Annotated in this window: 54 protein-coding genes (2 of these 54 only partly in view); 35 read left to right on the forward strand and 19 right to left on the reverse strand. The window is 71.5% G+C overall.

What is annotated here, in order from left to right:
• Positions 1-624, forward strand: partial view of a DUF4349 domain-containing protein gene (locus IW245_RS32250; protein ID WP_197006888.1) — the 3' portion only. It extends 306 nt beyond the left edge of the window; only the last 624 of its 930 coding nucleotides appear in the window; its start codon lies beyond the left edge, outside the window; it ends in the stop codon at positions 622-624.
• Between the two features lie 87 nt (positions 625-711).
• On the opposite strand, the gene IW245_RS32255 is transcribed toward IW245_RS32250, so the two are convergent.
• Positions 712-1,152, reverse strand: coding sequence for a DoxX family protein (locus IW245_RS32255; RefSeq protein WP_197006889.1), 441 nt, complete (start codon positions 1,150-1,152; stop codon positions 712-714).
• A 72-nt stretch (positions 1,153-1,224) separates the two neighbouring features.
• Between IW245_RS32255 and IW245_RS32260 the strand changes: the two genes are divergently transcribed.
• On the forward strand, positions 1,225-1,758 hold the full coding sequence (locus tag IW245_RS32260) for a TetR/AcrR family transcriptional regulator (RefSeq protein ID WP_197006890.1): 534 nt from the start codon (positions 1,225-1,227) through the stop codon (positions 1,756-1,758).
• 353 nt (positions 1,759-2,111) lie between these two features.
• Positions 2,112-2,639: a helix-turn-helix transcriptional regulator gene (locus IW245_RS32265; protein WP_197006891.1), complete on the forward strand. Its 528-nt coding sequence runs from the start codon at positions 2,112-2,114 to the stop codon at positions 2,637-2,639.
• Between the two features lie 92 nt (positions 2,640-2,731).
• Here IW245_RS32265 and IW245_RS32270 read toward each other — a convergent pair whose 3' ends face one another.
• The 4 genes from IW245_RS32270 to IW245_RS32285 form a co-directional block, all read right to left on the reverse strand.
• Positions 2,732-4,477: an acetyl/propionyl/methylcrotonyl-CoA carboxylase subunit alpha gene (locus tag IW245_RS32270; protein WP_197006892.1), complete on the reverse strand. Its 1,746-nt coding sequence runs from the start codon at positions 4,475-4,477 to the stop codon at positions 2,732-2,734.
• Between the two features lie 85 nt (positions 4,478-4,562).
• Positions 4,563-5,915 (reverse strand): ABC transporter substrate-binding protein, encoded by a 1,353-nt coding sequence (locus tag IW245_RS32275; RefSeq protein ID WP_197006893.1) that lies wholly within the window; start codon positions 5,913-5,915, stop codon positions 4,563-4,565.
• Between the two features lie 12 nt (positions 5,916-5,927).
• A complete protein-coding gene (locus IW245_RS32280; protein ID WP_197006894.1) occupies positions 5,928-6,734 on the reverse strand; it encodes a carbohydrate ABC transporter permease in 807 nt (268 codons plus the stop codon).
• On the reverse strand, positions 6,731-7,528 hold the full coding sequence (locus tag IW245_RS32285) for a carbohydrate ABC transporter permease (protein ID WP_197006895.1): 798 nt from the start codon (positions 7,526-7,528) through the stop codon (positions 6,731-6,733). The genes IW245_RS32280 and IW245_RS32285 overlap by 4 nt, the downstream gene beginning before the upstream one ends.
• Before the next feature lie 248 nt (positions 7,529-7,776).
• Between IW245_RS32285 and IW245_RS32290 the strand changes: the two genes are divergently transcribed.
• From IW245_RS32290 to IW245_RS32300, 3 genes are read left to right on the forward strand one after another with little or no spacing between them, the layout of a single operon-like run.
• Positions 7,777-8,730, forward strand: coding sequence for an ATP-binding cassette domain-containing protein (locus IW245_RS32290; protein ID WP_197008790.1), 954 nt, complete (start codon positions 7,777-7,779; stop codon positions 8,728-8,730).
• Positions 8,727-9,497 (forward strand): ABC transporter permease, encoded by a 771-nt coding sequence (locus IW245_RS32295; RefSeq protein ID WP_197006896.1) that lies wholly within the window; start codon positions 8,727-8,729, stop codon positions 9,495-9,497. Before IW245_RS32290 ends, IW245_RS32295 begins: the two co-directional genes overlap by 4 nt.
• Positions 9,498-9,548: 51 nt before the next feature.
• Positions 9,549-10,727, forward strand: coding sequence for an MFS transporter (locus IW245_RS32300; protein WP_197006897.1), 1,179 nt, complete (start codon positions 9,549-9,551; stop codon positions 10,725-10,727).
• On the opposite strand, the gene IW245_RS32305 is transcribed toward IW245_RS32300, so the two are convergent.
• A complete protein-coding gene (locus tag IW245_RS32305) occupies positions 10,720-11,307 on the reverse strand; it encodes a Maf family protein (RefSeq protein ID WP_197006898.1) in 588 nt (195 codons plus the stop codon). The genes IW245_RS32300 and IW245_RS32305 overlap by 8 nt on opposite strands.
• 150 nt (positions 11,308-11,457) lie before the next feature.
• On the opposite strand from IW245_RS32305, the gene ddaH reads away from it, so the two are divergent.
• The 3 genes from ddaH (at position 11,458) to IW245_RS32320 (ending at position 13,933) form a co-directional block, all read left to right on the forward strand.
• Entirely contained in the window at positions 11,458-12,258 is an 801-nt protein-coding gene (gene ddaH / locus IW245_RS32310; RefSeq protein WP_197006899.1) for a dimethylargininase, read from the forward strand.
• Positions 12,255-13,451: an ornithine--oxo-acid transaminase gene (gene rocD, locus IW245_RS32315; protein ID WP_197006900.1), complete on the forward strand. Its 1,197-nt coding sequence runs from the start codon at positions 12,255-12,257 to the stop codon at positions 13,449-13,451. Before ddaH ends, rocD begins: the two co-directional genes overlap by 4 nt.
• Positions 13,452-13,570: 119 nt before the next feature.
• A complete protein-coding gene (locus tag IW245_RS32320; RefSeq protein WP_233472729.1) occupies positions 13,571-13,933 on the forward strand; it encodes a nucleotide pyrophosphohydrolase in 363 nt (120 codons plus the stop codon).
• A gap of 49 nt (positions 13,934-13,982) precedes the next feature.
• Here the strand turns inward: IW245_RS32320 and IW245_RS41145 are convergent, their stop codons facing one another.
• Both IW245_RS41145 and IW245_RS32330 read right to left on the reverse strand, forming a co-directional pair.
• Positions 13,983-14,198 carry an acyl-CoA carboxylase epsilon subunit gene (locus tag IW245_RS41145; protein ID WP_197006901.1) on the reverse strand — a complete coding sequence of 72 codons (216 nt, stop codon included), beginning with the start codon at positions 14,196-14,198 and terminating at the stop codon, positions 13,983-13,985.
• Positions 14,195-15,772: an acyl-CoA carboxylase subunit beta gene (locus IW245_RS32330; protein WP_197006902.1), complete on the reverse strand. Its 1,578-nt coding sequence runs from the start codon at positions 15,770-15,772 to the stop codon at positions 14,195-14,197. Before IW245_RS32330 ends, IW245_RS41145 begins: the two co-directional genes overlap by 4 nt.
• Positions 15,773-15,796: 24 nt before the next feature.
• On the opposite strand from IW245_RS32330, the gene IW245_RS32335 reads away from it, so the two are divergent.
• Both IW245_RS32335 and IW245_RS32340 read left to right on the forward strand, forming a co-directional pair.
• Positions 15,797-16,591 carry a biotin--[acetyl-CoA-carboxylase] ligase gene (locus IW245_RS32335; RefSeq protein ID WP_197006903.1) on the forward strand — a complete coding sequence of 265 codons (795 nt, stop codon included), beginning with the start codon at positions 15,797-15,799 and terminating at the stop codon, positions 16,589-16,591.
• Positions 16,592-16,636: 45 nt separating this feature from the next.
• A complete protein-coding gene (locus IW245_RS32340; RefSeq protein ID WP_197006904.1) occupies positions 16,637-17,155 on the forward strand; it encodes a PH domain-containing protein in 519 nt (172 codons plus the stop codon).
• Positions 17,156-17,210: 55 nt separating this feature from the next.
• Here the strand turns inward: IW245_RS32340 and IW245_RS32345 are convergent, their stop codons facing one another.
• The 3 genes from IW245_RS32345 to IW245_RS41150 all read right to left on the reverse strand — a co-directional run bounded on the left by IW245_RS32345 (position 17,211) and on the right by IW245_RS41150 (position 20,735).
• Positions 17,211-17,690 (reverse strand): GtrA family protein, encoded by a 480-nt coding sequence (locus tag IW245_RS32345; RefSeq protein ID WP_197006905.1) that lies wholly within the window; start codon positions 17,688-17,690, stop codon positions 17,211-17,213.
• Positions 17,691-17,794: 104 nt separating this feature from the next.
• Entirely contained in the window at positions 17,795-18,295 is a 501-nt protein-coding gene (locus tag IW245_RS32350) for a GtrA family protein (RefSeq protein ID WP_197006906.1), read from the reverse strand.
• 10 nt (positions 18,296-18,305) lie between these two features.
• Entirely contained in the window at positions 18,306-20,735 is a 2,430-nt protein-coding gene (locus tag IW245_RS41150) for a sigma-70 family RNA polymerase sigma factor (protein ID WP_231399009.1), read from the reverse strand.
• A 138-nt stretch (positions 20,736-20,873) separates the two neighbouring features.
• Between IW245_RS41150 and IW245_RS32360 the strand changes: the two genes are divergently transcribed.
• Positions 20,874-22,013, forward strand: a complete 1,140-nt coding sequence (locus tag IW245_RS32360; RefSeq protein ID WP_197006907.1) for a 5-(carboxyamino)imidazole ribonucleotide synthase — start codon at positions 20,874-20,876, stop codon at positions 22,011-22,013.
• A 134-nt stretch (positions 22,014-22,147) separates the two neighbouring features.
• Positions 22,148-22,639, forward strand: a complete 492-nt coding sequence (gene purE, locus IW245_RS32365; protein WP_197006908.1) for a 5-(carboxyamino)imidazole ribonucleotide mutase — start codon at positions 22,148-22,150, stop codon at positions 22,637-22,639.
• 44 nt (positions 22,640-22,683) lie between these two features.
• Here purE and IW245_RS32370 read toward each other — a convergent pair whose 3' ends face one another.
• Positions 22,684-26,208, reverse strand: coding sequence for an SCO7613 C-terminal domain-containing membrane protein (locus tag IW245_RS32370; RefSeq protein ID WP_197006909.1), 3,525 nt, complete (start codon positions 26,206-26,208; stop codon positions 22,684-22,686).
• 124 nt (positions 26,209-26,332) lie between these two features.
• Positions 26,333-27,679, reverse strand: coding sequence for a UDP-glucose dehydrogenase family protein (locus IW245_RS32375; protein WP_231400540.1), 1,347 nt, complete (start codon positions 27,677-27,679; stop codon positions 26,333-26,335).
• A gap of 224 nt (positions 27,680-27,903) precedes the next feature.
• Between IW245_RS32375 and IW245_RS32380 the strand changes: the two genes are divergently transcribed.
• Positions 27,904-29,058, forward strand: coding sequence for an acyl-CoA dehydrogenase family protein (locus IW245_RS32380; protein ID WP_197006911.1), 1,155 nt, complete (start codon positions 27,904-27,906; stop codon positions 29,056-29,058).
• 230 nt (positions 29,059-29,288) lie between these two features.
• Positions 29,289-29,786 carry an acyl-CoA thioesterase gene (locus tag IW245_RS32385; RefSeq protein WP_197006912.1) on the forward strand — a complete coding sequence of 166 codons (498 nt, stop codon included), beginning with the start codon at positions 29,289-29,291 and terminating at the stop codon, positions 29,784-29,786.
• A gap of 169 nt (positions 29,787-29,955) precedes the next feature.
• On the opposite strand, the gene IW245_RS32390 is transcribed toward IW245_RS32385, so the two are convergent.
• Positions 29,956-30,672: a TIGR03089 family protein gene (locus IW245_RS32390; RefSeq protein WP_197006913.1), complete on the reverse strand. Its 717-nt coding sequence runs from the start codon at positions 30,670-30,672 to the stop codon at positions 29,956-29,958.
• A gap of 151 nt (positions 30,673-30,823) precedes the next feature.
• On the opposite strand from IW245_RS32390, the gene IW245_RS32395 reads away from it, so the two are divergent.
• From IW245_RS32395 to IW245_RS32410, 4 genes are all read left to right on the forward strand, one after another.
• A complete protein-coding gene (locus tag IW245_RS32395) occupies positions 30,824-31,576 on the forward strand; it encodes a CoA transferase subunit A (protein ID WP_197006914.1) in 753 nt (250 codons plus the stop codon).
• 5 nt (positions 31,577-31,581) lie between these two features.
• Entirely contained in the window at positions 31,582-32,214 is a 633-nt protein-coding gene (locus tag IW245_RS32400; protein ID WP_197006915.1) for a CoA transferase subunit B, read from the forward strand.
• Between the two features lie 242 nt (positions 32,215-32,456).
• Positions 32,457-33,581: a glycosyltransferase family 4 protein gene (locus IW245_RS32405; RefSeq protein WP_197006916.1), complete on the forward strand. Its 1,125-nt coding sequence runs from the start codon at positions 32,457-32,459 to the stop codon at positions 33,579-33,581.
• Between the two features lie 180 nt (positions 33,582-33,761).
• Complete coding sequence (locus IW245_RS32410) at positions 33,762-34,847, forward strand: mannose-1-phosphate guanylyltransferase (RefSeq protein WP_197006917.1); 1,086 nt, start codon at positions 33,762-33,764, stop codon at positions 34,845-34,847.
• Between the two features lie 4 nt (positions 34,848-34,851).
• Here the strand turns inward: IW245_RS32410 and IW245_RS32415 are convergent, their stop codons facing one another.
• The 4 genes from IW245_RS32415 to cofD form a co-directional block, all read right to left on the reverse strand.
• Entirely contained in the window at positions 34,852-35,202 is a 351-nt protein-coding gene (locus IW245_RS32415; protein ID WP_197006918.1) for a hypothetical protein, read from the reverse strand.
• Between the two features lie 157 nt (positions 35,203-35,359).
• Positions 35,360-35,869, reverse strand: coding sequence for an NUDIX hydrolase (locus IW245_RS32420; protein WP_197006919.1), 510 nt, complete (start codon positions 35,867-35,869; stop codon positions 35,360-35,362).
• A complete protein-coding gene (locus IW245_RS32425; protein WP_197008792.1) occupies positions 35,866-37,260 on the reverse strand; it encodes a coenzyme F420-0:L-glutamate ligase in 1,395 nt (464 codons plus the stop codon). Before IW245_RS32425 ends, IW245_RS32420 begins: the two co-directional genes overlap by 4 nt.
• Positions 37,261-37,295: 35 nt before the next feature.
• Entirely contained in the window at positions 37,296-38,204 is a 909-nt protein-coding gene (gene cofD / locus IW245_RS32430) for a 2-phospho-L-lactate transferase (RefSeq protein WP_197006920.1), read from the reverse strand.
• 137 nt (positions 38,205-38,341) lie between these two features.
• On the opposite strand from cofD, the gene IW245_RS32435 reads away from it, so the two are divergent.
• From IW245_RS32435 to IW245_RS32445, 3 genes are all read left to right on the forward strand, one after another.
• Entirely contained in the window at positions 38,342-39,442 is a 1,101-nt protein-coding gene (locus tag IW245_RS32435) for a hypothetical protein (protein WP_197006921.1), read from the forward strand.
• A gap of 202 nt (positions 39,443-39,644) precedes the next feature.
• Positions 39,645-42,110 (forward strand): bifunctional FO biosynthesis protein CofGH, encoded by a 2,466-nt coding sequence (locus IW245_RS32440; RefSeq protein WP_197008793.1) that lies wholly within the window; start codon positions 39,645-39,647, stop codon positions 42,108-42,110.
• Between the two features lie 267 nt (positions 42,111-42,377).
• Positions 42,378-42,635 carry a WhiB family transcriptional regulator gene (locus tag IW245_RS32445; protein ID WP_197006922.1) on the forward strand — a complete coding sequence of 86 codons (258 nt, stop codon included), beginning with the start codon at positions 42,378-42,380 and terminating at the stop codon, positions 42,633-42,635.
• A gap of 22 nt (positions 42,636-42,657) precedes the next feature.
• Here IW245_RS32445 and IW245_RS32450 read toward each other — a convergent pair whose 3' ends face one another.
• On the reverse strand, positions 42,658-43,023 hold the full coding sequence (locus IW245_RS32450; protein WP_233472728.1) for a metallopeptidase family protein: 366 nt from the start codon (positions 43,021-43,023) through the stop codon (positions 42,658-42,660).
• Positions 43,024-43,211: 188 nt separating this feature from the next.
• Here IW245_RS32450 and IW245_RS32455 point away from each other — a divergent pair, with 188 nt between their 5' ends.
• From IW245_RS32455 to efeO, 13 genes are all read left to right on the forward strand, one after another.
• A complete protein-coding gene (locus IW245_RS32455) occupies positions 43,212-43,577 on the forward strand; it encodes a DUF3499 domain-containing protein (RefSeq protein WP_197006924.1) in 366 nt (121 codons plus the stop codon).
• Between the two features lie 32 nt (positions 43,578-43,609).
• On the forward strand, positions 43,610-45,862 hold the full coding sequence (locus IW245_RS32460) for a hypothetical protein (RefSeq protein ID WP_197006925.1): 2,253 nt from the start codon (positions 43,610-43,612) through the stop codon (positions 45,860-45,862).
• A gap of 108 nt (positions 45,863-45,970) precedes the next feature.
• Positions 45,971-46,621, forward strand: coding sequence for a GNAT family N-acetyltransferase (locus tag IW245_RS32465; protein WP_197006926.1), 651 nt, complete (start codon positions 45,971-45,973; stop codon positions 46,619-46,621).
• Positions 46,622-46,874: 253 nt separating this feature from the next.
• A complete protein-coding gene (locus tag IW245_RS32470) occupies positions 46,875-48,269 on the forward strand; it encodes an aldehyde dehydrogenase family protein (protein ID WP_197006927.1) in 1,395 nt (464 codons plus the stop codon).
• An 86-nt stretch (positions 48,270-48,355) separates the two neighbouring features.
• Complete coding sequence (locus IW245_RS32475; RefSeq protein ID WP_197006928.1) at positions 48,356-49,750, forward strand: phosphomannomutase/phosphoglucomutase; 1,395 nt, start codon at positions 48,356-48,358, stop codon at positions 49,748-49,750.
• A gap of 18 nt (positions 49,751-49,768) precedes the next feature.
• A complete protein-coding gene (locus IW245_RS32480; protein WP_197006929.1) occupies positions 49,769-49,954 on the forward strand; it encodes a Trm112 family protein in 186 nt (61 codons plus the stop codon).
• Positions 49,951-51,144 carry an SIS domain-containing protein gene (locus tag IW245_RS32485; RefSeq protein WP_197006930.1) on the forward strand — a complete coding sequence of 398 codons (1,194 nt, stop codon included), beginning with the start codon at positions 49,951-49,953 and terminating at the stop codon, positions 51,142-51,144. The genes IW245_RS32480 and IW245_RS32485 overlap by 4 nt, the downstream gene beginning before the upstream one ends.
• A gap of 34 nt (positions 51,145-51,178) precedes the next feature.
• Complete coding sequence (locus tag IW245_RS32490) at positions 51,179-52,099, forward strand: cation diffusion facilitator family transporter (RefSeq protein WP_197006931.1); 921 nt, start codon at positions 51,179-51,181, stop codon at positions 52,097-52,099.
• 1 nt (position 52,100) lies between these two features.
• Positions 52,101-53,189 (forward strand): mannose-6-phosphate isomerase, class I, encoded by a 1,089-nt coding sequence (manA, locus tag IW245_RS32495; RefSeq protein WP_197006932.1) that lies wholly within the window; start codon positions 52,101-52,103, stop codon positions 53,187-53,189.
• 288 nt (positions 53,190-53,477) lie between these two features.
• Complete coding sequence (locus IW245_RS32500) at positions 53,478-54,014, forward strand: NUDIX hydrolase (RefSeq protein ID WP_197006933.1); 537 nt, start codon at positions 53,478-53,480, stop codon at positions 54,012-54,014.
• Positions 54,015-54,056: 42 nt separating this feature from the next.
• Positions 54,057-55,502, forward strand: coding sequence for an adenosylhomocysteinase (ahcY, locus tag IW245_RS32505; protein ID WP_197006934.1), 1,446 nt, complete (start codon positions 54,057-54,059; stop codon positions 55,500-55,502).
• A gap of 300 nt (positions 55,503-55,802) precedes the next feature.
• Positions 55,803-56,663, forward strand: a complete 861-nt coding sequence (gene efeU, locus IW245_RS32510) for an iron uptake transporter permease EfeU (protein ID WP_307788929.1) — start codon at positions 55,803-55,805, stop codon at positions 56,661-56,663.
• On the forward strand, positions 56,660-57,671 hold the 5' portion of the coding sequence (gene efeO / locus IW245_RS32515; protein WP_307788930.1) for an iron uptake system protein EfeO. Its footprint extends 116 nt past the window's final position; 1,012 of the gene's 1,128 nt are visible here — the first part of the coding sequence; its start codon is at positions 56,660-56,662; the stop codon falls past the right edge of the window. Before efeU ends, efeO begins: the two co-directional genes overlap by 4 nt.

Genomic DNA, 57,671 nt, shown 5'->3' on the forward strand with positions numbered 1-57,671 from the left:
GGACACGGCGCGCCGACGGCCACCCTGACCCTGCGGGTGCCGTCCGCCGCCTTCTACGCCACCGTCACCGAGATCGCCAAGCTCGGCAAGGAGGAGTCCCGCGAGATCAAGACGGAGGACGTCACCACGGCCGTCGTCGACGTGGACGCCCGGATCATCGCCCAACGGGCCAGCGTGGCGCGGATCCGGGGCCTGCTCGACAAGGCCAGCGGCCTCGCGGAGATCACCTCGATCGAGGCGGAGCTCGCCAAGCGCGAGGGCGAACTGGCCTCGTTGGAGGCCCGCAAGCGCACCCTCGACGATCAGGTGACGCTGTCCACGATCACGGTGAAGCTGATCGGGCCGGCCCCGGTCGTGGCGGAGAAGCCGAAGAAGGAGCCGGAAACCGGGTTCCTCGCCGGGCTCAGGTCCGGATGGAAGGGGTTCACCGCGGTGCTGAACGCGGCGGCGACGGTGTTCGGTGCGCTGCTGCCGTTCCTGGTGGTGCTGGCGGTTCCGGTGGTGGGGCTGCTGTGGTGGCGCCGTCGGAGCCGGGGGCTGTCGGCGGCGACGAGCCCAGCCGCTCCGCCGCCGTCGACCGGTCTCACCGCTCCGCCGGCTCCGGCCGGGCGGAGCGCGGACTGACCTCGCCTCCCGGTGGTCGCGACCTCCCGCAGTCGCGACCACCGGGGACCCGCCGAGCCGACGGCGCCCGACGCGCGCTGCCCGCTGTCACAGTGCCGCGAACACGCACGCCGCGAGGAACACCATCTGTTCGATGGTGCGGGGCAGCAGGGGCGTCGCCGGCTTGTCGCCGAACATCAGTTTGTTGCGGGCCGCGTACACATTCGCCGGGAACATCGCCAGGAGCATCAGGCCGAGGCACACCGCGGCGAGCCGGCCCGTCCACGGCAGCAGCACGCCGACCGCGCCGGCCAGCTCCAGGATCCCGGTGACCGTGACCAGCAGCCCGGGGGCTGGCAGGGCCGGCGGGACCATCGCGATCATGGAGCCGCGCAGCTTCGGGTGGAAGTGCGCGACGCCGGTGAGGAGGAACATCAGGGCCAGCCCGCCGCGCAGGGCCTCCGGCCAGGTGTCGAAGTAGTCGACGCCGATCCACCCGGCGCCCCGGAAGAGCAGGGAACCGACGACGAGTGCGATGAGGGGTGCCATGTCCGATCTCCAATCTTGTCGGTGTCAAGACTAGGGCTGGCGTCCCGAACTTGTCAATGGCAAGATGGTGGCATGGGTTACCACCACGGCGACCTCCGCCGCACACTGCTCGCGACCGCCGCCGAGGTGATCGCCGAGACCGGCCCCGCCGCGCTCAGCCTCCGCGACCTCGCCCGGCGCGCCGGGGTGTCCCATGCCGCGCCGGCCCACCACTTCGGCGACAAGCAGGGGCTGCTCACGGCGCTGGCCACCGAGGGGTACGAACTCCTCGCCGAAGCCCTCACCGCTGCCGAAGGGGACATCCTCGACGCCGGGGTGGCCTACATCCGGTTCGCGACCGAGCACCCGGCGCACTTCGAGGTCATGTTCCACCCGGCGCTGTACCGGGAGGACGAGATCGGGGCCGCGCGGGAACGCAGCGCTGCCGCCCTCAGTGCCGGGCTGGCCAGCCGGCCGAAGGAGGATCTGGGGCCGGATCCGGAGCTGACCGGGATGGCGGCGTGGTCGCTGGTGCACGGGTTCGCGACCCTCGCGTTGGCGGGGAACCTGCCGCCGGAGGTGGTGGCGGACCCGCGCCGGGTGATCCGGCTGCTGTTCGAAAAGTAGGGGGTGCACTCCTGCACCCCTGGGGTGTACTCTTGCACCGTGCTGGCGGCAAACGGCACTCCAAGGAGGTAGTGGGCATGTTTCTTAGGAGAGCTCTGTGGTCAGCGCAGGTCGACACCCCAAGAAGGACATCGCTGAGGCGCTCCGGCGGGCGCGGGATCTGGGTTTGAGAATCGACGAGATCCACCGGGGCCACCGTTGGGGGCAGGTCGTGTGTGACAACTGCGGCGACAAGTTCGCTATCTTCAGCACGCCACAGGATCCCGGGTCGCACGCCAAGCGCCTGGATGGATTCGTGAGGGGGCATGATCATGCTTGAGGCGACGATGGCTGCGAGTCGAGGGAGGCCGGCGGTGGCGACTTACGCGTTCACCCTTGTGCTCAACCGGGTGCCGTCCGACGAGGAACTGGACCAGCTCTTCGAGGCAGGTTGCGACGATGCGTCGTTCGGCACCGAAGGCGGCGGCACAGTCGGGATCGCCGAGTTCGACCGGAATGCCGAGACGCTTGCCGACGCCATCGCCTCCGCTGTGCGCGATGTCGAGCGGGTGCCAGGGATCAAAGCGGTCCGGGTCGCCGATGATGACCTGCTCACCCTCGCCGACATCGCGACCCGGGTCGGCCGCAGCCGGGAGTCGATCCGGCGATACACGCTGGGCGAGCGAGGCGGCGGTGGCTTCCCGGTGCCGATCAACCCCGGGCGGGACGGCACCACCTTCTATCGGTGGAGCGAGGTCGCCCCGTGGCTCCGGGAGCGGATGGGCATGCAGGTCGACATCGCATACGCGGCGCTGACCATGGCGAACCTGGTCCTGCAGGTCCGGATGCACCAGCCCCACGTGGAGCACTCCTCAGCCCTGACGGATCTGCTCGACGCCTGACGGCCAGCAGAGCCCATCGGAGTGAGCACGGACCGGCGTGCGGAAAGAGGGCCGGCCCAGCAGGGTCGGCCCTCTCCGTAACAAGGAAGAAGTTAGTCCTTGATCTCGCACAGGACCGCGCCGGCCGAGACGACCTCGCCCACGACGGCGGCCAGGCCCGTGACCGTGCCGGCCTTGTGCGCGTTCAGCGGCTGCTCCATCTTCATCGCCTCCAGGACGACGATCAGGTCGCCCTCGGCCACCTGCTGGCCCTCCTCGACCGCGATCTTCACGATCGTGCCCTGCATCGGGCTGGCCAGGGACGTGCCGCTCGCGGCCTTCTTGGCCCCGCCGCCGCCACCCCGCTTGGGAGCGGCCTTCTTCGCCGCCGGGGCTGAGCCCGCGCCCAGCCCGGACGGCAGGGTCACGGACAGCCGCTTGCCTCCGACCTCGACCACGATGGTCTCGCGCGGCTCGGTGTCCTCGGCGAGGGCCGGGTCCGTGAACGGGGCCACCGAATTGACCCACTCGGTCTCGATCCACCGGGTGTGCACCGTGAACGGGTCGGACGTGAACGCCTCGTCCCGGATGATCGCCCGGTGGAACGGCAGCGCGGTGGCCATGCCCTCGACGACCAGCTCGTCGAGCACCCGGCGCGAGCGCTCGAGGGCCTCCTGCCGGGTCGAGCCGGTCACGATCACCTTGGCGAGCAGCGAGTCGAAGTTGCCGCCGATCACGGAGCCGGACTCGATGCCGGCGTCGACCCGCACGCCCGGCCCGGAGGGGGCCACGAAGCGGGTGACGACGCCCGGGGCCGGCAGGAAGCCCCGGCCCGGGTCCTCGCCGTTGATCCGGAACTCGAAGGAGTGTCCGCGCGGCTGCGGGTCCTCGGTGATCGCCAGCGGTTCACCGGCGGCGATCCGGAACTGCTCGCGGACCAGGTCCAGGCCGGTGGTCTCCTCGGACACCGGGTGCTCGACCTGGAGCCGGGTGTTGACCTCGAGGAAGGAGATGGCACCGTCGGTGCCGACGAGGTACTCGACCGTGCCGGCGCCGTAGTACCCGGCCTCGCGGCAGATCGCCTTCGCCGACGTGTGGATCTGGGCCCGCTGCGCGTCGGTCAGGAACGGCGCGGGGGCCTCCTCGACCAGCTTCTGGTGCCGGCGCTGGAGGGAGCAGTCCCGGGTGCCGACCACGATGACGTTGCCGTGCTGGTCGGCGAGGACCTGGGCCTCGACGTGCCGGGGCTTGTCCAGGTAGCGCTCGACGAAGCACTCGCCCCGACCGAAGGCAGCGACGGCCTCCCGGGTCGCCGACGCGAACAGCTCGGGGATCTCCGCCAGCTCGCGGGCCACCTTGAGTCCGCGTCCGCCGCCGCCGAACGCCGCCTTGATCGCGACGGGCAGCCCGTGCTCCTTGGCGAACGTGACGATCTCGTCGGCGTCGGAGACCGGGTCGGCGGTGCCGGCCACGAGGGGCGCGCCGGCCCTGGCGGCGATGTGCCGGGCCGTCACCTTGTCGCCGAGGTCCCGGATGGCCTGCGGGGACGGGCCGATCCAGGTCAGGCCGGCGTTGGTCACCGCCTCGGCGAACTCGGCGTTCTCGGAGAGGAACCCGTAGCCGGGGTGCACGGCGTCGGCGCCGGACCGGCGGGCGACGTCGATCAGCTTGTCGATCACCAGGTACGTGTCGCCGGGGGTGTCGCCGCCGAGCGCGAACGCCTCGTCGGCCATTCGGGCATGGGGGGCGTCCCTGTCCGAATCCGCGTACACGGCGACGCTGGACAGGCCGGCGTCCCGACAGGCCCGGATGACACGGACTGCGATTTCGCCACGATTGGCGATCAATACCTTGCGCACGGTCCGGAGTCTAGCGGTCTCCGTTTCCCGGGGGCCCCGAACGGGCCCCCGGGAAATATCACTGCCCCAGGTCTTGCGTTCCCCCCTACTTCACCGCTTTGTTGTACGCCTCGATCGGCGCCCTCACGGTGCCCGCCGCGTCCGTCATCGCCTCGTCGGCGCTCTTGGTGTCCGTGATCGCCGCCTCCAGCCCGTCCTCGGCGGCCTTGCGGGCCTGGGGCATCACGCCGAGCGCGCAGCCGGCCGACGCCACCGACGGCGGCAGGTCGTGCAGCTGGGTGACCGCCGTGCCGAACTGCGGGGCGGCGTCGATGACCGCCTTGCGGTTGACGGGTACGTACCCGGTGCCTGTGTGCCACTGGGCCTGCTGGGTCGGCTGCACGGCCCACTTCGTGAACTCCCACGCCGCCCGCTGCTCGGCGGCGGAGTGCCCGACCCCGTCGATCCACAGTGAGGCCCCGCCGATCACCGGCCCGCCGGTCGACGTCTTCGCCACCTTCGGGAACGGGGCGGTCGCCACCGTGAACTTGCCCTTCGCCGCGTCGAGGTAGCCGCGCAGCGTCGAGGTGGACTCCAGGTGCATGGCGACCGTGCCCGACTTGAAGGCTGCCTGCGCGTCATCGGTCTTGCGGCCGGTGTTCGTGGCGTTGCCGGACTTCACCAGGTCGGCCCACCACTGGGCGATCCGGATGCCGGTCGCGGAGTCGAAGGCGACCTTCGTGGCGAGGCCGGAGCGGCCGTTGCCCTGGTCGCAGTACTGCTCGGCGTTGGTCGCCAGGAGTTGCTCGACGAACCAACCGTAGATGGCGGCGTTGAAGCCGTACTGGGTGACCTTGCCCGAGGCGTCGCGGACGGTGAGCTTGCGCGCGTACTCGGAGATCTCGTCCAACGTGCGAGGGGGCTTGTTGACGTCGAGGCCGGCCCGGTCGAACGCCTCCTTGTTGAGGTAGAGGAGCGGCGTCGAGGAGTTGAAGGGCATCGACTGGAGCTTGCCGCCGACCGTGTAGTAGTTGGCGATGTTCGGCTCGAGCTCGTCCAGGGCGAACTTGTCGGAGTCCACGAAACTCTGCATCGGCACGGCCTGCTTCGAGTCCACCATGAACCGGGTGCCGATGTCGTAGATCATCACCAGAGCCGGCGTGTTCTTCTGCTGCACGGCCGCCTTGTACTTGGTGACCGTCTCGTCGTAGCTGCCCTGGTACACCGGACTGATCTTGATCTTTCCGGAGTGTTCCTTGTTGAACGCGCTGGTCAGCGCCTCCAGGGCCGTCGCGTTGGCGCCCTTCATCGAGTGCCAGAACTCGACGGTCGTCTCGCCCTTGGCGTTGGCGAGCGCGTCGGCCCCGGGCGCGTTCGTCGGCGCCTGGGCCTTGGGCGTGCTGGTGCACGCGGCGGCGAGGCCGAGAACCAGGAGGAGCGGCAGCAGTCTTCTTTTCACGGGCGAGCCTTTCTACTGGACCGCACCGGCGGTCAGACCACGGACGATGTGCCGCTGCCCGAAGATCACGATGGCGAGCGTGGGCAGCAGGGAGAGCACGACCCCGGCGAGGATCAGGCCGGGCGAGGCGGCCTCGGCGTCGTTGAGCTGGGACACCCCGATCTGCAACGTCTGGTAGGACGGGTCCCTGACCAGCAACAACGGCCAGAGAAACTGGTTCCAGGCCGTCAGGAACACGTACACCCCGACGGCGGCGATCGCCGGCTTGGACAGCGGCACCAGGATCCGGAACAGGAACCGCAGGTGCCCCGCGCCGTCCATCGCGGCGGCGTCGCGCAGCTCGGCGGGGAACTGCCGGAAGCTCTGCCGGAGGAGGAAGGTGCCGAAGGCGCTGGCGAGAAAGGGCAACACCAGTCCGAGGTACGTGCCGGGGCCCCGTGCCAGGCCCCAGTCGGAGATCCGCAGGTAGTTCGGGATGATGATCGACTCGACGGGCACCATCAGCGTGGCCAGGAAGCCCCAGAACACGAACCTCGGCAGCCGCAGGTACACGAACGCGTAGGCCGCCAGGACGCTGGTGAACAGCTGGCTGACCGTGATCAGCCCCGCCTGGATGGCCGAGTTGGCGTACTGCCTGGCCAGCGGCACCGCGCTCAGCACCTCGCCGAAGTTGCCGGGCCGTATCCCATTGCGGGGGAACAGGGCCGGCGGGCTCAGGTCGCCCGGCACCATGACCGAGCCGGCGAACGCGTAGTAGACGGGGAACAGCACGGTGGTCGCCGCGAGTCCCAGGACCAGGTAGACGGGCAGTTTCCTCACTTGTAGTGCACCCGCCTCTCCAGGACGCCGAACTGCACGGCCGTGCACGCCAGCACGATCACGAGCAGCACGATCGCCCGCGCGCTGGCCCCGCCGAAGTCGGAGGAGCCGTACGCGAAGGCCTTCTCGTAGATCGAGTACACGAGGGTGGTGGTCTGTCCGTTGGGGCCGCCCTTCGTGAGGACGTGGATCTGGCCGAAGCTCTGCAGCGCGTGGATCGTCGAGACCACGACCAGGAAGAACAGCTGCGGGGTGAGCAGTGGGACGTGGATGGCGCGGGCCAGTCGCCAGCCGGTCGCCCCGTCGAGGCGGGCGGCCTCCACCACCTCGGCCGGGATCGAGCCGACCCCGGCGGACAGCACCAGGACGTTGTACCCGAGGTTCATCCACACGGTGGTCGCCGCCACCGAGACCAGGGCCATGCGTGGATCGGTCAGCCAGTCGACCCGGTCGGCGCCGAGCTTGCCGAGGGCGGCGTTGGCGATGCCGACGGCCGGGTTGTAGATCACGGCGAACACGACGCTCGCCGTGGCGACGCTGAAGGCGAACGGCAGCGCGAACACGGTGCGCAGGAAGCGCACGCCCCGGATCCTGGCCTCCAGCAGCAGCACGACGAACAGCGCGCCCACGACGGCCGGCAGCACGGACAGCACCGTGAACCCGAGGGTCACCAGCAGCACCTGGCCGAACTCGGGATCGGCGAACATCTCCGTGAAGTTCAGCGGCCCGACATACTCGCTCGGCCTGCCGAACAGATCGTTGCCGTGCAGGGACAGCACGATGGTCTGCCCCAAGGGCCAGAAAACGAACAGTCCAAACCCGACAAGGGACGGCAGGATGAGGGCCCAGCCGAGCGCAGGGGTAGAGCGACGCGCTGGTGGGGACATGGGGCTCCTGTGACCAATATGGCTACCGGCGGGTACATCCTGTCGGAAACTGTCGGTGGGGGCCAGCACTATGGAGCCGCGGATATTTAAGAAGTTGACGTGATGTCACAGTGATGTCACCATGCTGCCAAGTATGGACGTCGGAGGATGTAGTGATCATTGAGACAGTGGGGCTGAAGAAGACCTTCAGTTCCCGAAAGGGAGACGTCGAGGCAGTCCGCGGCGTCGACCTCGCCGTCGAGGAGGGGGAGATCTTCGGCTTCCTCGGCCCCAACGGCGCCGGCAAGACCACCACGCTGCGGATGCTCGCCACCCTGCTGGAGCCCACCGGGGGCACCGCCACCATCGCGGGGGCCGACCTGCGCAGACAGCCCGGCGACGTCCGGGCCCGGATCGGGTATGTCGCCCAGGGCGGCGGCACCTGGGACGAGGTCAGCGCCCGCGAGGAGCTGATCTACCAGGGCCGGCTGCACGGCATCAACCGCACGGAGTGCAAAGCGCGTGCGGAGCACGCCATCGACGCGTTCCAGTTGGGCGAGTTCGCCGACCGCAAGACCAAGACCTACTCCGGCGGCCAGCGCCGCAGGCTCGACATCGCGCTCAGCCTGATGCACAAGCCGAAGCTGGTGTTCCTCGACGAGCCCACTACCGGGCTGGACCCGCAGAGCCGCGCCCACATGTGGGGCGAGGTCCGCCGCCTGCGGGACGAGGGCATGACGGTCTTCATCACCACCCACTACCTGGACGAGGCCGACGCGCTCTGCGACCGGATCGCGATCATCGACCACGGCCAGATCGTCGTCACCGGCGGCACCGACGAGCTCAAGCGCCAGGTGTCAGGTGATGTCGTCCTTGTCGGGCTCACCGCAGCCGACCGGGAGACCGCGGAGACCGCCATCAAGCAGGAGAGCTACGTCCGCGAGGTCGAGACCACCGAGTCCGGCCTCCGGTTGTACGTGGAGGACGGCTCCGCCGCTCTCCCGCACCTGCTCCGCCTCCTCGACGGCAAGGCCATCCCGCTCAGCTCCATCGAGCTGCACAAGCCGAGCCTCGACGACGTGTTCCTGCGCCAGACCGGCCGCTCGCTCCGTGAGGGAGACAACGCGTGAAACTCCTCCGTGACACCTGGCTCGTCTTCGCCCGGCAGATGGCCCTCCTGCTGCGCAACCCGGTCTGGGTCATCGTCGGCATCATGCAGCCGCTGTACTTCCTGTACCTCTTCGGCCCGCTGCTCACCAAGGCGCTGCAGGCCCAGCTCCCGCCGGGGGCGCCGGAGTCGGCGACGTACCAGTTCTTCATCCCCGGCCTGCTGATCCAGCTCGCCATGTTCGGCTCGATGTTCGTCGGCTTCGCGCTGGTCGCCGAGCTCCGGCAGGGCGTCATCGAGCGGATGCGGGTCACCCCGGTCAGCCGGCTCGCCCTGCTCCTGGGCCGGTCGGGCCGCGACATCGTGATGCTGCTCTTCCAGTCGCTCGTGATCGTGCTGCTCGCGCTGCCGCTCGGGCTCAAGGTCGAGCTGGGGAACCTGGCTCTGGCCCTGGGGCTGCTGGCCCTGATCGGGCTCCTGATGTCCTCGTTCTCCTACGCCATCGCGCTGATCCTGCGCAGCGAGGACGCCCTGGCCCCGCTGCTCAACACGATCAGCATGCCGATCTGGCTGCTCTCGGGCATCCTGCTGCCGATGACCTTCGCTCCGGGCTGGCTGTCGACGATCTCCAAGTTCATCCCGTTCAAGTGGGCCGCCGACGCCGCCCGGCAGCTGTTCGCCGGCAACCCCGGCGACCCTGCCGTGTGGAAGGGCCTGGTGTCCGTGGCGGTGCCGACCCTGCTGTGCGTGATCTGGGCGAGCCGGAAGTTCGCCAAGTCCGTGCGTTAGTTTCGCTACACGGTTGCGAAAATGCACGCCCCTGGCGCTAGCGTCAGGGGCGTGCCCCGTCTCCTGCGCGACCGTCTGACCTGGCTGAGCTATGCCCAGCTCGGCATCTGGGGTTACTTCCTCTACGCCTTCGCCCCCGTCGTCCCGTTGCTCCAGGACGAACAGGGCACCACCAAGTTCGTCGCGAGCCTGCACGGCAGCGCACTGGCCGTCGGCTCGATGGTCGGCGGCGGTCTGGTGTACCCGTTCCTTCTCCGCCGGTTCGGCCGCGGCCGGGTGGTGTGGATCGGGCTGGCCGGGGTCGCGGTCGGCGTCACGGCCCTGGTGCTGTCGGAGCCACTGCCCCTGACCATCGGCGCGACCCTGTTCACGTCCGTGTTCGGCATCGTCGTGGTCAGCTACGTCGCGCCGGCCCTCGCCGACATGCACGGCCCGGGCGCCCCGGCCGCGATCAGCGAGGCCAACGCCATGGCGTCGGGACTGGGCGTCATCGCACCGGCCGTGGTCGGCGCCGCGGTGGCCCTCGGGTACGGCTGGCGGCCGGCGCTGGCCGTGACCGTCCTGCTCATCGCTGGCCTCGCGCTCTACGCCAGGGTCACGCACACCGCGACCGTGACCGGCGGGTTCGCCGTCGTGCACGGTGACCGGCCCGGCCGGTTGCCCCTCGCGTACTGGCTGGCGTGGGTCGTGCTCGCCGTGTTCGGCGCGGTCGAGGTGTGTCTTACCCAGTGGGGTAGTACCGTGCTTCGGGATCACGCCGGCATGTCTGATGGCGCGGCGGCCGGCAGCATCTCCGCGGTGATCGGTGGCATGTTCCTCGGCCGGCTCGTCGGCGGCCGGCTCGGGCTGCGGTACCGGCCGGTGACCCTGCTGCTCGGCTCCGTGGTCTTCGCCCTGGCCGGGTTCGCGCTGTTCTGGACGAGCACCGTCCCCGCCCTGGCCATCACCGGCCTGGTACTCGCGGGGCTCGGCATGTCCGTGCACTACCCGATGGGCATCGCGCTGGCCATCGACGCGTCCGGCGGGCACCCGGACCGGGCGACGGCACTGTCGTCGTACGCGATGGGCGCGGCCTTCGCGGTGACGACCTTCATCCTGGCCCCGGTGGCCGACCGGATCGGGACCCATCGAGCGTTCCTGCTGCTACCGATCCTGCTGGCAGTGGGGGCGGTGTGCGTGTGGCAGGCGGGCCGCCGACTGCCCACCCGGGCAGAGGTCGCCGTCAGCTAGTCGGGGTCCACAGGTCGGTGACCGGGACGCCCAGGTCGGCCAGCATCCGCCGGAACAGCGGCAACGACAGGCCGAGCACGTTGCCGTGGTCGCCCTCGATGCCGTCGACGAACCAGCCGCCGTACCCGTCGAGGGTGAAAGCGCCCGCGACCCACAACGGCTCGCCGGTGGCCACATAGGCGTCGATCTCGGCCTCGGAGACCTCGCCGAACCGGATCACGGTGCCCGCGACGGCGTTGACCTCGCGGTCGCCGCGCACCAGGTGGTGGCCAGTGTGCAGGACGCCGGACTTGCCGCGCATCCGCAGCCACCGGTCGCGGGCGTCGGCGGCGTCGGCCGGCTTGCCGTAGACCTCGCCGTCGAACTCCAGCACCGAGTCGCAGCCGATCACGAGCGCGTCCCCCGCTGCGGCCGCGACCGCCCGGGCCTTCAGTCGGGCCAGTTCGCCGGCCACGTGCGCCGCCGGGCCGGTCACGACGGACTCGTCCACGCCGCTCACGACGACCTCGGGATCGAGGCCCGCCGACCGGAGCAGGGCCAGGCGGGCGGGGCTGGCGGACGCCAGGATCAGACGAAGCATCGGGGGATCGTAACCCGCACAACGAATCGCCGTTGAGGCGGGAAAACACGCAACGGATCACCGTTATTGAGCAACGAAGCGCAATGGATTTCTGCCGGGGCGTTGCCTACCGTTTGGGCATCAGGTAAAGGATCTCGCCCCGGAGGATCAATGAAGCTCCAGCCCAGGCACTACCTCATGTGCCGCCCGTCGTACTTCACCGTCGAGTACATCATCAACCCGTGGATGGACCCCGAGGTGCCGACCGACACCGCCCTCGCCGTCGCCCAGTGGGAGAAGCTCGTCGAGATCTACGGGCAGCTGGGCCACAAGGTGGACTTCATCGACCCCATCCCGGGCCTGCCGGACATGGTCTTCGCGGCCAACGGCGCGACCGTCGTCGACGGCCGGGTGCTCGGCGCCCAGTTCCGCAACGTGCAGCGCGCCGACGAGGGCCCGGCCTACTCGGCCTGGTTCGAGTCCGCCGGCTACGACGTCAAGGCCCCCAAGCACGTCAACGAGGGCGAAGGCGACTTCCTGGTCACCGAGAACTTCATCCTCGCCGGCACCGGCTTCCGCACCGACCCGGGCGGCCACGCCGAGGCGCAGGAGTGGTTCGGCCGCCCGGTCATCTCGCTCCAGCTGATCGACCCGCGCTACTACCACCTCGACACGGCGCTGTTCGTGCTCGAGGCCGACCAGGTGGCGTACTTCCCGGGTGCCTTCAGCCCCGGCAGCCAGCAGGTCCTCGCCCGGCTGTTCCCGGAGGCCCTGCTCGTCAGCGCCGAGGACGCGGCCGTGTTCGGCCTCAACTCGGTCTCCGACGGGCACAATGTGATCGTCCCGCCGCAGGCCACGCAGCTGATCGCCGACCTGACCGCCCGGGGCTACAACCCGATCACGGTCGACCTGTCCGAGCTGCTCAAGGGCGGCGGCGGACCCAAGTGCTGCACCCTGGAGATCCGGGCATGATGACGATGGACGCCGTGGAGTACGCCGAGCGCCACACCGCGCACAACTACCACCCGCTGCCGGTGGTGATCGCCGACGGCGAGGGCGCGTGGGTGACCGACATCAACGGCAAGCGCTACCTGGACTGCCTCGCCGGCTACTCCGCCCTCAACTTCGGCCACCGGCACCCGGCGCTGATCGAGGCCGCGAAGGCGCAGCTCGACCGGGTGACGCTGACCTCCAGGGCGTTCATCCACGACCAGTTCGGCCCGTTCTGCGAGGAGCTGGCCGAGCTGTGCGGCAAGGACCTCGTGCTGCCGATGAACACCGGTGCCGAGGCCGTCGAGACCGCGATCAAGGTCGCCCGCAAGTGGGGCTACCAGGTCAAGGGCGTGCCGCACGACAAGGCGAAGATCATTGTCGCGGAGAACAACTTCCACGGCCGTACCACGACGATCATCTCGTTCTCGACCGATGCCGACGCGCGGGCCGACTTCGGCCCGTACACCCCGGGCTTCGAGGTCGTGCCCTACGGCGACCTCGACGCGCTGACGGCGGCCATCGACGAGAACACCGTCGCGGTCCTGATCGAACCGATTCAGGGCGAGTCGGGGGTACTCGTGCCCCCGCCCGGCTACCTCGCCGGCGTCCGCGCCGTGACCAGCGCGAACAATGTGCTGTTCCTGTGCGACGAGATCCAGTCGGGCCTCGGCCGGACCGGGCGCAACTTCGCCATCGAGCACACCGGCGTCGTCCCGGACATGTACATCCTGGGCAAGGCCCTCGGCGGCGGCGTCGTGCCGGTGTCGGCGGTCGCGGCCAACCGGGACGTCCTCGGCGTGCTCAAGCCGGGCCAGCACGGCTCAACGTTCGGCGGCAACCCGCTCGCCTGCGCGGTCGGCCGCGCGGTCGTCGGCCTGCTGCGCACCGGCGAGTACCAGGCCCGGGCCACCGACCTGGGCAAGCAGCTGCACGCGGGGCTGGAGAGCCTGCTCGGCCACGGCGTCGTCGCGGTGCGCGGCCAGGGCCTGTGGGCCGGGATCGACATCGACCCGGCGCTGATGACCGGCCGGCAGGCCTGCGAGAAGCTGATGGACCTGGGGGTGCTGGTCAAGGACACCCACGGGTCCACGATCCGGCTCGCGCCGCCGCTGGTCGTGACGGGCGACGAGCTCGACATGGCCGTGGACAAGCTGCGCGCGGTCCTGGGCTAGCTGCTCTGACGGGGAGCGGCGTCACCTCCGGGTGACGCCGCTCTTTCGTTGTCCCCGGCGGGCTGGTGTCATGTCGGCCGCTGCCCGGCGCGGCGGCCGGGCGACCCTAGACTCGGTGCGTGACTGACAGCGATGACCTGCGCGCCCGGCTGGCCACGTTCACGGCCGACCGGGACTGGGGCCAGTTCCACCGGCCGAAGAACCTGGTGATGGCCCTGGCCGGCGAGGTCGGGGAGCTGGTCGCCGAGTTCCAGTGGCTCACGCCGGAGGAGTCCGAGGCGGTGATGGCCGATCCGGCGCACGGGGCCCGGGTCCGCTCGGAGATGGCGGACGTGTTCGTGTACCTGACCCAGCTCGCGATGCGCCTCGACATCGACCTCTACGAGGTGGCGCACGAGAAGATGGACGAGGTCGAGGTCCGCTACCCGCCGGGCGTGGTCCCGCGCTCAGCGGGCCCGACGGCTCCCTCTGTCGAGGACTGACGCTCAACTACACGTGACCGGCCAGAACGTGTAGTTGAGCGAACGAGGGTCAGCGGGGCAGGGCTGAGGAGCGCCAGTCCCGTCGCGGGGCCGGCATGGCGCTGGCCCGCCACGGGGTGAAGCCCGTTACCGGGGCCTCCTCCGTCGCGGCAGGCCGGGAGGAGAGGACCGCCACCAGGGCGGCCAGCTCCTCCGGGGTCGGGTTTCCCGACACCGTGATCGCGGGCGCGGTGCCCGCCGGCCCGCCGGCCTCGGCCCCGGTCACAGCGGGATGTTCCCGTGCTTCTTCGGCGGCAGCGTCTCCCGCTTGCCCCGCAGCGTCCGCAACGCCTTCACCAGCTGCACCCGCGTCGACGACGGCGGGATCACCGAGTCGATGTAACCCCGCTCGGCGGCCACGTACGGATTCGCCAGCGTCTCCTCGTAGTCCGCGATGAACTGGGCCCGGGCAGCCTCGGGATCGGCGGCGGCGGCCAGTTCGCGGCGGTAGAGGATGTTGACGGCGCCCTGCGCGCCCATGACAGCGATCTGGGCGGTGGGCCAGGCGAAGTTCAGGTCGGCGCCGAGGTGCTTGGAGCCCATGACGTCGTACGCGCCGCCGTAGGCCTTGCGGGTGATCACCGTGAGCTTGGGGACCGTGGCCTCGCCGTACGCGTAGATCAGCTTCGCGCCGCGCCGGATGATGCCGTCCCACTCCTGACCGGTACCGGGGAGGAAGCCCGGCACGTCCACGAAGGTCAGCACCGGGATGTTGAACGCGTCGCACGTGCGCACGAAGCGCGCGGCCTTCTCGGAGGCGTCGATGTCCAGGCAGCCGGCGAAGTGCATCGGCTGGTTGGCGACGACGCCGACCGGGGCGCCCTCGATCCGGCCGAAGCCGATCAGGATGTTCGGGGCGAACAGGGGCTGGACCTCGCAGAACTCGCCGTCGTCCAGCACGGCCTCGATGACCTTGTGCATGTCGTACGGCTGGTTGGCCGAGTCCGGGATCAGGGTGTCCAGCGCCCTGTCCTCCTCGGTGACCTCCAGGTTCGCCGGCGCGTCGAAGACCGGGGCCGGGTCCAGGTTGTTCGACGGGAGGTAGCTCAGCAGCGTCTTGACGTACTCGACGGCGTCGTCCTCGTCGCTGGCCAGGTAGTGCGCCACGCCCGACTTGGTGTTGTGCGCGCGGGCACCGCCCAGCTCCTCCATGCCCACGTCCTCGCCGGTGACCGTCTTGATCACGTCGGGGCCGGTGATGAACATGTGCGAGGTCTGGTCGACCATGACCGTGAAGTCGGTGATCGCGGGGGAGTACACCGCGCCGCCCGCGCACGGGCCCATGATCAGGGAGATCTGCGGGATCACCCCGGAGGCCCGGACGTTGCGGAAGAAGATCTCGCCGTACAGGCCCAGGGAGGCGACGCCCTCCTGGATCCGCGCGCCGCCGGAGTCGTTGATGCCGATCACGGGGCAGCCGGTCTTCATCGCCAGGTCCATCACCTTGACGATCTTCTCGCCGAACACCTCGCCGAGGGAGCCGCCGAAGACCGTGAAGTCCTGGGCGAACACGCACACCGGGCGGCCGTCGACCGTGCCGTAGCCGGTCACCACGCCGTCGCCGTAGGGGCGGTTCTTCTCCTGGCCGAAGTTCGTCGACCGGTGCCGGGCGAACTCGTCCAGCTCCGTGAAGGAGTCCTTGTCGAGCAGGGCCTCGACCCGCTCACGGGCGGTCTTCTTGCCGCGGGCGTGCTGCTTCTCCACGGCACGGGCGGAGCCGGAGTGCACGGCCTCGTCGTACTTGTGCAGCAGATCGGCGATCTTGCCGGCGGTCGTGTGGCGGTCGGGAGCATCGGTCACGCTGCTGATCCTAGGGTGTTACCCATGAGTGAGTTCAAGGAGTTGGACCGGCCGCCTTTGCGGCAAACGGAGTTAGTTCGGTCACTCCTGCGCCCGGGATCGATCTGGACCAACATCGAGGTACTCCACGAAACGGGCTCCACGAACGCCGACCTCGCCGCCCGGGCCAGGGCCGGAGCCCCCGAGGGCACGGTGCTGATCGCCGAGCGGCAGACCGCCGGTCGCGGCCGGCTCGACCGGCGGTGGGAGTCCCCGGCCCGGGCCGGGATCGCGCTGAGCCTGCTGGTCCGGCCCACCGCACCGATGGCCCGGTTCAGCTGGCTGCCGTTGCTGGCCGGGGTCGCCCTGGTCGACGCGGTGGGCGTCGGCGGGCTCAAGTGGCCCAACGACCTGCTGATCGAGGGCCGCAAGTGCGCCGGCATCCTCGCCGAGGTGGTCGACGGGGGCGTCGTGATCGGGATCGGGCTGAACGTCTCGCTCCGGGCCGACGAGCTGCCCCGGCCCGACGCGACCTCGCTGGTGCTCGAGGGCGCGCCCGTCACCGACCGGGGGCCGCTCGTGAAGGCGCTGCTGCGGGCCTTCGAGATCCGCTACACGGCCTGGAACGACGCCGCGGGGGACCCGGTGGCCAGTCGGCTGCTCGCGGAGTACCAGGAGAAATGTGTGACGCTCGGGCAGACCGTGCGGGCCGAACTTCCCAGCGGGGGGTCACTCACCGGCACCGCCGTGGAGATCGACGGTGACGGTCGGCTGGTGCTGGAGCACGACGGCGGTCGAATCCCCGTCGCGGCGGGTGACGTGGTGCACGTCAGGACCTAGACTCAGCGCGTCCACGCCGCGACATCACACTTCTGGAGGCTGGCGGTGGCGTTCCCCGACGAGGTCCTCGCCGACGATGAGCAGGTCGTCGTCCACCTGCACCCGCACTGGAAGACCATGGTCCGGCCCGGCCTGGTGCTCCTGCTGGTCGCCGGAGCCCTCGGGTTCGCGGCGTTCGCGCTGCCCAACGAGGGCTGGGCGCACATCCTGCTGATGGTCCTGGCGGCCTTCGGCCTGATCGCGCTGCTGGTCTGGTTCCTGGTGCCGTTCCTGCGCTGGCGGACCACGCACTACGTGTTCACCACGCACCGGGTGCTGCTGCGCGACGGCATCCTGTCCCGGCACGGCCGGGACGTGCCGCTGAGCCGGATCAACGACGTGTCGTTCTCGCACAACGTGCTCGAGCGGATCCTCGGCTGCGGCACGCTCGTGGTCGAGTCGGCCGGCGAGAACGGCCAGGTGATCCTGAAGGAGATCCCCAGCGTGGAGCAGGTGCAGAGCACGCTCTACCAGCTGGTGGAGGACGACCACGACCGCCGCGCCACAGCCGACGACGGCAGCTAACCCGGAACCCATTTTCGATAGACACCAGGATGCGCCCAAGCCCGCGCAGCGGGCGCTACCTGGTGCCGGCCATCTCGGGGGACGGGTCGACGGCGGCCGGGGCCTGCCGGAAAACGAATGTCCGGTAGGCCCAGAACCGGAACAGCGTGCCCAGAACGAGACCGACGACCTGGGCGGCGTTGTAGGCGGCGGCACCGTCGAAGCCGAGGCCGTACTTCGTGCCGTAGGTGACGAGGGCTGAGATGCCCATGCCGACCGCGTTGAAGAAGAAGAACAGCGCGTATTCCCGGCGCAGCGAGGCGCTCGGCCGGTGCCGGTAGGTCCAGAACCTGTTCATCAGGTACGCGAAGATCGTCGCTACCAGTGAGCCCGCGGTGGACGCCTTGACCTCGCCGTGCTGGAGCACGGTGTGCAGCAACAGATTGCCTACGCCGAGGCTGACGATCGTGTTGAACACGCCTACGACGCCGAACTTGGCGACCTCGCGGGCGAGGCCGTGCCACCGTTCGGGGATCAGGTTGAGGATACGACGCACCGACCAACCATACGGGGTATGGAGAAATCGCGTCAGTGACCTGTAGCTGGGAGAACTGTGAGGATACTCTCCGCTATCGGCCGGCGTCGCTACGTCGCGCGAACTCAGGCGGCCCGGTCGGCTTCCGCCGCCGGCGCGAACACCCAGCGCCGGTACGAGTAGAACCGGAACAGGGTGCCGAGGACCAGGCCGAAGACGTTTCCGGCGATGAAGTCCGCTGTCGTGGTGTGGAAGACCCCCGGCCACGCGGAGCCCAGCGCCGAGTGGCTCAACCACAGGCAGCCCAGGGCGATCCCGAGCCCGATCGCGTTGAACAGGAAGTACAGCAAGTACTCACGGTGAAGGCCTGACTTCGGGCGGTCACGCCAGGTCCAGAACCGGTTTCCGGCGAACGCCAACGTCGCGGCGATGGCCACAGCCACGATCTTGGCCACGTACGTGTTCCAGTGGAGCCCGAGCAGGAAGAGATACACCCCGGAGTCCACGAGATATGTGAGCCCGCCCACCACCCCGAACTTGCCCAGCTCGCGGACGAGGCCGGCGAAGCGGTCCCACAACCGCGACACGAAGTTCCGCGGTGGGGTGGAGGCAAGCTCGGTCGACATCGTTGGGATTCTACCGGTTGACGGTCACCGCCAGCAGTCCGAGTTCCATCGGGTCCTCCCCGGGGCGCAGGGTGAGAACGGACGCGCCGGACAACCCGGCCCCGAACCGGGCGACGTCGACGCCGTAGGTGCGCCAGTCGTCCCCCTCCAGGGCGGTCGCCGAGCGGCTGTGGCCCACGTTCGTGGCGAGCGTCGTCGGGCCCAGGGCCAGCTCGTCCCCCTCCAGCGGGGCGTCGCCGTCCCAGAGCAGCAGGTCGGCGCGGACCGAGGAGCCGGCGACCCGGACGCTCAGCGGATCGTGCCGCAGGGCCGTCGGTCCCTGGTACACGGCGACGTCGCTGGGCGGGCCGGCGGACTCGTAGACGACGGCGAGGCCCCAGCCGGCGTACTCGCCGCTGCCCGTGGGCAGGCCGCTCGCCGACACCCACACCTCCCCGCCGCGCACCAGGTCGGTGACCTCGGCGTAGGCCTGGCCCAGGGACCGGTACCCGTTGGTCACGGTGCTCCGGCCGTCGGCCGCGACCTTCGTGCCGTTCAGCAGGACGGTGGTGGGGGCCGCCCGGTTGGAGGTGGCCCAGTACAGGCCGGCCCAGCGGATCCTCGCCCCGGCCGGGACCGTCAGGCGCGCCCCGCTGGAGCCCTGCTCGGGGCCGGCCGGCGCGCCCGGGGCCCGGTACGGGGCCATCACCGCGTCCTGGTTGTCCTCGGCCACCGAACGGCACCACGGCCTGGGTAAGCAGGACAGCAGCGTGTTACCGGCGAGGGCGACGGCGGCGGGGGCGCCGGAGGTGGCGTACCCGACCCGGGTGCCGGTCGGGGCGACGGCGACCCGGACGTCCGCCGAGCCGCGCCGGCCGAGGCCCGTCACCGACAGGTGGACCGGGTAGAAGCCCGAGGCGTCCGGGGTGACCGTGAGGCGGACCCGGGCGGTGCTGGACGCGCCGGGGGGTAGTGGGGGTCTCGTACACGTCACGGTGGTGGTCTTCGCGCAGGTCCAGCCGTCGCCGGCGTCCGGGGCGGTGAGGGCGAACTGCGGGGGGAGGTCGAGGATGAGGGTGACGGGGGTCGGGGCGGATTCGGCGCGCGGGTCGCGGTCGCCCGGGTCGACGGGGCCGAAGCCCGCGGCCTCCGCCGTCGGCTCCCACGCCGCTGGCCCGCCCGGGCCGAAGGCCGGGGCCGACTCCCGGCGCGGCTCCGTCACATCCCGGATGTCCAGGTTGATGGAGCGCGCCACCGTCCCGGCCGGCCGCGGGTCGCGCACCGTGACCGGTAACTCGCCCGGTCCGCCGGCCGACAACCCGCCCCCGTCCAGGGCCGGCGCCACCTCGAAGTCCCCCGGCACCGGCTCAGGGGCGGGCGCGGGTGGCGTCGGACTGGGGCGCGGCTCGGGCTCCGACTCGGTCGGCGGGGGCTGCACCGCGGGCGGCGGAGGGAGGACCACCGGCGGGGGCGGCACGACGACCGGCTGCGGCACCGTCGGGCCGAGGGCCGCGTCCGGCGGCGGCTTCTGCTCGCCGGAGACCAGGATCAGCACGAGGACGGCGGCGACCACCGCGGTCGCCCCGCCGCCGATGGCCAGGTTGCGGTTGCCGATCCGCCGGACCCACGCGACCGCCGCGAACCAGTGCGCCGCGATCCAACCCCCGACCGCGATCTTGGTGCCGGAGGCGCTCAGTCCCAGGTACCCGGCCGTCGCGCCGCCGAGCACCACCGGCCCGATCACGACGGGCAGTCGCGAGTTGATCTCGACGAGTTCGAGCTGGCGGAGCGTGCAGCCGGCACAGCCGTTCAGGTGCCGCTGGACCTTGCCGAAGTCCCGGCTGGCCAGCCCGCCGCGCACGTACGCGCCGAGCCGCTCCGCCGACCAGTGGCACTCTTCCGGGCTCTCGGCCAGGTGTTCCTGCAGGTAGATCTGCTTGAGCCGCTCCCGGGCCCGGTACGCCAGCGCGGACACCCCGTTGGGGGTCAGTCCGAGCAGCGGCGCGACCTGGGCGGGGGACTCGCCCTCGACCTCGGTGTGCCAGAGCACCATCCGCCAGCGTTCGGGGAGCTTGGCGAACGCGCGGGCGGCGTACGTCTGCTCGGCGCGGGTCACCACCGGGTCCTCGAACGTCTCGCCGTGGTCGATGACGTTCATGTCGTCGGTGAGCAGCAGCTTCCTGTCCCGCTTGGCGCGGTCGTAGCAGACGTGCCGGAGGCTGGTCAGCAGGTACGCCCGGAACGCGTCCTTCGGCCCCCCGCCCCGGCGCAGCGCGACGAGGACCTTCGCGAACGCGTCGGCGACCAGGTCCTCGGCGTCGGCGGTGTCGCGGACCAGCACCCGGGCGAGCCGGCGCGCGGCTCCGACGTGCCGGCTGTACAGGTCGCTGTAGGCGGTGGAGTCGCCCTTGCGGGCCGCGACGACGAGTTCGGCGTCGCTGACCGGAGTATCGACAGTCATGGGTAACCTTCGGCTCGGGGTCCGACCCGTGCAACGCGGCACCTGTACCGAGGGATATGCCTCTGTCTAATTAGTCCCAAATGTCGACACGACCCCGCTCGGCCTCCTCCCATCGGGCACCGCCTACGCTGAGCAGCGATGGACGCGCGAACAGGACTCCCCGTGGTCGGCATGGTGGGCGGTGGCCAGTTGGCCCGCATGACCCACCAGGCGGCGATCGCCCTTGGCCAGTCACTCAAGGTGCTCGCGGCGGCACCCGACGACGGGGCTGCGCTCGTCGCCCCCGACACCGAGATCGGCCTGCACACCGACCTCGACGCGCTCCGCCGGTTCGCCAAGGGCTGCGACGTGGTGACGTTCGACCACGAGCACGTGCCCACGGAGTACATCCGGACCCTCGCCGCGGAGGGCGTCAAGCTCTTCCCCGGCGCGGACGCCCTGGTCGCGGCCCAGGACAAGCAGGTGATGCGCGAGCGGCTCACCGAGCTGGGCGCGCCGATCCCGCGCTGGGCCCCGGTGGGCACATTGGCCGACCTCGTCGACTTCGCCCAGGGCGAGACCGTGATCGTCAAAACCGCCCGAGGGGGGTACGACGGCCGCGGCGTCTTCGTCGTCTCCGACCCGGCCGAGGTCGTCCCGATGATCGACGCCGGTACCCGGCTGATCGTCGAGGAGAAGGTCGACCTGGTCCGGGAGCTGTCCGCCCTCGTGGCCCGCTCGCCGTTCGGCCAGGTCGCGGCGTACCCGGTGGTGGAGACCGTGCAGTGCGACGGCATCTGCGTCGAGGTGATCGCCCCGGCCCCCGGCCTGTCCGCCGAGCGTGCCCTGGAGGCCCAGCAGCTCGCGATCCGGATCGCCACCGAACTGGGCGTCGTCGGCCTGCTCGCCGTCGAACTCTTCGAGACCCCGACCGGCATCATCGTCAACGAGCTCGCGATGCGCCCGCACAACTCCGGGCACTGGACCATCGAGGGCGCGCGGACCTCCCAGTTCGAGCAGCACCTGCGGGCCGTCCTCGACTACCCGATGGGCGACACCACGCTCACCGCGCCCTGGGTCGTGATGGCCAACGTGCTCGGCGGCCCCGACGGCGGGATCTCCGTGGACGAGCGCATCCACCACCTGTTCGCCGAGGACCCGGCAGCCAAGATCCATCTGTACGGCAAGAAGGTCCGGCCCGGGCGCAAGATCGGCCACGTGACGGCGATGGGCTCCGACCTCGCCGAGGTGCGGGCCAGGGCCCGACGGGCGGCGCAGTGGTTGGAAGAGGGCCGGTGAGCCCCGCGACGGCGCGAGGTCCGCTGGTCCGTTGTGGGGCCGCAGCGCCCCGGGTGGCAGGAGGGCGCGCAACGGCGCGCGGCCCGCTGGCCCGTCAGGAATATCGCGGCCCCGTCGGGGCGTAGGGGGACACAATGACTTCTGTTGGCGTGATCATGGGCAGCGACTCCGACTGGCCGACGATGAAGGCGGCCGGCGAGGCCCTCGACGAGTTCGGCGTCGGCTACGAGGTGTCCGTCGTCTCCGCGCACCGCACCCCCGACAAGATGCTCAGCTACGCCCGCGAGGCGGCCGACCGGGGGATCCGGGTCATCATCGCCGGGGCTGGCGGCGCTGCCCACCTGCCGGGCATGGTGGCGTCGCTGACCCCGCTGCCGGTGATCGGCGTACCCGTCCCGCTCCGGCACCTCGACGGCATGGACTCGCTGCTCTCGATCGTGCAGATGCCGGCGGGCATCCCGGTCGCGACGGTGTCGATCGGCAACGCGCGCAACGCCGGACTGCTGGCGGTGCGGATCCTCGGCGTCGGGGACCCGACCCTGCTGAAGAAGATGCAGGACTTCCAGGTGGAGCTGCGCGAACTGGTGGAGCGCAAGGACGCGGCCCTGCGCCAGTCCCTGCTGTAGCAGCTTCGCCACCGGTCCGGGAGGAAGGCCGGCCACACCCTTCCTCACCGGTACGACGCGTACGTCTCCCGCAGCCGCCGCAGGTCCCGCCGGCGTTTCTCGTAGGTCGCCCCGAACCCGATCAGCAGGGCCCCGCCCAGCGCCAGCGGGATCCACTTCGGGGCCCAGCCCCAGATCAACGCCAACTCGTGCACCGCCAGGACGAGCAGCGTCCCACCTCCGATCACCAGGGGCGCGCGCAGCCTGGCCCTGGCCCCGACCACCACGACGACCACGGCCGCCGCGCCGAGGGCGACCCTGCGGACCGCCGAGGCGTCCGGCGGCAGCGACCAGGCCAGCGACGGCAGGAGCGCGGCCAGCAGCCCCGGGCCGTAGCCGACCCAGCTGCGCAGGTCGGGACGCTGCCGCGCCGTCCACGCGCCGAGGCCGAGGGCGGCGACCGCCGGCGGCAGGGTGTACGCCTCCGGCGTCCCCACCCGCGCCGCGCCCAGCAGCAGCCACCAGGCCAGGGTCTCGCTGATCACGGCCGCGAGCGCGTACCACCGGCCGCGGTCCCTGCGCAGTGCCGCCATGCCCACAGCGGCTCCCCACACAGCGCAGCCGATCGCCGCGGACCGCAGGGTCGGCAGCGAGACGACCGCGAGGAACGCCCCGAGCCATGCGAACACCTCGGGCACCACCGCCACCTCGACCGGCCCCCGCGCACTCGGGCCGGCGGCCGTCGCGGCTGCCATTCTGGCGGCTCCCGCCGCGATCCCGAACAGCAGAACAGCGGCCCCGAGCAGCGCGTACTCGCGCCACGGCGCGCCGACTCCCGCCACAACGCACCCGACCGGCGGCAGGGCCAGGAACGCCACCGACCCGACGAGCCACCCCCCGAGCCGCGCGGCGACCGACCGCCCGGCGGCCACCGCCACCGCGCCCGCCACCAGCACGGCCCCGAGCCCTGACAGTGTCCCGGCCCGGGTGGCGAACAGGCTGGCGAGCCCGGCCCCGCTGCCCAGCCCGGCGACAGCCAACAGAACCGCGGCCATCGGCGCGAACCGTTCCAGGCGCACGGCGGCGAAGATCCCGCAGCCGAGGCCCAACCCGAGGGCCACGATCGCCGGCACCGGCCACGGCAGCCGCAGCGCGACCGGTGCCACGAGCAGCACGAGTGAGCCCAGCGGCAGGCCGAGGGAGGTGAGCGCGCGGCGTCCGACCAGCCCGTAGCCGGCGAGGCTCGAGGCGACCGCGACCGCCCCGAGCAGCAGGAGGTCCCGGCCCCCGACGCCGCCGACCAGCGGCAGGGGACCGCCCCACACGTCGGAGAGCTGCGCGTACGGCCGCACCAGCGTGACGGCCAGCGCCGGCAGGGTGCTCACGGCCGCCCACAGCAGCGGCACCGCCGGTCGGGCCAGCAGCCACGGGTTGCGGACGGGCGGGAGCAGGCTGGCGGCGACGCTGAGGACGGCGGCGGAGGCGGCGTACACCGAAGAGGGCTCGTTCGTGAACAGGGTGGCGAAGGCGACCGCCGTGCCGCCGACCGCGACGGCCGTGACGGCCGCGTGCAGGTAGGGGCCCTTGCGCAGGGCCGCGGCCAGGGCGAGGACCAGGGTCGTGGCCGCCATGCCGGCGAGGCCGGCCCACCGGTCGGTGCCGCCGGCCGCGTGGACGGTCACGGCGGCGAGCCCGGGCAGGGTGCTCAGCGCGACCCCGCAGGCCAGCGACCCGACGAGCCGCGCGGGATCCGGTGGCGTGGCGGGTGCCCCGAGGTCCGGTGCCGCGAAGGCCGGGACGTGCTGGCCGAGCACGGCGACCGCCACGGTGACCGCGACGACCCCGGCCAGCCCGACACTCGTCGCCGTCGGCGTGCCCAGGCACACCGCCACCGCGTGCAGCCCCAGCGGCACGCCCCCGAGCAGCCACAACGGCTCCCGCAGGGCGCGCAGCCCCAGGCCGAGCGCCGCGAGCCCGGCCGCGACGGGCACCGTCCAATAAGGAGCGCCGAGCACCGCCGGTGCGCACAGGGCGAGCAGCGCGCCGCCCACGAGCAGTGTGCCGCGCCACCGGCTGACGACCAGCACGGCCGCAGTGGTCACGGCGAGCGCCGCCGGCAGCTGCCAGTCGAGGCCGCCCAACCCGGACACCATTTTCTGGTACGAGCCCGGTGTCGCCCGCCACGCCGGCCACATCCCGGCGATCGCGACCCCGCCGGCGTACAGCGCCGAGGCGAGGGTGGCGGCTCCGGCCGCGCCCGCGGCGACCCCGGTGGCGACGAGCGCACCGGTGCGCCCCGGCCGGGGCAGCCGGCTCGCCCCGAGCAGCAGCAGTGCCGCCCCGGTGACCAGCCCGATCAGGCGGTGGTCGGGCAGTTCGACCCAGATCAGCCGCGCGGCCACGACGACCACCGGGGCGGAGGCGAGCCCGGCGAACACGTCCCGGACGATGCCCCGCCCGGCGAGGGCGGCCGCGGCCAGCACCCCGGCGACGGCCAGGCCGGCCGCGGCGGCCCGGAGCGTGTCGGTCGTACCCCCGTACAGCAGTGGCGGCAGGGCGCACAGCCCGGCGGCGGCGAGCGCGAGCCCACCCAGCGCGGCCGCCGACCAGCGCACCAGCCCCCGGGGTTCGCGGAACACCGGCCAGGCCACGCCCAGGTAGCCGGCGGCGGTGAGCGCGAACGCGACGGACCAGCCGGCGAACGGCGCGTGCCACTGTCCGGCGAGGCAGGGCGCGATCGGCCCGAGGGCGAGCAGGGCCGCGACGGCGGGCGCCCGCAGCCGGGTCACCGCCGCGTACGCCACGGCGGCGCACGTGGTGAGGGCGAACACCCCTGCGGCGTACCCGGCCGGGGGCCAGGGCGTGAACCCGGCGATCCGGGCCGCGTACCCGTCGAGGGGGATCAGCAGGAGTCCCACCGAGGCCAGGGTCTCGGCGGTCGCGGTGAGCTGGCGGCGCGCCAGGAGGACCGGCGCGACGAGGAAGAGGCCGGTGACCCCGGCGAGGAGCAGCGCCCGCCCGGTCAGCCCGAAGGTGCTCCACGCGACGACGACGAACACGATGGCGGCGATGCCGAGGAGGACACCGCCGAGGATGAGCAGCACGTTCTGCGCGGACGCCGCCTTGACGGTGCCGGGGCCCGCAGCGGCGCCCAGGCCCGGACCGGGACCGGGAGTGACACCGGCACCCCCAACCGTGCCGGCAACCGCCCCGGGACCCGGGGCCGTGACCAGCCCGGGAGATCCGCCCGGCCCGGGGAGGGGCACCCCGCCCGGTCGCGGCTGCGCGCCCGGCCCCGGAAAGGGAACCCCGCCCGGCGGATTGCCGGGGAACGTCCCGCCGCGCTCCGCCACCTGCCGGACCCTGAGCTGGTGCAGCAACCGGGTGTGCCGGTCGACCGCCGCGCTCCGGTCCGCCATCGCCGACCCCAGCCGCCCCCGCAACTCGGCGACCGTCGCCGTGAGCGACTGGATCCGGCCCGCGAGGTCGGTCAGCTCGGCGGCGAGCGGGTCGGCGGGCCGGCCGCAGCCGGGACAGCCGGTGGAGCTGTCGGCCTCGGCGCCGCAGCCCGGGCAGGGATAGGTACTCACCGCCCCATCGTCGTCCATCGACGCAACCGTGGCGTCCACCGTTCGGGCGTGGCGCGCGGGGGGACCCGTACCCGAAAAGAAAAGGGCACCTCCGTGACGGAGATGCCCTGTTTCTCAGTGAAAGCTACGGCCGACCCATACCCCGGTAGTCCCAGCCGGCCGCCCGCCACTGACCGGCGTCCAGGCAGTTCTTGCCGTCGATGACCTTGCGGCTCGCGGCGAGCTCCCCGAGCGTCGCGGGGTCGGCGTTGCGGAACTCCGCCCACTCGGTGAGCACGCAGACCAGGTCTGCGTCGGTGACCGCGGCGGTGAGTGTGTCCGCGTACTCCACGTCGGGCAGCGCCTTGCGCGCGTTGTCCATGCCCTGCGGGTCGAACACGACGACCCGCGCGCCCGTCTTGTTGAGCATCGCGGCGACGGCCAGCGACGGGGCGTCGCGGATGTCGTCGGTGTTGGCCTTGAAGGTGGCGCCGAGCACGGCGACCTTGAGGCCGGTCAGGTTCGGGCCGGCGGGGCCGGCGGGGCGGCCGAGCAGCTCGGCGGCGAGGGTGACGACCCGGGTCCGGCGGCGCAGGTTGATCAGGTCGACCTCGTGCAGGAAGCGCAGCGCCTCGCCGGCGCCCAGCTCCTGGGCCCTGGCCTGGAACGCCCGGATGTCCTTGGGCAGGCAGCCGCCGCCGAAGCCGAGGCCGGCCTGGAGGAACTTGTTGCCGATCCGCGGGTCGTGCCCGATGGCGCGGGCGAGGTGGGTGACGTCGGCCCCGGACACCTCGCACACCTCGGCCATCGCGTTGATGAACGAGATCTTGGTGGCCAGGAACGCGTTGGCCGCGACCTTGACCAGCTCGGCGGTCGCGAAGTCGGTGGTGACGACCGGGACCTCGCGGTCCTCGGTGGCGGCGAGGTCGAAGACGCCCTTGTGCGCCGCGTACAGCATCGCGTCGGCCCACTCGCTCTTCACGCCGACGACGATCCGGTTCGGCCGGAGCACGTCCTCGACGGCGAAGCCCTCCTGGAGGAACTCGGGGCTCCACGCGACCTCGATCTCGGAACTCTCGGGCGCGGATTTCGCGACCAGCTCCTCGACCCAGGTGGCGGTGCCGACCGGAACAGTCGACTTTCCGACAATCAGCGCCTTACGGTTCAGGAACGGGGCGATTCCGGTGACAGCCGACTCGATGTACGACAGATCCGCGCCGAGGCCGCCGGCCCGCTGCGGGGTGCCGACACAGATGAAGTGCACGTCACCGAACTCGGCGGTCTCCTCGTAGCTGGTGGAGAACCGCAGCCGGCCCGAGGCCAGGTTCTTCCGGAGCAGCTCGTCGAGTCCGGGCTCGTGGAACGGCACCTGGCCGTCGCTCAGCTTGGCGATCTTGTCCTGGTCGACGTCGAAGCCGATGACCTCGTAGCCGAGTTCGGCGTAGCAGACGGCGTACGTCGCGCCGAGGTAGCCGGTGCCGAGGAACGTCAGGCGGGGACGCTGGGCACCGGAAGGCGGTGTGACCTGGGCCTGCGGCGGAACACTGGGGCTACTGAGGTAAGGGACAGTCACGCCTTTTCTCCATTTCGCGGGCCGGCCATCTCGACGAGAATAGTCGGTAGGTTGGGGGAGTCACCTAGCCCCGACGGTTACCCGTCAGTATCCTCACATGCGACGGGCCCGATCTGAACGGGCGTTCAGGAGGAGGAGCCGCGGTGGCGGACTTTGACGTGTACCAACTGCCCGAGGAGCACCGCGCCATCCGCGAGGCGGTCCGCGAGGTGTGTGCCGCGCGGGTCGCCCCGCACGCCGCGGCGGCCGACGCGAACAGCGAGTTTCCGAAGGCCTCCTACGACGCGCTGCGCGCCAGCGACTTCCACGCTCCGCACATCCCGGTCGAGTACGGCGGCGCCGGCGCCGACGCCCTGGCCACGGCGATCGTGATCGAGGAGGTCGCCAGGGTCTGCGCGTCCTCGTCGCTGATCCCGGCCGTCAACAAGCTCGGCACGCTGCCGCTGCTGCTGGCGGGGTCCGAGGAGCTCAAGCGGAAGTACCTGACGCCGGTGGCCTCCGGCGACGCGATGTTCTCCTACTGCCTGTCGGAGCCCGAGGCCGGCAGCGACGCCGTCTCGATGAAGACCCGCGCGGTCCGCGACGGCGACTTCTGGGTGCTCAACGGGGCGAAGCGCTGGATCACCAACGCCGGCGTGTCCGAGTACTACACCGTGTTCGCTGTGACCGACCCCACGGCCCGTTCCCGCGGAATCTCCGCCTTCGTGGTGGAGAAGGGCGACGAGGGCGTCAGCTTCGGCGCGCCGGAGAAGAAGCTCGGCATCAAGGGTTCCCCGACCCGCGAGGTCTACTTCGACAACGTCCGCATCCCGCTCGACCGCATGATCGGCGAGGAGGGCACCGGCTTCGCCACGGCCATGCGCACCCTCGACCACACCCGGGTCACGATCGCGGCGCAGGCCGTGGGCATCGCGCAGGGGGCGCTGGACCACGCGGCGGCGTACGTGCAGGAGCGCAAGCAGTTCGGCAAGGCGATCTCGGAGTTCCAGGGCATCCAGTTCATGCTCGCGGACATGGCGATGAAGTTGACCGCCGCGCGCGAGATGACCTACGTGGCGGCGGCCAAGTCCGAGCGGGGGGACGCCGACCTGACGTTCTTCGGCGCGGCGGCCAAGTGCTTCGCCTCGGACGCCGCCATGGAGATCACCACGGACGCCGTCCAGTTGCTCGGCGGCTACGGCTACACGGTCGACTTCCCGCTGGAGCGGATGATGCGCGACGCCAAGATCACCCAGATCTACGAGGGCACGAACCAGGTGCAGCGGATCGTCATGGCCCGCCAGTTGTTGAAGGACTAAGAACCTTCATCTGGTACGAATGGGAGGCCCCCGCCGCGCGCCGGCGGGGGCCTCGCCCATGTCCGGGGGCTGGACCCCGCGACGGTGCGCGCATTCCTCGGGGCCATGGCGTGGCCGGCTCGCGGCGGTGACGGGATATCGGGCCGCAGGGTGTGCTCGCCCGGGTGGGGTGACCGGGCGGTGATCGAGATCATCGGGTGCGCCGGGAGCCCGGATGCGAGACTCCGGACATGACAGGTGTACCGACTTCCTTCTCCCGGGTGACCCTCAGCCGGATCATGGTCCAGACGGACGTGAACCTCTACGGCACGGTGCACGGCGGCGCGATCATGAAGTTCATCGACGACGCGGCCGGGGCTGCGGCCGCCCGGCACGCCGGCGGCAACGCCGTCACCGCGTCGATCGACGAGATCGTGCTGTCCACGCCGGTCAGGGTCGGCGACCTGGTGCACGCCCAGGCCCAGGTCAACTGGGTCGGCCGGACGAGCATGGAGATCGGCGTGCGGGTGCTCGCCGAGCGCTGGAACGAGGCGGGTACCGAGCCGCTGACGGTCGCGACGGCGTACCTGGTGTTCGTGCACGTCGACGCCGAGGGCAAGCCACAGCCGATCCGCCCGGTCGTGCCGGAGACCGCCACCGACAAGCAACGGCTGCACGAGGCGGAGATCCGCCGGGAGCACCGCCTGGCCCGCCGCCAGGCGATCCTGGCGTCCCGCGACCGCCCCTGACCCACCCGCCGCACCAACCGCACGTGGAGCTGACGCAGGACCCGTAGCCGGCCCGTCACCGGCCCGTAGCGGTACGCAAGTCCGCGTCGGGTCCGGTTGAGGAGAGTCAAAGGCTCTTCTCTCCTCAACCGGACCCGATGCGGACGGCCCCACAGCAACCACCAAGGCGCTACAGAGCCCGAGTCACCTTCTCTGAGCTGGCCCGCGCGTCGAGCTTCGACGCGTCCGCGTCCTTGCACAGCACGATCGACGCCCCCGCCGCCAGCGGCGCCAGCAACCAGTCCAACGGCCTGGTGGGCGCCGCGATCAGCACCCGGTCGTCCCCGGTGAGCCCCAACTCCTCCGCCCGTGCCCGGGCCCGCTCGACCAGCCCGGCATGGGTCACCGCCGCCCCGCCCGGCAGGTGCACCAGCCCCGGGGCGTCCGGATCCGCCCCCGGCCCGCCGTAGAAGTCGCCGAAGTTGCGGACTTCCAGGACGTAGTCGAGCACCCCTTCCGGCGGGTTGCGCAGGGGCATGGCCATCGGGGCGAGGCTGAGTCCGTACACCTCGGGGCTGTTCTGTTCCTCGAAACGGTCCGCAGAGCTGAACGCGACGTCGACCTGCTCGCCGGCGCTGTGGCTGACCGCCAGGCCCGCCCGCCAGCAGCCGAGCAGCACCGCGGCCGTCTGCCAGTGCGGGGGGAGCGCAACGGCCGCGACGTCGCCGTGGCCGAGCCCGTGCCCGTCGACCAGCAGGTTCGCCGTCTTCGACACCCAGTTGTCGAGGGTGACCGCCGACAGTTCGGTGCGCTCGCCGGTCGAGTCGTCGTAGAAGGTGAGCAGCGGCCGGGCGGGGTCGGCGGCCAGTACGGCGGCGAGCAGCCCCGCCGGGGTGCGGATCGTCATGCCGACCAGCCTACGACCAGCCCCGCGACGCCCCGCCGGGCTGCGCAGGCCGCGCCCCGCGACGTGTGGGTCTGACACACACCGACACGGGTCGGCAACCGATGTAACGTGTGCCCTCGATGCTGCCGTCTCACTGAGGAGAACGCACACCATGGACAAGACTGTCGCCACCGCGGCGGAGGCCGTGGCCGACATCCCGGACGGCGCGTCGCTCGCCGTCGGCGGATTCGGCCTGTGTGGCATTCCGAGCGCGTTGATCGGAGCGCTGCTGGCCACCGGCGTCACCGGCCTGCGGACCGTGTCCAACAACTGCGGCGTCGACGACTGGGGCCTCGGGCAGCTGCTCGCCGAGCACCGGATCGCCCGGACCACCGGGTCGTACGTGGGGGAGAACAAGGAGTTCGCCCGGCAGTACCTGTCCGGGGAGCTGGAGGTCGAGCTGGTCCCGCAGGGCACCCTCGCCGAGCGGCTGCGCGCCGGTGGGGCCGGCATCCCCGGGTTCTTCACCCCGGCCGGGGTCGGCACCCAGGTGGCCGACGGCGGGCTGCCGTGGCGGTACAACACCGACGGCTCGGTGGCCGTGGCCTCCCCGCCGAAGGAGGTGCGGGCGTTCGACGGCCGCGACTACGTGCTCGAAGAGGGCATCGTCACCGACTTCGCCCTGGTCCGGGCCACGAAGGGCGACCGGCACGGGAACCTGGTGTTCCACGCCAGCACCCGTAACTTCAACCCGCTGTGCGCGATGGCCGGCAAGATCACGATCGCCGAGGTCGAGGAGCTGGTCGAGCCCGGCGAGCTGGACCCGGACGAGGTCCACCTGCCCGGCATCTTCGTCCAGCGCGTCGTCGCCGTGGGCGTCGGCGAGAAGCGCATCGAGCGCGTCACGACCCGGAAGAAGGGCTGATCACCATGGCACTCACCCGTGATGAGATGGCCGCCCGCGCGGCGCGGGAGCTGGCTGACGGCCAGTACGTCAACCTGGGTATCGGCCTGCCGACCCTGATCCCGAACTACCTGCCCGAGGGCATCCACGTCGTCCTGCACTCGGAGAACGGCATCCTGGGCACCGGGCCGTACCCGTACGAGGGCGAGGAGAACCCGGACCTGATCAACGCGGGCAAGGAGACGGTCACCGTCATGCCCGGGGCGGCGTACTTCGACTCGGCGCTGTCGTTCGGCATGATCCGGGGCGGGCACATCGACGTCGCCGTCCTCGGCGCGATGCAGGTGTCGGCGGCCGGAGACCTGGCCAACTGGACCGTGCCCGGCAAGATGGTCAAAGGCATGGGCGGCGCGATGGACCTCGTGCACGGCGCGCGGAAGGTCATCGTCCTGATGGAGCACGTCGCCAAGGACGGCTCGCACAAGATCGTGGACGAGTGCACGCTGCCGTACACCGGGCTGAGGGTCGTCGACCGGATCATCACCGACCTGGCTGTGATCGACGTCACCCCCGAGGGCCTGCGCCTGGTGGAGACGTCGCCCGGCGTGACGGTGGACGAGGTGCGGGCCGCGACCGGCCCGGCGCTGCTGACCGCCTGACGGACTCAGCGGGATCTTCGTGCGCGGTCGGTGCGCATGGAGATCAACCCCGCCTTTCCGGGTTGTGCTCTGTGTCCGATGGGGTCGGCGCGCCGGTCCCATCGGGCATCATCAGGGCCTTAGAGTCGCCAGTCGGTGTCCGATGGGTGTCGACTTGGTGACGGCGGGACCGGCGGTGCCGACACCGGCAATAACGGGCGTAGGCTTCGTGACGAAAGCCACACGCGAAGGAGGGTGTTGCTGTGCCCCGGGTCCTCGTCGACGCGACCAGTGTTCCGGCTGACAGAGGTGGGGTCGGTCGTTACCTTGACGGCCTGCTCGGCGCTCTGGCCAGCCTTCCGGTTGATCTAGTGGTGGTGTCACAGCGCAGTGACACCGAGCGGTATGCCCGCCTGCTGCCCCGCGCGGAGGTGATCGCGGCCCCCGCTGCCGTGAACCACCGGCCGACAAGGCTTGCCTGGGAGCAGACCGGTCTGCCGTTGCTCGCCCAGCAGGTGAAGGCGCAGGTGCTGCACGCGCCGTTCTACACCTGCCCGCTGCGCGCCCCGTGCCCGGTGACCGTGACGGTGCACGACGCGACGTTCTTCACCGAGCCGGAGCACTACGACAAGTCCCGGCGCACCTTCTTCCGCAGCGCGATCAAGACGTCGATGCGCCGGGCCAGCCGGGTGATCGTGCCCAGCAAGGCCACCCGCGACGAGCTGATCCGGCTGCTGGACGCCGACCCGACGAAGATCGACGTGGCGTACCACGGGGTGGACACCCAGGCGTTCTACCCGCCGTCCGACGACGAGAAGGCGCGGGTCAGGGCCAGGCTCGGGCTCGGGGAGACCCAGTACATCGCGTTCCTCGGGGCCAAGGAGCCCCGGAAGAACGTGCCGAACCTGATCCGGGGCTGGGTCGCAGCCGTGTCCGACCGGGTCGACCCGCCGGTGCTGGTCATCGCCGGGGGCTCCGGCCACGACGACGACATCGACCGCGCCGCCGCCGAGGTGCCCGGCCACCTGAGGATGCTCCGCCCCGGCTACCTGAGGTACGCGGACCTGCCCGGCTACCTGGGCGGCGCCGTGATCGCGGCGTACCCGTCGCATGGTGAGGGTTTCGGCCTGCCGATCCTGGAGGCCATGGCCTGTGGGGCTCCGGTGCTGACCACGCCCCGGCTGTCCCTGCCGGAGGTGGGCGGCGACGCGGTGGCGTACACGGGCGAGGAGTCCGACGTGATCGGCACGGACCTGGCGTCGCTCCTCGACGACGCGCCCCGGCGGGCGCGGCTGTCGGAGGCCGGGCAGTCCCGGGCGAAGGAGTTCACCTGGGCGTCCAGCGCCGAGGTGCACGTGGCGGCCTGGAGCAGGGCCGCGGGGCTGTGAGCACGCACGTCCGGGCCGCGCCGGGGCTGTGAGCCGCGCGGCTCCGGGCCGCGTGCCGCAGTGGTGATTCGCCCGCCCGGGCCGCGTGCCGGGGCGGTGGGTCGCGCTGCCCGGAGGGGCGTGGCGGGCCTGTTAACCGCCGGTTGGGTTCGGGCCGGTTCAGCCAGGCATAATGCACGAATGCTGTACTCGGTCATTCCCGCCGGCGGCAGCGGCACGCGGCTCTGGCCGCTGTCCCGCGCCGGGCACCCGAAGTTCCTGCACCCGCTGACCGGTTCCGACCGGTCGCTGCTGCAGGCCACCGTCGACCGGCTGGGGCCGCTGTCCCCGGCCGACCGGACGTACGTGGTGACGGGCGTCTCGCACGCCGTGGCAGTGTCCCGGCAGTTGCCGGACGTGCCCGAGGCGAACATCCTCGTCGAGCCCTCGCAGCGCGACTCCTGCGCCGCCATCGGGCTCGCCGCGGCCGTGATCGCCCACCGCGACCCCGGCGCGATCATGGGCGTGTTCTCCGCTGACCACCTGATCGGCGACGAGGCGCGCTTCGTCGAGGTGATCCGGGAGGCGATGGCCGCTGCGTCCGCCGGGTACCTGGCCACGCTCGGCATCACCCCGACCCGGCCGGAGGTCGGCTTCGGCTACCTCAAGATCGGCACGCTGGTGCACGGTGCGGCGCGGCAGGTCGAGGAGTTCCGGGAGAAGCCGGCCCACGCGCTGGCGGTGCAGTACACCGAGTCCGGCGAGTACCTGTGGAACGCCGGCATGTTCGTCTTCCAGGTCGAGACGTTCCTCGCCGAGCTGGACCGGCAGAAGCCGGAGCTGCACGCCGGCATCCAGGCCATCGCCGCGGCCTGGGACACCCCGGACCGCGACGCCGTCCTCGCGGACGTCTGGCCCGGGCTGGAGAAGATCTCCATCGACTACGCGGTGATGGAGGGCGCGGCGGCGGCGGGCCGGGTCGTCACGGTCCCCGGCGACTTCCCGTGGAGCGACGTCGGCGACTTCCACGCCCTCGGCGAGTCCCTGCCCTGCGACGACGCCGGCAACCTGATCCTCGGCGCCGACCGGGCCAACGTACTGACCCGCGACGTCAAGGACTCGGTGATCGTGTCGAGCACCGGCCGGGTCGTCGCGGCGATCGGCGTCGACAACCTGGTCATCGTCGACACCCCGGACGCGCTGATGGTGGTGCCGCGCGGCCGGGCCCAGGAGGTCAAGCAGATCGTGGACGAGTTGAAGGCGCGGGGCGAGGACCGGTACGTCTGACGGCTCAACCCAGTCGCCACACCAGCCAGTCGCCGGCCTCGTCGACCTGCAGCTGGTAGCCGCGGCCGGGGTCGAGGGGCAGCGGGCCGAGCCGGGTCGGTAGGGACTCCATCGGCCCGCCGTCGTCCACCAGCCGGTACGTGTGGCCGACCTCCGTCCACACCCCGCCGGCCACGGTCCAGGTTCCGCCGTCGTGGACGACGCCGTAGGTGTCGCCGGGGGTCATCCAGTAGCAGTACAGGCCGTCGCCGTCGTCGGCCCCGTCGTCGTGCAGCTGGTAGCAGTTGATCCGGGCCAGGCCCTCCTCGGCGCTGGTGTCGAGGGTGCCGAGAACTGTCGCGGTGTGCGGGGTCATTGCGCCTCCCAGGGATGTTCGCGACCGGCCCGGCCCGGGACGGTCCCCGCCAGGTGGCCACTTTCTCTCCTGGTGAGACTTAGGGCGTGTCCGGGCGTGACGCGACTTTTCGCCACTCGGGCCGGCGCTCCGCGCCGGGCGCGCGGGCCGCGACCCGCTAGCCGCGCACCGCCGCCAGCGCCGGCCCGACCAGGCACGCCGTCGCGTCCGCCAACGGGGACGGCAACGCGTCCACCGGGAACCAGCCCAGCTCCGCCGACTCCTCGCTCACCGTGAACACGGCCCCCTCGGGGGCGACGGCGACGTACCGCACGTCGTGGTGCGCCGACCCGCCCCCGCACCCCACCCGGTGCACGTCGAAGTGGATCGGCTCCGGGTGCAGCACGAGGTCGGCGATGCCGCTCTCCTCCACGGCCTCGCGCAGCGCCGCCCCGGCGAGGGTGGCGTCGCCCGGCTCCAAGTGGCCGCCGAGCTGCACCCACTTGCGGAACTTGCCGTGCAGGCAGAGCAGTACCTCGGTGTGGTCGTGCGAGAGCACCAGGGTCGAGGCGGTGACGTGGCCGGGGAGGTGCGCCCGGGTGAGCGCGACCGGGCCGGCCGTCAGCAGGTCGGCGGTGACCGGAACGTCCCGGAAGACCCGCACGGCGTCGTCGTACAGCGTGGTCATCGCGTCACCAGGTAGTCGGTCGGGTCCCGGTCGGGACGGGGGCCGGGCGGATCCAGCGGGTACCCGATCGCCACCGCGCCCATCGGCTGCCAGTCCGCCGGCAGGTCGAGGACGGCGCGCACCACGTCCGGGCAGAACATCGTGGACGACACCCAGCACGAGCCGAGCCCGTGCGCGGCCAGGCTGACCAGCAGGTTCTGCACGCCGGCGCCCATTGCGACGTGGAACATGGTCCGCTCGGCGTCGGACCGGCGCGGGTCCGGGTAGGGGTGCGCGGCCTCGGAGACGAGGCAGGGCACGACCAGCTCGGGGGCCGCGCGGAGCAGATCGCCGCGCCGGAGCCGGCGGTCGATCTGGTCGGGGGTGAAGCCGTCGCCGCGCAGGTCGGCGGCCCACGCGTCGCGCATCGCGTCGAGAAGCGCGTCCCGGGCCGCGCGGACGTGCACGAACCGCCACGGGACGCTGTGGTGCGGGGCCGGCGCGGTCAGTGCGTCACCCACCGCCGCCCGGATCAGATGGTCGGGCACCGGCTCTTTCTGGAAGCTACGAGTGGAGCGTCGCCCCGCCACGGCGGTCCGTCGGGCCTCGGCCGTCCCGAGGCTGAACAGGTCGTGCGCGGCATCCCGGACCAGCGTCTCGGCCACGCCCGGCCCGTCCGCCAGGACGGCGCCCGACACCCCGCCACCACGCCGGGCACCCGTGGCCCCGGTTCCGGCGGCGTCGGGTCCTGCGATCCCGGATCGGGCGGACATGGCCAGGCCGCGCACCACCGCCACCGGCACCTGGTCGATCTTGCCCTTGACCAGCTCCCCGGCGGCGGCCAGCTCGTCCACCACGGCCATCCGGGTCACGTGCAGCTCGTTGCCGTACGCGTCGGTCTCGCCCCGGTGGTCGCGCAGCGGGTGCACGCCGGCCGCCCCGATCGCGAAGTCGACCAGTCCGTCGCGCCACGGCCGGCCCATGGTGTCGGTGACGACGACGCCGACGTCGAGCCCCCGGGCGGCGAGCGCGGTACGCAGCGCGCGGGCCGACGCGTCGGGGTCCACGGGCAGGAGGACCATCCGGGAAGGGTCGACGTTGGACTCGTCGATGCCGGCGTTGTTCAGGACGTACCCGTGATGCGTCTGGACGATTTTGATCTTGCCCCGGGTGGCCACGGTGCGGGCGGTCTCGCCGGCCAGGATCGCGGCCTTGGCCTCCTCGCGCGCCGGTCCGTCGGCGGGCACGTCGACCAGCCGGCCCTCGGCCTTCGAAACGATCTTGCTGGTCACCACGAGGATGTCGCCGTCGGCCAGCCACGGCGCGGCCCCGCTGACCAGCGCCGCGAGGTCGTCGCCAGGGGACACGTCGCCGATCCCGGTCACCGGCAGGATGGTCAGCGCACCCGGCATGGTCGGCGCACCTGGCACCGGGGAGCCCGGCGTCGTCAGCATGCCAGCGCCGCCTCGACCATCGCGACCGTCGCGGCCTCGTCGGTCATCCACAGCGGGGTCCGCACCACCTCGACCCCCTCGATCTCGGCGGTGTCGTCGCTGTCGACCAGCCACGCCGTCAGGAAGTCCGCGTACATCGCGCCGACGGCCCCGGCCGTCACCGGCACCCCGAGCACCGCGAGGCACTTGTCCGCCATGCCCCGCACCGGCGCGTCGCCGATGATCGGGGACACCCCGACGACCTTGCGGCCGACCAGCGCGGCCCGCAGCCCGGGCACCGCCAGAATCGGGGCGATCGAGACGACCGGGTTCGAAGGTGCGACAAGGATCACATCTGCTGAATCCAGTGCTTCCAGGACGCCGGGGGCCGGACGGGACTCGGCCGCGCCGAGGAAGACGAAGGTCTCGGTCGGGATGTCCGCGCGGTACCGGATCCACCACTCCTGGAAATGCACCGCGCCCTGGTCGGTGACGGCGTGCGTCTCGAGCTTGTTGTCGGTCGCCGGCAGCATCGTGATCCCCGGCTGCCACCGTTCGCACAGGTTGCGGGTGATCTGGGACAGCGGGAGGCCGGCCGACAGCTGCCGGGTGCGCACCAGGTGGGTGGCGATGTCCTTGTCGCCGAGCCCGAACCAGGTCGGCTCGGCGCCGTACTTCGCCAGCTCCTCCTTCACGGTCCAGCTCTCCCCGGCCCGGCCCCAACCGCGCTCGGTGTCGGATCCGCCACCCAGCGTGTACATGATGGAGTCCAGGTCCGGGCAGATCCGCAGCCCGTGCAAGGTCACGTCGTCGCCCACGTTGACGATCGCGGTGACCTCGGCGTCGTGGGCGCGGGCCCAGGCCCGTACCCCGAGGAGGAACCGCGCGCCGCCGATGCCACCGGCCAGTACCGCAATACGCATCCCAGCATCCTCGCATCGGGGATCCGGGGGTGGCGCGCGCCCACTAGGGTGTGGCCGCCCAGACAGTAGGGTGCGAAACGGGCCAGGCCCGCCCGCACGGACTATGGTGATCGGCAACAAAGCTTCAAGGAGGCGCTGTGTCCACCCCGACGACGGCCGAAGAGAAGTCGGCGGCCGACTTCACCAAGCCCTACCGGTCCCTGGCAGCCCTCGTGCTGGTCTCGGTCGCCGGCCTGCTGCTATTTGTCAACGTCCTCCATCTCCTGCTGGCCACGGACGGGTGGGCCTACGGGTTCACCAGTCGGGCCTTCCTCGGCTTCGACAACTTCGTCGGGGTGACCTCGATAGCGTTGCCGCTGGTGGCGGTGCTGATCGCGACGCACGTGAAGCCGATGACGCAGAACGCGAAGCTGATCACCCTGATCGCCCTGGTGGAGTACGGGGTGGGGGCGCTGTTCGGCCTGATCACCCTGATCGCAGGCCAGTTGTACGCCTTCGAGAGGGCCGGCGCCGGCTCCGAGCACCCCGGGGCCACCGATGACACCCTGTCGGTGATCTTCGGCATCCTCGGCGACCTGGGCATGTTCGCGCTGTTCGGCCTGGCAGTGTTCTTCGTGTTCCGGGTCTACGCCGGCGTCTTCGTGGCCCAGCGCCCGCCGAAGCCCGTCGCCCAGCCGGCCTACCCGCCCCAGGGCTACGGCCAGCCGCAGCAGGGGTACCCGCCGCAGGGCTACGGCCAGCAGCCGCAGCAGCCCCAGCAGCAGTACGGGCAGCCGGCCTACGGCCAGCAGCCCTACGGCCAGCAGGGCTACGCCCCGACGGCCGCCCCGGCGTCGGCCCCGCCGGCGTACGGCCAGACGACCCCGCCGTACGGCCAGCAGCCCCAGCAGCCCCAGCAGTACGGACAGCAGGCGCAGCCGGCCTCCGCCCCGCCGGCTCAGGCTCCCTACGGCCAGCAGCCGCAGTACGGCCAGCCGCAGCAGCAGTACGGCGACCAGACCCAGGTCGTGCAGCAGCAGCCCCAGGCGGCCCCCCAGCCGCAGAGCTCGCCGTTCGCGAGCTACGCGGCCCCGACGTCGGCCCCGCCGGCCCACGCCGCGCAGGGCGGCTCGGATCAGGGTTGGCCGCCGGCCCAGCAGGCCGCGCCGTCGGCCCCGCAGGGTGGGGGCTTCCCCCCGCAGGACGAGGCCCAGCGCACCCAGATGATCCAGCCCGGCCAGATCCCGCCGGCTCAGTGAAGGCCCGCTGAGGGCGACGATGCGCGCGTTGGCCGGCCACCTGCATACAACACCGGTATGCAGGTGGCCGTCTCGGTTGTGACGGAGGCGCGCCGGCCGGCAGAGCGCATCCCCACCCTCAGCGGGCCCACAGGGCTAGATCAAGAGCGACACCAAAAGATGGTTTCCTACTTCGGAGTAGGGTGGCCGGGTGGATGACGGGATGCGCAGGGCCCTGCGGCGGGCCCGGGACGGCCGGACCCTCGACCAGGCCGAGGCGGCGGTGCTGCTCGGCGCACGGGGAGCCGCCCTCGACGAGCTGATCGCGACCGCCGGCGCGGTGCGCGACGCGGGACTGCTGGAGGCGGGGCGGCCGGGCGTCGTCACGTACTCGAAAAAGGTCTTCATCCCGCTCACGAGGCTCTGCCGCGACCGCTGCCACTACTGCACCTTCGCGACCGTCCCGCACCGCCTGGAGTCCCTCTTCCTGGAGAAGGACGAGGTGCTGGCGATCGCCCGGCAGGGCGCGGCGCTGGGGTGCAAGGAGGCCCTGTTCACGCTGGGCGACCGGCCGGAGGACCGCTGGCCCCAGGCCAGAACGTGGCTCGACGAGCGCGGCTACGACTCCACCCTCGACTATGTCCGGGCGTGCGCGATCGCCGTCCTGGAGGAGACCGGTCTCCTGCCGCACCTCAACCCCGGGGTCATGACCTGGGCCGACCTCCAGCGCCTCAAGCCCGTCGCGCCCAGCATGGGCATGATGCTGGAGACCACGGCGACCCGGCTGTGGTCGGAGCCCGGCGGCCCGCACTACGGCTCCCCGGACAAGGAGCCGGCCCTGCGGCTGCGGGTGCTGGAGGACGCGGGCCGGGTCGGTGTGCCGTTCACCACGGGCATCCTGATCGGGATCGGCGAGGCCCTGGCCGAGCGGGCCGACTCGCTGTTCGCGCTCCGCCGGATCAGCCGGGAGTACGGGCACATCCAGGAGGTCATCGTCCAGAACTTCCGCGCCAAGCCCGACACGGCGATGCGTGCGATGCCGGACGCGGAGCTCGACGAGCTGGCCGCCACGATCGCCGTGGCCCGCCTGGTGCTCGGCCCGACCGCGCGGATCCAGGCCCCGCCGAACCTGGTGGACGGCGAGTTCGCGCTGCTGCTGCGGGCCGGGATCGACGACTGGGGCGGGGTGTCGCCGCTGACCCCCGACCACGTGAACCCCGAGCGCCCCTGGCCGCACCTGGACGAGTTGGCGGCCCGGTCGAAGGACGCCGGGTTCACGCTGACGGAGCGGCTGACGATCTATCCGCCGTACCTGTCGGGGAGCTGGCTCGACCCCCGGCTCGCCGGGCATGTCGCAGCCCTGGCCGACCCGAAGTCCGGGCTGGCCGACCCGGACGCCCTTCCGGTGGGCCGGTCCTGGCAGGAGCCGGACGGCGGCTGGGAGTCCTCGGGCCGCACGGACCTGCACGCGACCGTGGACACCTCGGGCCGCACGGCCGACCGCCGCACGGACTTCGACGAGATCTACGGCGACTGGGCAGCCGTCGGCGCCTCGGCCGCGCCCGGCGCCCCCACCGTCCAGGTCGGCGACGTCAGCCGGGCCCTGGCTCTCGCCGCCACCGACCCGGCCGCGCTCCTCGCCAGGGACGACCTGGCCCTGGCCCTGTTCACCGCCGATGGCCCGGCCCTCGACGAGCTGTGCCGCACCGCCGACGACGTCCGCCGCGACACCGTCGGCGACGACGTCACCTACGTGGTCAACCGCAACATCAACTTCTCGAACGTCTGTTACGTCGGCTGCCGGTTCTGCGCCTTCGCCCAGCGTGAGCGCGACGCCGACGCGTTCCGGCTGAGCGTCGAGGAGGTCGCGGCCCGCGCCGTCGAGGCGGCGGCCGACGGGGCCACGGAGGTCTGCGTCCAGGGCGGAATCGACCCGAAACTGCCGACGACCGTGTACGCCGACATCGTGCGCGCGGTGAAGGCGGCCGTCCCGGGCATGCACGTGCACGCGTTCAGCCCGATGGAGATCGTCACGGGCGCCTCGAAGGCCGGGGTGCCGGTCGGCGACTGGCTGGCCGGGTTGAAGGACGCCGGGCTGGACTCGATCCCGGGCACGGCGGCGGAGATCCTCGACGACGAGGTGCGCTGGGTGTTGACGAAGGGCAAGTTGCCGACGTCGGCGTGGGTCGAGGTGGTTTCGTCGGCGCACGCCCTGGGCATCAGGAGTTCGTGCACGATGATGTACGGGCACGTCGACCACCCGGGCCACTGGCTCGGGCATTTCCGGGTGCTCGCCGGCATCCAGGACCGCACGGGCGGCTTCACCGAGTTCGTCGCGTTGCCTTTCGTGCACCAGAACGCGCCGCTCTATCTCGCCGGCATCTCCCGGCCCGGTCCGACGATGCGCGACAACCGCGCCGTGCACGCGATGGCACGCCTACTCCTGCACGGCCGGATCGCGAACATCCAGACGTCGTGGGTGAAGCTCGGCGACGCCGGAACAGTGGCCATGTTGAATGGCGGCTGCAACGATCTGGGCGGCACTCTGATGGAGGAGACCATCAGTCGGATGGCGGGCTCGGCGCACGGCTCGGCCAGGACGGTTGCCCAGTTGAGAGCGGTCGCGGCCCTCGCGGGGCGCCCGGCGCGGCAACGGACAACTTTTTACGGTTCTCCCGTAACCGCCTGACGACTGTCTCGTTTCTTACTGTGACGCCGGCCAGCCGGCCTGTTCGCCGTGCCCACTGGTGGTTTGCCCCTTTTCTTGGTACCCCGAAGTTGCGCCTATTTATCAGGTTCGGCTTGACGACGCACGCATTACACGCGTGTAATTTCACGGGGGACACACAATCGTGATGCGGGCCAAGCCTGGCAATTAGGATCAACTACACAAAGACCTTCCGCGTGGGGGGTACGCACCGACCGAAACGTCGGCAGCGAGGAAGGGGGCACGCTGATGGAGGACCAAGAGGTTGTCGCAGACCTCCTGGGGGACGCACCGGAGTGGCAGGAGCATGCGCTCTGCGCCCAGACCGACCCGGAGGCGTTCTTTCCAGAAAAGGGTGGCTCGACCAGGGAGGCGAAGCGCATCTGTGGGCGCTGCGAGGTCAAGTCCGACTGCTTGGAGTACGCGTTGTCCAAGGACGAACGTTTCGGGATCTGGGGGGGTCTGTCGGAACGGGAGCGCCGGAAGCTGAAGCGCCAGGCGGTCTAGTACCCGTTGAAGCTTCTAGATCTTATGAAAGTTCTTCGGGGTCGATCCCGAGCAGGTTCGCCAACTGCTCGATCACTACGTTGTTGATCAGGTCGGCGAGGTCGTCCCGGTCCACGGCGCGGAACTCGAGCGGGCGGCGGTAGAGCACGATCCGGGGCGGCACGGCCTGTCGCCCCGGACGGCCCGGCAGGAGGCGGGCCAGCGGCACCTCGCCGTCCTCCAGCACGTCGGTGTCGTAGACGTTGAGGTCCGGGGGGACGTCCTCCACGGCGAACTCGACACCGGCCAGCTCGTCGGCCCAGCGTCGTTCGAGGCCCTCGACGGCGTCAAGGATCAGGTCGTCGAAAATGTCCCGCCGGGTCCGGAACAGCGGGACGGACGCCGGCACGAGCCGACCTCGCAGTCCGCGTCCTCTCCGGTCCCGATGGTGCCGGGGTGCGCGGGGTGTCTCGTTACTCGGCGGGGGACTACTCACGACGCCCACACTAGCCCTCCCGGGGGTCCGCGCGGCCCCCTGCCGGCGTGTCGTGCGGGTATCGAGATGACGGGAGCCTGAGAGAGGGGTACCGTGCCGCCGTGAGGTCACCACGGCTGTGTTCCCGTAACGGCTGCCGCGTTCAGGCGGTGGCCACGCTGACCTACGTGTACGCCGATTCGACGGCCGTCGTCGGCCCGCTCGCAGGTGCGGCTGAGCCCCATTCGTACGACCTGTGTGAGCAGCATGCCCGGAGCCTCACCGCGCCCCGGGGCTGGGACCTGGTCCGGCACGAGGGCGACTTCGATCTGCCGCCGCCCACGCCCGACGACCTCGTGGCGCTGGCCGACGCGGTGCGCGAGGCCGGCCGCTCCGACCCCACGCCGCCCCGGCCGGACCCGCCGCGGGAGACCGCCGGCCGCGGCGTCGGCAGGCGCGGACACCTGAGAGTTATCCCGCCGTCCTAGAGGCATTCACCTAGGCCAATACACTAGAGCCCGTGGGTAACGGGTGGCTCGACGCTGTTGAGACCTATGTGGCGAATACGGATGATCCGAGGCCGCTCCGCGACTGGCTGCACGGCCAGGGGCTGGAGCCGGCCCGGCTCGACAGGCTCCCACAGTGGAGCACGATCGAGGCGGCGGCCGTCGGCCGGATCGGCGGCGAGCGCCCGACGGAGACGCACGTGGACCGGTGGGTCGCCGACGCGGTGCGCGGCGCTGCCCGGTTCGAGGGCGGCGTGGTCGTCCTCGCGCTGTACGTGGCCGCCGTCTGCGTGGAGGCCTGGGGCCGCAGCTCGCACTACGACCGGATCGTCGGCGTCATCACGGCGGCCCAGCGCGCCACGGCCGCCGACGGCGACCCGGTCACCGCAGCGGTGCTCCGCCAGCTCGACTCGCTGCGGCACGAGATCGACGTGGCCCGGGCGCTGGTGTGCACGGCCCCGATGGCGATGGTGCCGCCGGCCGAGCGGGTCCTGACCGTCGCCCGGCGCGCGGAGGAGGACGCCGCGGAGTTGGCGGAGGTGTGTCCGCCGATCGCGCGGTACCTGGCCCGGCTCGCCGTCGCGAAGACCGCGTACTACCGGGGCATCGTGGCCGCCGCCCGCGCCGTGGGGGAGTTCGAGGCGACCGGCCGGGCGGCGCTGCCGAAGGTGCGCCGGGCCATCGACCTGCTCCGGGAGGCCGAGTCGTCCGGGGCGACCGGGGACACGTTCGACACCACCGAGCTGCGGGCGCACCGGCGCAGCCTGCAACTGCTCGCCGACGCCGTGGACGACGACTGGCTGGTCGTGGAGGCCGGCAAGATCATCTACGTCTACCCGTTCGCGATCCGCGGCGCCCCGGACGCCCTCGTGGTCCGCGCGGCCCGCCGATACGGGGCCGGCTGGCGGCTCGGCGGCCACCCGGTGCGCTGGATGCGCGACTTCCTGCCGGTCGGCGACACCTGGGAGGGCGCGACCGAGCGCCGCTACGAGGGCGTGGTCCTCGAACTCCCCGATCTGACGATCACCACGGCCGACGGCCGGCCCCGGGGTCCGTACCGGGTGGAGCTGCGCTTCTCCCAACTCGGCAACCACTACCTGCGGGTCGAGTCGGCGATGCGCGACGCCAGGGCCGGCAACGTCTACGAGGCCCTGCACCGGGCGGCCCCCGAGCACGGCATGGAGACCATCTCCGGCAAGGACCACGAGTCGAACCTGGGCGAGCACGTCCGCCAGATCCTCACCGAACTCGGCCAGCGGATCGTGCACTCGGTCTCCCACGACCCGCTGCTCCGCGGCCCCCTGGAGGACGCCGGCCGGCCGCTGAGCAGGGTGGAGGTGAAGGCCCGCCCCGACCTGTACCACGTGGTGCTATCCATCCAGGACGCCGCGCTGGCCGCCGGCCCCGGCCGCGGCGCCCCCCGGCGGCGGGTCAACTCCGTGGAGGAGCTGCGCGGCGCGGTGGGCTGGCAGATCCTCGGCCACCCGGTGTCGGAGGCGACGTACGCCCTGGCCGAGTGGGCCCGCTACACCCCGGCCGTCCGGAAGAACCCGCTCGCCGGCCTGACCCTGGCGCACGAGCACGTGATCGCCACCCTGAACACGACGGTCCTGGTCATGCTGGGCACCCCGAACGTGATGGTCGAGCCGTTGGAGGCGATGGCGGAGTTCACGGCGTCGCTGGAGGGGCTGATCGGGGCGTGGCGGGAGAAGATCGTGGAGTACCGGCTGCGGCTGGTGGAGAGCATGGACGAGGCCGAACGCGCCCTGGCCAGCGGCCGGATCACCGGGGTCGGCGACACCCTCGCCCAGCTGCAGAACCAGCAGCTCGTCCTCCAGCGCCTGGTCGCCGAGGCCCAGTCCCTGCTGATGCACATCTTCGGCCCGACCCTGGTCAGCGCGGAGGTGGAGCGCGACATCCTGGACCGGCTGGCCGAGGCGACCGGGGTGAACCGGCTGCGCGCGGACCTGTACGAGCAGCTCGAACAGGCCAGCAGCGGCCGGGCGGAGGCGGTGATCGACGCGTTGGCCCGGCTCCGCGAGCAGCGGGCCAGGGAGAACCAGGCGCTGCGGGACTCCCGGCAGCGGATCCTGGTGGAGGCGTTCGCGTGGCTGTTCGGCGCGGCGAGCATCAGCGGGGTGATCCAGGTGCTGCACGACGCGGAGTGGATGTCGGGGGCGCACGCCGTGCGGTGGTCGTTGAGTCTGGTGGCGCTCGGCGGGGTGGGTTGCGCGTGGGCGATGCTGCGGCTGTGGCGCCGGAAGTGACAACGGGCGGGTGCCGCTGGAGGCCGCGGAGGCGACGACGGTGGCGGCCCGCGCGAACGGGGCGCCGACGCCCGACCGTTCCGCCGGTATGGACGGTAACATGATCGGATGCGCATTCTCGCCGTTTCCGGCCGGCATCCCCTGCTCGCGGAGTTCCACGCCGAGGTCCTGACCCCGTCGTTCCCGCCGTCGGAGCTGGGCCCCCTCGACGAACTCGAGGGCGCGCACGTCCGGCTCGCCGTCGACGACGACGGCCGGGTGCTGGGCGGCGCGGTCGGCGACTGGGCCCCGCACCTGCGGGTCATGCTCCTGGGCTATCTGGCGCTGCGCCCCGGCGTGCGGGGCGGCGGGATCGGTGGCGCGCTGCTCGACGACACCCTGGCGGCGTGGCGGGCCGAGTGCGACCCGTGCCTGATCCTCGCGGAGGTCGAGGACCCGGAGGCGCACGCCGGCACGGTCGAGGAGCACGGCGACCCGGCCGCCCGACTGCGGTTCTACCGCAGGCGCGGCGCGCGGGCCCTGGACATCCCCTACTTCCAGCCGGCGCTGAGCCCTGGGACGGGCCGGGTGTCGGGCCTGTTCCTGATGGCGCTGCACGCGGCGCCGGAGTTCCTGGCTGGCTCCGACGCCGTGCTCGCGGCCCCGGTCCGCTCCTTCATGGAGGGCTACTTCCTGGAGACGGAGGGCGTCATCCCGACCGACCCGCAGGCCACGGCCCTCTGGGAGGCGCTGTCCGGCGCACACGTCACGCTCCACTGACGATCAACCCCATCGGACGGCTACGGAGGTCCCTGCCCCGCCGCGCGCCGGCCCCGCCCAGCCCAGGTGCGCGGGGCCGTGTCGACGACGCGCGGAAGGCCGCGACCCGCCGGACCGATCACGGACGCGTCCCCGATCGGTTGGCGTCCGCCTCCTGTCGATCGGGCGACCCGCGATCGGCGGCCCCGGCGGACCGGTCGGGTCCGTGATCCTGGCCCCTCCCCGGGGCGCGCCGGCCGACTACGGTGGTGGCGTGGACGCTTACTGTTTCGTCGCCGGCACCCGGGAGAGCACCACCGAGGTCCTGGAGGTGCACGCCCCCGACGACGGCCGCCTGGTCGGCGTGGCCGGCGTGCCCGGCCCGGCCCAGGTCGAAAGAGCCGTCAGCGCCGCGGCGGCGGCGGCCGGTGCCTGCGCGGATCTGCCGGCCCACGCCAGGGCCGCTGCCCTGGACCACGTGTCCCGCCGGCTCGCCGAGCGCGCCGTGGAGATCGCGGCCCTGATCAGCGCCGAGAACGGCAAGCCGGTCAAGTGGGCTGCGGTCGAGGTCAACCGGGCGGTGTCGACGTTCCGGTGGGCGGCGGAGGAGGCGCGGCGGTTCGGCGGCGAGATGCAGCGCCTGGACACGGATCCGGCGGCGGCCGGTCGGGCGGCGATCGTGCGCCGGTTCCCGCGCGGGCCGGTGCTGGGCATCGCGCCGTTCAACTTTCCGCTGAACCTCGTCGCGCACAAGGTCGCACCGGCGATCGCCGTGGGCGCGCCGATCATCGTCAAGCCGGCCCCGGGCACCCCGCTGACGGCGCTGCTGCTCGGTGAGCTGCTCGCGGAGACGGAGTTGCCGGCCGGCGCCTGGTCGGTGCTGCCGGTGCCCAACGACCGGATGGCGCCCCTGGTGGCCGATCCCCGGCTGCCCGTCGTGAGCTTCACCGGTTCCGGGCCGGTGGGCTGGCGGATCGCCGACGCCGTGCCCCGCAAGCACGTCACCCTCGAGCTCGGCGGCAACGCAGCGGCCGTGGTGTGCGCCGACTGGCCGGACCTGGAGGCCGCCGCGCGGCGGGTCGCCCTGTTCGGCAACTACCAGGCCGGCCAGAGCTGCATCGCCGTCCAGCGGGTCTTCGTCGCAGCCTCCGTCTACCACACGTTCGGCGACCACCTGGTCGACGCGGTCGCGGCGCTGGACTTCGACACCGAGGTCGGGCCGGTGATCAACGACGCGGCGGCCGAGCGGATCGAGTCCTGGATCGGCTCCTCCGGCGGCCGGGTGCTCGTCGGCGGCGGGCGGGACGGCCGGCGGGTCCAGCCGACCGTCATCGTCGACGCCGACCCGAAGGCCGAGGTGAACACCGAGGAAATCTTCGGGCCGGTGCTGGTGCTGTCGTCGTTCGAGACGGTGGAGGAGGCGTTCGCGCTGGTCAACGACTCGCAGTACGGGTTGCAGGCCGGGGTGTTCACCCGGGATCTGCCCACGGCGTTCGCGGCGCACCGGGCCCTGGCCGTCGGCGGCGTGATCATAGGGGACGTGCCCAGTTTCCGGGCCGACCAGATGCCCTACGGCGGGTCGAAGGGGTCCGGCGTGGGCCGGGAGGGGGTGCGCAGCGCGATGGACGACTACACGGAGCAGCGTGTCCTCGTGCTGAACGCGTTCTGACCGCCCGGGTCTTCGGCGAGAGGGTCATGTGCGTCTCGGGTAGGCTGCCCTTTCGGTACTTTCAGCACCCGTAAGGAGCGCAGCCGGTGGCTGACCTGGCCAGCATCGTCAAGGCGTACGACGTCCGGGGCACCGTCCCGGACCAGCTCAACCCGGAGGTGGTCCGCGCGATCGGCGCGGCGTTCGTCCAGGTTCTGTCCGCCGACGGCCCCGTCGAGAGAATCGTCATCGGGTACGACATGCGCCCGTCCTCGCCCGAGCTGGCCGCGGCGTTCGCCGCCGGGGCCACGGCGCTCGGTGCCGACGTGGTCGACGCGGGTCTGTGCTCCACCGACGAGCTGTACTTCGCCTCGGGTTCCCTGGACATCCCGGGCGTCATGTTGACGGCGAGTCACAACCCGGCGCAGTACAACGGGTTGAAGATGTGCCGCAAGGGCGCCAAGCCGATCGGGCAGGACACCGGGCTGCGCGCGATCCGCGACGCCGCCCAGGCCATCCTCGACGGCGCGGACGTGGTCCCCGTCGCCCGGCCGGGCGTGGTGGCGAAGCAGGACCTGCTGGTGCAGTACGCGGGGTATCTCAACGCGCTGGTCGACCTGACCGGCATCCGGCCGCTGAAGGTCGTGGTGGACGCCGGCAACGGCATGGCCGGGCACACCATCCCCGCCGTGTTCGGCTTGGGCGCGCAAGGCGCTGCCAACGGCTCGGTCCTGCCGCTTCATGTGATCCCGATGTACTTCGAGCTGGACGGCACCTTCCCGAACCACGAGGCCAACCCCCTGGAGCCGGCCAACCTGGTCGACCTGCAGAAGCGGGTCGTCGCGGAGGGCGCGGACATCGGGCTCGCGTTCGACGGGGACGCCGACCGCTGCTTCGTCGTCGACTCCGACGGGGCCCCGGTGTCGCCGAGCGCCGTGACCGGCCTGGTCGCGGTGCGCGAGCTGGCCAAGAACCCGGGCGGCACGATCATCCACAACCTGATCACCTCGCGGGCCGTGCCGGAGATCGTGGCCGAGAACGGCGGCGTCGCCGTCCGGACCCGGGTCGGGCACTCCTTCATCAAGGAGGAGATGGCCAAGACCGGCGCGGTGTTCGGTGGCGAGCACTCCGCGCACTACTACTTCAAGGACTTCTGGGGCGCCGACACCGGGCTGCTCGCCGCGATGCACGTGCTGGCGGCGCTCGGCGAGACCGACGCCCCGCTGTCGGAGATCGGCGCGCGCTACGAGCGGTACGCCGCGTCCGGCGAGATCAACTCCACTGTGGCCGACCAGGCCGCGAAGGTGGCCGAGATCGCGACGGCCTTCCCCGACGCCGACACCGACGACCTCGACGGCCTGACCGTCAGCCTGCCCGACGGCGCGTGGTTCAACGTCCGGGCGTCGAACACCGAACCCCTGCTCCGCCTGAACGTCGAGGCCCCCACCGCCGAGCGGATGGCCCAGGTCCGGGACGAGGCACTCGCAATCATCCGCCGCTGACAAGGAGTCTCCACCACCATGGCGCTTGACACCGCACTGCTCGAGATCCTCGCGTGCCCGGACACCCACCACGCCCCGTTGACCCTCGACGAGGCGGCGGCGACGCTGACCTGCACCGAGTGCGGCCTGATCTTCCCGATCCGGGACGGCATCCCGGTCCTGCTGCTGGACGAGGCGACCCGTCCGGCCGGTGACGGGCGGTGAACCCGCTCGACGGTTCCGCCGGGGTCAAGGGCCACCGGCACATCGACGAGGCGCTGCTCGACGACGCCGACGGCCTGGCCGCCGCCGACTCGGGCAAGATGCTGCTCGCCGTGGCGGGCGCGGGCGCGCAGCTCCGCGAGGTCGCGGCGCTGGCCAGCGAGATCAACCTGTCCGGGCTCGCCGACGAGGGCCGCCCCCGGGCGGTCGTGATCGCCGGCCTCGGTACGGCGGGGCGGACCGGGGACGTGCTGTCCACGGTCGCCGGGCCGCGCTGCCCGGTGCCGATCATCCAGCACGGCGGTGCGCCGGGCTGGCTGAGCGCGAGCGACGTGGTGATCGCGATCTCCGCGTCCGGTCGCAGCCCGGAGGCCCTGGCCGCCGCCGACTCCGCCGCCAGGCGGGGCGCGCGGCTGGTCGCGATCGGCGCGCCGGACAGCGAGCTGCAGGCGATGGCCGAGCGGGCCCGGGCGCCGTTCATCCCGGTGCCCCGGCGCGGGCCGGCCATGGTCAGCCTGTGGGCCCTGACCGTGCCGGTGCTGCTCGCCGGCCGGGCGCTGGGCCTGGTCCGGATCGCGGAGGCGGACTTCGCGGAGACCGCCGCCCGGCTCGACGCCGAGGCGGAGCGCTGCCGGCCGGCCGCGGAGTCGTTCACCAACCCGGCGAAGTCGCTGGCGCTGGACCTGGCGAATTCGGTACCCATCGTGTGGGGCTCTTCCGCCCTCGCCGCCGCCGGTGCCCGCAGGGTCGCCGACGTGCTCGCTGCCAACGCGCGCTACCCGGCAATGGCCGACTCGCTGATGGAGGCCAACCGGGGCCGGGTCGGCCTGCTCGACGGCGTGTTCGGCGGCCTCGCCGAGGGCCAGCGCGACATCTTCGCCGATCCGTCGGATGAGCCGGACCCGACCCGGCTGCGGATCGTGCTGCTCCGCGACGGCGGCCTCGACACCGAGGACGGCGCGTCGGAGACCCCGGCGATCGACGAGCGCCGGGCGCACGCGGTGGAGCGGCTGGCCGAGCGGCGCGGCGTGCGCTGCACGGTGATCCGCGCCGAGGGCGGCTCTCCCCTGGAGCGGCTGGCTTCGCTCGTCGCCGTGCCCGACTTCGCGTCGATCTACCTGGCGTTGGCGCACGGGCTGGACCCGTTGGCGACCCCCGCCGTGTCGGAAATGAAGGAGCTCTCCGCTACATGAGCAAGCGTTTCACCGAGAGCGGCGGGGCGGGCGCGTGAGCGCTGAGGGCGGCACCAAGGCCGTCGTCGCCGCGCTGTTCGCGAACCTGGGCATCGCGGTCACCAAGTTCGTCGCGTACGGGCTGACGATGTCCTCGTCCATGCTCGCCGAGGCCATCCACTCGGTGGCCGACTCGGGCAACCAGGTGTTGTTGCTGGTCGGGGGCAAGCGGGCGAGCCGGGAGGCGACCCCGCAGCACCCGTTCGGCTACGGCCGGCAGCGCTACATCTACGCGTTCATCGTGTCGATCGTGCTGTTCACGGTGGGCGGCCTGTTCGCGCTGTACGAGTCGTACCACAAGCTCCAGCACCCGGAGCCGATCACCGCGTGGAAGTGGGTGCCGGTCACGGTGCTCGTCGTGGCGATCGTCCTGGAGGGCCTGTCGTTCCGGACCGCGATCAAGGAGTCGCGCGGGCCGAAGGGCAAGGCGTCGTGGGCGGAGTTCGTCCGCCGGGCCCGGGTGCCGGAGCTGCCGGTGATCCTGCTGGAGGACTTCGCGGCGCTGGTCGGCCTGGTGCTGGCCCTGTTCGGCGTGGGCATGACCCTGATCACGGGCGACGGGATCTGGGACGCGATCGGCACCGGGATGATCGGTCTGCTGCTCGTCGCGGTGGCCGTGATCCTCGCGGTGGAGATGAACAGTCTGCTGATCGGCGAGTCGGCCACCGAGGAGAACGAGGCCCGGATCGTCACGGCGATCACCGGCGGCGGCGAGGTGGACCGGATCATCCACATGAAGACCCTGCACCTGGGGCCGGAGGAGCTGCTGGTCGCGGCCAAGGTCGGGATCCGGCACGACAGTACGGCCGCCGAGATCGCCCAGGGCATCAACGCCATCGAGGTGCGTATCCGCGAGGCCGTGCCCATCGCCCGGGTGATCTACATCGAACCGGACATCTACAGCACGGAGCGGTGACATGGAACGCCTGACTGGCGTGATTCGGCCCTACGCCTGGGGCTCCCGGCACGCGCTGGCCACCCTGCAGGGGCGGCCGGTGCCGAGCGAGGGCCCGGAGGCGGAGTTCTGGCTCGGGGCGCACCCGGCGGACCCGTCGGCCCTGGACCGGGGCCGGTTGGACGAGCTGATCACGGCGGATCCGGTCGGCGTGCTGGGCGAGGGGCCGGCGGCGGAGTTCGGGCCCCGGCTGCCGTTCCTGTTCAAGGTGCTGGCGGCTGAGGAGCCGCTGTCGTTGCAGGCGCACCCGGACGCGGCCCGCGCCGCCGCCCGGTACGCGGAGGGCAACGTCAACTACGTCGACGACCAGCACAAGCCGGAGATCCTGGTGGCGCTGGCCCCGTTCGAGACCCTGTGCGGTTTCCGGGACCCGGGCGTGACGGCCGGGCTGCTGGCCGGGGTGCCGGCGCTGGCCGAGCCGGTGGCGCTGCTGCGGGCCGGTGACCTGCGCGGGGCGGTGGAGTTCCTGCTCACCGCGCCGCCGACCCTCGTCGCCGAGGTGCTGGCCGGTGGGCTGCCGGCCGAGCAGGCGGCGCTGGTGGGGCACCTGGCCGAGCGGTACCCGGGGGATCTGGGTGCTCTGGTGGCCCTGCTGCTCAACCATGTGGTCCTGGAGCCGGGTCAGGCGATCTTCATGCCGGCGGGCAACCTGCACGCGTACATCCGGGGGATGGGCGTGGAGTTGATGGCGGCCAGCGACAACGTGCTGCGCGGCGGGCTGACCCCGAAGCGGGTGGACGTGCCGGAGCTGCTGGAGGTGCTGAGCTTCGAGGCGCTGGCCGACCCGGTGGTCCGGTCGGTGCCGGTGTCCCCGGGGCTGGAGCTGTGGCCGGTGCCGGTCCGGGAGTTCGCGCTGTACCGGGCGACGGTCTCCGACACGCCCGTGCGGCTCGACGCGCCGGGGCCGCGAATTATTTTGTGCACCTCGGGCCGGGTGTCGGCCAACGGGCTGGATCTGGGGCCGGGCGAGGCCGGGTTCGCCGCCGCGACCGAGGGACCGATTGTCATGACCGGTCAGGGTGAGGCGTATCTTGCGGCCATCGCCAGGTAGGACGGGTTTTGCCCGTGACACAGATGTTATTCCCGGATTGTTCTTGACCCCTCGGCTGCTATGTGTGATTATCTAAATACGCAACGTCACGACTGAGGGGTTCGCGACGTGCGGGGAATGCAAACCGGGGGGAAGTGCGGAACGGCCACCATGCGGCGGCCGTTCCGCACGTTGTGCCTCATTTCGCCCCTCGCCGATCGCCACTTTGCGCTCCGGGACCGCGACGCTGAGACAGGACGCACGGGTGTGCGAAGGCGGAACCGGTCCCCGGCGAGCTACGGTCTAGCAGTGCGTGATGGCTTCTGGATCGAGCCCGGTGTTCCCCTGCCCGACCTGAGGCAGGGCACCACCCGGCCTCTGCTCGTCGGCGTCGTGGCGATCTCCGCAGGGAGAGCGTTCCTACAGCGCCGACTCGGCGACCACCCCGCCTTCCCCGGCGCTCTGGACGTGATCACCGGGTTCCCGCACCCGGGCGAGTCCATGGTCGGGGCGATCGCCCGGCTCGTCGCAGAGGAGACCGGCTGGCAGATCCGCCGGGTCGTCTCGTGCGCCGGGTTCACCACGTGGCGCACCCCGGCCGGCGAGCTCGTCGAGACGGAGTACGCGGTGGAGGTCGCCGGTTCCCTGCGCCAGCCGAAGTCGGACTGGCCGGTCCGGGACTACTTCACCTGGGCCGGATGTGACGAGCTCGACGTCTTCGCCGGGCTCGGCGACCGGGGGGCGTATCTGCGCAGCGTCGCCGACCGCGCTCTCCGTGATGTGGCTAACGCCCCGGATCGGCCAATCCCGTTTCCCGGGGACCCGTTGCACAACAGCTACCGCTAGTGTTGACGGCTGATGCGTAGCCGCGCGAAGAAAGAGGAATCCATGACGCTCGCCTCCGGGGACTACAAGGTCGCCGATCTGAAGCTCGCAGCCTTCGGCCGCAAGGAAATCCAGCTCGCCGAGCACGAGATGCCGGGTCTGATGGCGATCCGCAAGGAGTTCGCCGCCTCCCAGCCGCTCGCCGGTGCCCGGATCGCCGGATCGCTGCACATGACGATCCAGACCGCGGTGCTGATCGAGACCCTGACCGCCCTCGGTGCGGACGTCCGCTGGGTCAGCTGCAACATCTTCTCGACCCAGGACCACGCCGCCGCCGCGATCGTGGTGGGCCCGGAGGGCTCGGTCGACGCCCCGAACGGCGTGCCGGTCTTCGCCTGGAAGGGCGAGACCCTGGAGGAGTACTGGTGGTGCACGGAGCAGCTGTTCACCTTCGCTGACGGTCAGGGCCCGAACATGATCCTGGACGACGGCGGCGACGCCACGCTCCTGGTGCACAAGGGCGTCGAGTTCGAGAAGGCCGGCGCCGTGCCGGCGACGACGGAGGCCGACTCCGAGGAGTACGCGGTCATCCTCGACACCCTGCGCCGCACCCTCGTCGCCGACAAGGGCCAGTGGACCCGGATCGCCGCCGACATCAAGGGCGTCACCGAGGAGACCACCACCGGCGTGCACCGGCTGTACGAGATGCAGAAGAACGGCGAGCTGCTGTTCCCGGCGATCAACGTCAACGACGCGGTCACCAAGTCGAAGTTCGACAACAAGTACGGCTGCCGGCACTCGCTGATCGACGGCATCAACCGGGCGACCGACGTGCTGATCGGCGGCAAGGTCGCGGTCGTCTGCGGCTACGGCGACGTCGGCAAGGGTTCCGCGGAGTCGCTGCGCGGCCAGGGCGCCCGGGTCATCGTGACCGAGGTCGACCCGATCTGCGCGCTGCAGGCCGCGATGGACGGCTACCAGGTCACGGTCCTGGAGGACGTCGTCGCCACGGCCGACATCTTCATCACCACGACCGGCTGCTACGACGTCATCACCGCCGACCACATGGCGCAGATGAAGCACCAGGCGATCGTCGGCAACATCGGCCACTTCGACAACGAGATCGACATGGCCGGCCTGGCCAAGATCCCGGGCATCGTCAAGGAGGAGGTCAAGCCCCAGGTGCACACCTGGACCTTCCCGGACGGCAAGGCGATCATCGTGCTGTCCGAGGGCCGGCTGCTCAACCTGGGCAACGCGACCGGGCACCCGAGCTTCGTCATGTCCAACTCGTTCAGCGGCCAGACGATGGCGCAGATCGAGCTGTTCACGAAGCTCGACGAGTACCCGATCGGGGTGTACACGCTGTCGAAGGCTCTGGACGAGAAGATCGCCCGGCTGCACCTCGGCGCGCTCGGGGTCAAGCTGACCGAGCTGCGCAAGGACCAGGCCGAGTACCTGGGCGTGCCGGTCGAGGGCCCGTACAAGGCGGAGCACTACCGCTACTAATTGTGCCGACCCGCTGAGGGCGACGATGCGTGCGTTGTCAGGAACCCGGCATACAACACCGGTATGCCGGAACCTTCTGCGGTCGTGCCGGAGGCGCGCCAGGCAGCAGAGTGCCTCCCCGCCCTCAGTGGGCCACAAAGGTTAGAGCAAGAGCAAAAGCGCGGTCGAAAGTAAGAAACCGGTCAATCGCCAGAGGGTCGCGCCACATCGGTGCGGCCCTCTTTGCATGCTCCCGGCCAGGGCGTTAAGGTGTGGCTGCCCTTAGTAAGGCACGCCTAGCCAACCTTCGGAGTGCCCACCGTGAACGCGATCCTGCCCAACTACCTCATCGGTCTCCGAGAGGGACTCGAGTGCACGCTCGTGGTCAGCATCCTGATCGCGTACCTCGTGAAGGCCAACCGCCGCGACCAGCTGCTGCCGGTGTGGGTCGGGGTGGGCGTAGCGTTGGCCCTGTCCGTCGGGGCCGGCGTGCTCCTGACGTGGACCGTGGCCGCGATGGGCGAGTACCAGCCGCACTTCGAGGGCGTCACCTCCTACATCGCCGTCGGCTTCGTCACCTGGATGATCTTCTGGATGCGGCGGACCGCGCGCAGCATCAAGGGCGAGCTGACCGGCAAGCTCGACGACGCGTTGCAGATGGGCCAGTTCGCCGTCGTCGCGATGGCCTTCATGGCGATCATCCGCGAGGGCCTGGAAACCTCCCTGATCTACATCTCCGCAGCCCAGAGCACCGGCGGCGACGCGGGCGCGATGCCGCTGCTCGGCCTGTGCGGCGGCGGGGTGACGTCGGTGCTGCTCGGGATCGGGCTGTACCGGGCGGCGCTGCGGATCAACCTGGCCAAGTTCTTCAAGTGGACCGGCGTCCTGCTGGTCCTGGTCGCGGCCGGCATCTTCAAGTACGGCACCGCCGAGTTGCAGACCGCGCACGTGATCGGCTGGCACGACGTGCTCGCCTACGACATCACCGGCTGGTACGACGAATCCTCGTGGTACGCGAGCCTGCTCGCCGGCCTGTTCAACTTCACGGCCAAGCCGACCGTCCCGCAGCTCGTCGCGTACCTGGCGTACCTGATCCCCGTCCTGACGTACTTCCTCTGGCCGCAGGCGGCCCCCAAGCCGGCGGCCAAGCCGGTCACCACCAACGAAGGAGCAACTCTGTGAAGCGCGTGCACCGGATCACGGCACTGGTCGCGGCCAGTCTGATCGCCGGGGGTGGCCTCGCGGGCTGCTCCGACGACAAGAAGGACGCCGCGGCGGGCGCTGCGATCGCGGTCACCGCGACCGACACCGAGTGCAAGGTCGAGAAAGCCGACCTGCCGGCGGGCACCCACCACTTCAAGGTGACGAACAAGGGCACGAAGACCACCGAGTTCTACGTGTACGCCGACGGCAACAAGGTCATGGGCGAGGTGGAGAACATCACCCCGGGCGTCAGCCGCGAGCTGAAGGTGGACCTGGAGGAGGGCAAGTACCAGGCGGCGTGCAAGCCGGGGCAGACCGGCGACGGTATCCGCCAGGACCTCACCGTCACCGGCAAGACCGTGGCGTTGTCGGCCGAGGACCAGGTGGCGGTGGACGCGTACCGCACGTTCGTCAAGGAGAACGCGAACCTGACGCTGACCAAGACCACGGAGTTCGTCGCGGCGGTCAAGGCCGGCGACATCGCCAAGGCCAAGGAGCTGTATCCGGTCGCCCGCACCGGCTACGAGCGCATCGAGCCGATCGCCGAGGCCCTGGGCGAGATCGACGCAGAGCTCGACGCCCGCGAGGACAAGGTCGAGCCCGGCAAGGACTGGGAGGGCTTCCACCGCCTGGAGAAGGACCTGTGGGTCACCGGCGACATCTCCAAGAGCGGCGCGATCGCCGACGCGCTGGCCAAGGACGTCAAGGAGCTGGTCGACACGGTCGACACCGTGAAGTTCACCCCGCTGTCCATCGCCAACGGCGCCAAGTCGCTCCTCGACGAGGTCGCCACCGGCAAGGTCACCGGCGAGGAGGACCGCTACTCGCACACCGACCTGTGGGACTTCGAGGCCAACGTCGAGGGCGCCAAGGCCGTCGTCGCCGCGCTGCGCCCGCTGATCGACAAGAAGGACGCCGCGCTCGGCAAGAAGCTCGACGAGCAGTTCGTGGCGGTGCTGGCCGAGCTGGGCAAGTACAAGGTCGGTG

It is taken from the genome of Longispora fulva, assembly GCF_015751905.1.
Taxonomy (GTDB): Bacteria; Actinomycetota; Actinomycetes; order Mycobacteriales; family Micromonosporaceae; genus Longispora; species Longispora fulva.

Excerpts from the sequence above, each read along its gene's own strand:
- IW245_RS32390 (WP_197006913.1), bottom strand. The coding sequence starts at position 30,672 with ATGACGATCCGCACCCCGGCGGGGCTGCTCGCCGCCGTACTGGCCGCC.
- IW245_RS32445 (WP_197006922.1), top strand. The coding sequence starts at position 42,378 with ATGGAGGACCAAGAGGTTGTCGCAGACCTCCTGGGGGACGCACCGGAG.
- rocD (WP_197006900.1), top strand. The coding sequence starts at position 12,255 with ATGATGACGATGGACGCCGTGGAGTACGCCGAGCGCCACACCGCGCAC.
- IW245_RS32305 (WP_197006898.1), bottom strand. The coding sequence starts at position 11,307 with ATGCTTCGTCTGATCCTGGCGTCCGCCAGCCCCGCCCGCCTGGCCCTG.
- IW245_RS32480 (WP_197006929.1), top strand. The coding sequence starts at position 49,769 with ATGGCGCTTGACACCGCACTGCTCGAGATCCTCGCGTGCCCGGACACC.
- IW245_RS32350 (WP_197006906.1), bottom strand. The coding sequence starts at position 18,295 with ATGTCGACCGAGCTTGCCTCCACCCCACCGCGGAACTTCGTGTCGCGG.
- purE (WP_197006908.1), top strand. The coding sequence starts at position 22,148 with ATGACTTCTGTTGGCGTGATCATGGGCAGCGACTCCGACTGGCCGACG.
- IW245_RS32335 (WP_197006903.1), top strand. The coding sequence starts at position 15,797 with ATGAGTGAGTTCAAGGAGTTGGACCGGCCGCCTTTGCGGCAAACGGAG.
- IW245_RS32395 (WP_197006914.1), top strand. The coding sequence starts at position 30,824 with ATGGACAAGACTGTCGCCACCGCGGCGGAGGCCGTGGCCGACATCCCG.
- IW245_RS32260 (WP_197006890.1), top strand. The coding sequence starts at position 1,225 with ATGGGTTACCACCACGGCGACCTCCGCCGCACACTGCTCGCGACCGCC.
- IW245_RS32360 (WP_197006907.1), top strand. The coding sequence starts at position 20,874 with ATGGACGCGCGAACAGGACTCCCCGTGGTCGGCATGGTGGGCGGTGGC.
- IW245_RS32255 (WP_197006889.1), bottom strand. The coding sequence starts at position 1,152 with ATGGCACCCCTCATCGCACTCGTCGTCGGTTCCCTGCTCTTCCGGGGC.
- ahcY (WP_197006934.1), top strand. The coding sequence starts at position 54,057 with ATGACGCTCGCCTCCGGGGACTACAAGGTCGCCGATCTGAAGCTCGCA.
- IW245_RS32410 (WP_197006917.1), top strand. The coding sequence starts at position 33,762 with ATGCTGTACTCGGTCATTCCCGCCGGCGGCAGCGGCACGCGGCTCTGG.
- cofD (WP_197006920.1), bottom strand. The coding sequence starts at position 38,204 with ATGCGTATTGCGGTACTGGCCGGTGGCATCGGCGGCGCGCGGTTCCTC.
- IW245_RS32400 (WP_197006915.1), top strand. The coding sequence starts at position 31,582 with ATGGCACTCACCCGTGATGAGATGGCCGCCCGCGCGGCGCGGGAGCTG.
- IW245_RS41150 (WP_231399009.1), bottom strand. The coding sequence starts at position 20,735 with ATGACTGTCGATACTCCGGTCAGCGACGCCGAACTCGTCGTCGCGGCC.
- IW245_RS32440 (WP_197008793.1), top strand. The coding sequence starts at position 39,645 with ATGCGCAGGGCCCTGCGGCGGGCCCGGGACGGCCGGACCCTCGACCAG.
- IW245_RS32415 (WP_197006918.1), bottom strand. The coding sequence starts at position 35,202 with ATGACCCCGCACACCGCGACAGTTCTCGGCACCCTCGACACCAGCGCC.
- IW245_RS32385 (WP_197006912.1), top strand. The coding sequence starts at position 29,289 with ATGACAGGTGTACCGACTTCCTTCTCCCGGGTGACCCTCAGCCGGATC.
- IW245_RS32465 (WP_197006926.1), top strand. The coding sequence starts at position 45,971 with ATGCGCATTCTCGCCGTTTCCGGCCGGCATCCCCTGCTCGCGGAGTTC.
- IW245_RS32425 (WP_197008792.1), bottom strand. The coding sequence starts at position 37,260 with ATGCCGGGTGCGCTGACCATCCTGCCGGTGACCGGGATCGGCGACGTG.
- ddaH (WP_197006899.1), top strand. The coding sequence starts at position 11,458 with ATGAAGCTCCAGCCCAGGCACTACCTCATGTGCCGCCCGTCGTACTTC.
- IW245_RS32420 (WP_197006919.1), bottom strand. The coding sequence starts at position 35,869 with ATGACCACGCTGTACGACGACGCCGTGCGGGTCTTCCGGGACGTTCCG.
- manA (WP_197006932.1), top strand. The coding sequence starts at position 52,101 with ATGGAACGCCTGACTGGCGTGATTCGGCCCTACGCCTGGGGCTCCCGG.